General features: G+C 64.5%; 55 protein-coding genes and 1 pseudogene. 23 read left to right on the top strand and 33 right to left on the bottom strand.

The genetic code is table 11. The features are described 5' to 3' along the window. Window positions 1-58: 58 nt before the first annotated feature. From Q0P59_RS02815 to Q0P59_RS02800, 4 genes are read right to left on the bottom strand one after another with little or no spacing between them, the layout of a single operon-like run. Window positions 59-1267 (bottom strand): ABC transporter permease, encoded by a 1209-nt coding sequence (locus tag Q0P59_RS02815; RefSeq protein ID WP_295003320.1) that lies wholly within the window; start codon window positions 1265-1267, stop codon window positions 59-61. After that, the gene (locus tag Q0P59_RS02810) at window positions 1254-1943 is read right to left on the bottom strand and encodes an ABC transporter ATP-binding protein (RefSeq protein ID WP_295003318.1); all 690 of its coding nucleotides are present in this window, start codon (window positions 1941-1943) and stop codon (window positions 1254-1256) included. The genes Q0P59_RS02815 and Q0P59_RS02810 overlap by 14 nt, the downstream gene beginning before the upstream one ends. A 4-nt stretch (window positions 1944-1947) precedes the next feature. Continuing rightward, on the bottom strand, window positions 1948-3096 hold the full coding sequence (locus Q0P59_RS02805; protein ID WP_295003316.1) for an efflux RND transporter periplasmic adaptor subunit: 1149 nt from the start codon (window positions 3094-3096) through the stop codon (window positions 1948-1950). 9 nt (window positions 3097-3105) lie between these two features. Next, on the bottom strand, window positions 3106-3693 hold the full coding sequence (locus Q0P59_RS02800; RefSeq protein WP_295003314.1) for a hypothetical protein: 588 nt from the start codon (window positions 3691-3693) through the stop codon (window positions 3106-3108). A gap of 224 nt (window positions 3694-3917) precedes the next feature. Between Q0P59_RS02800 and Q0P59_RS02795 the strand changes: the two genes are divergently transcribed. The 6 genes from Q0P59_RS02795 to Q0P59_RS02770 all read left to right on the top strand — a co-directional run bounded on the left by Q0P59_RS02795 (window position 3918) and on the right by Q0P59_RS02770 (window position 10911). Further along, the gene (locus Q0P59_RS02795; RefSeq protein ID WP_295003312.1) at window positions 3918-7061 is read left to right on the top strand and encodes a response regulator; all 3144 of its coding nucleotides are present in this window, start codon (window positions 3918-3920) and stop codon (window positions 7059-7061) included. Beyond that, window positions 7058-8143, top strand: coding sequence for a two-component system response regulator (locus Q0P59_RS02790; RefSeq protein ID WP_295003310.1), 1086 nt, complete (start codon window positions 7058-7060; stop codon window positions 8141-8143). Before Q0P59_RS02795 ends, Q0P59_RS02790 begins: the two co-directional genes overlap by 4 nt. A gap of 30 nt (window positions 8144-8173) precedes the next feature. Beyond that, entirely contained in the window at window positions 8174-9433 is a 1260-nt protein-coding gene (locus Q0P59_RS02785; protein ID WP_295003307.1) for a hypothetical protein, read from the top strand. Window positions 9434-9469: 36 nt separating this feature from the next. Then, window positions 9470-9856: a hypothetical protein gene (locus Q0P59_RS02780; RefSeq protein WP_295003304.1), complete on the top strand. Its 387-nt coding sequence runs from the start codon at window positions 9470-9472 to the stop codon at window positions 9854-9856. Between the two features lie 264 nt (window positions 9857-10120). Then, window positions 10121-10465 (top strand): RidA family protein, encoded by a 345-nt coding sequence (locus Q0P59_RS02775; RefSeq protein WP_295003302.1) that lies wholly within the window; start codon window positions 10121-10123, stop codon window positions 10463-10465. Further along, window positions 10462-10911, top strand: a complete 450-nt coding sequence (locus tag Q0P59_RS02770; RefSeq protein WP_295003299.1) for an MEKHLA domain-containing protein — start codon at window positions 10462-10464, stop codon at window positions 10909-10911. Before Q0P59_RS02775 ends, Q0P59_RS02770 begins: the two co-directional genes overlap by 4 nt. 11 nt (window positions 10912-10922) lie before the next feature. On the opposite strand, the gene Q0P59_RS02765 is transcribed toward Q0P59_RS02770, so the two are convergent. Further along, window positions 10923-11237: a hypothetical protein gene (locus Q0P59_RS02765; protein ID WP_295003296.1), complete on the bottom strand. Its 315-nt coding sequence runs from the start codon at window positions 11235-11237 to the stop codon at window positions 10923-10925. Window positions 11238-11304: 67 nt separating this feature from the next. On the opposite strand from Q0P59_RS02765, the gene Q0P59_RS02760 reads away from it, so the two are divergent. Further along, window positions 11305-11433 (top strand): hypothetical protein, encoded by a 129-nt coding sequence (locus tag Q0P59_RS02760; protein ID WP_295003293.1) that lies wholly within the window; start codon window positions 11305-11307, stop codon window positions 11431-11433. Between the two features lie 40 nt (window positions 11434-11473). Here the strand turns inward: Q0P59_RS02760 and Q0P59_RS02755 are convergent, their stop codons facing one another. The 6 genes from Q0P59_RS02755 to Q0P59_RS02730 all read right to left on the bottom strand — a co-directional run bounded on the left by Q0P59_RS02755 (window position 11474) and on the right by Q0P59_RS02730 (window position 17224). Next, window positions 11474-12289 (bottom strand): peptidoglycan DD-metalloendopeptidase family protein, encoded by an 816-nt coding sequence (locus Q0P59_RS02755; RefSeq protein ID WP_295003290.1) that lies wholly within the window; start codon window positions 12287-12289, stop codon window positions 11474-11476. 83 nt (window positions 12290-12372) lie between these two features. Continuing rightward, window positions 12373-13227: a neutral zinc metallopeptidase gene (locus Q0P59_RS02750; RefSeq protein WP_295003288.1), complete on the bottom strand. Its 855-nt coding sequence runs from the start codon at window positions 13225-13227 to the stop codon at window positions 12373-12375. Between the two features lie 11 nt (window positions 13228-13238). After that, window positions 13239-14054, bottom strand: coding sequence for an orotidine-5'-phosphate decarboxylase (gene pyrF, locus Q0P59_RS02745; RefSeq protein ID WP_295003285.1), 816 nt, complete (start codon window positions 14052-14054; stop codon window positions 13239-13241). After that, window positions 14051-15220: a class I SAM-dependent methyltransferase gene (locus Q0P59_RS02740; RefSeq protein WP_295003283.1), complete on the bottom strand. Its 1170-nt coding sequence runs from the start codon at window positions 15218-15220 to the stop codon at window positions 14051-14053. Before Q0P59_RS02740 ends, pyrF begins: the two co-directional genes overlap by 4 nt. Next, window positions 15220-15429: a hypothetical protein gene (locus Q0P59_RS02735; RefSeq protein ID WP_295003281.1), complete on the bottom strand. Its 210-nt coding sequence runs from the start codon at window positions 15427-15429 to the stop codon at window positions 15220-15222. Before Q0P59_RS02735 ends, Q0P59_RS02740 begins: the two co-directional genes overlap by 1 nt. A gap of 1 nt (window position 15430) precedes the next feature. Then, complete coding sequence (locus Q0P59_RS02730; protein ID WP_295003279.1) at window positions 15431-17224, bottom strand: glutamine--tRNA ligase/YqeY domain fusion protein; 1794 nt, start codon at window positions 17222-17224, stop codon at window positions 15431-15433. A gap of 69 nt (window positions 17225-17293) precedes the next feature. On the opposite strand from Q0P59_RS02730, the gene crcB reads away from it, so the two are divergent. Beyond that, window positions 17294-17701, top strand: coding sequence for a fluoride efflux transporter CrcB (gene crcB / locus Q0P59_RS02725; RefSeq protein ID WP_295003277.1), 408 nt, complete (start codon window positions 17294-17296; stop codon window positions 17699-17701). Window positions 17702-17793: 92 nt separating this feature from the next. Then, on the top strand, window positions 17794-18045 hold the full coding sequence (locus Q0P59_RS02720) for a hypothetical protein (protein ID WP_295003274.1): 252 nt from the start codon (window positions 17794-17796) through the stop codon (window positions 18043-18045). 13 nt (window positions 18046-18058) lie between these two features. Here Q0P59_RS02720 and Q0P59_RS02715 read toward each other — a convergent pair whose 3' ends face one another. From Q0P59_RS02715 to Q0P59_RS02705, 3 genes are read right to left on the bottom strand one after another with little or no spacing between them, the layout of a single operon-like run. Next, window positions 18059-18904 carry an alpha/beta hydrolase gene (locus Q0P59_RS02715; protein ID WP_295003272.1) on the bottom strand — a complete coding sequence of 282 codons (846 nt, stop codon included), beginning with the start codon at window positions 18902-18904 and terminating at the stop codon, window positions 18059-18061. Between the two features lie 19 nt (window positions 18905-18923). Then, complete coding sequence (locus tag Q0P59_RS02710) at window positions 18924-19544, bottom strand: DUF1294 domain-containing protein (RefSeq protein WP_295003270.1); 621 nt, start codon at window positions 19542-19544, stop codon at window positions 18924-18926. Window positions 19545-19560: 16 nt separating this feature from the next. After that, complete coding sequence (locus Q0P59_RS02705; protein WP_295003268.1) at window positions 19561-20556, bottom strand: hypothetical protein; 996 nt, start codon at window positions 20554-20556, stop codon at window positions 19561-19563. 170 nt (window positions 20557-20726) lie between these two features. On the opposite strand from Q0P59_RS02705, the gene Q0P59_RS02700 reads away from it, so the two are divergent. The 5 genes from Q0P59_RS02700 to Q0P59_RS02680 all read left to right on the top strand — a co-directional run bounded on the left by Q0P59_RS02700 (window position 20727) and on the right by Q0P59_RS02680 (window position 27243). Next, window positions 20727-21206, top strand: coding sequence for a VF530 family DNA-binding protein (locus Q0P59_RS02700; RefSeq protein WP_295003266.1), 480 nt, complete (start codon window positions 20727-20729; stop codon window positions 21204-21206). A 107-nt stretch (window positions 21207-21313) separates the two neighbouring features. Beyond that, window positions 21314-25273, top strand: coding sequence for an ATP-dependent RNA helicase HrpA (gene hrpA, locus Q0P59_RS02695; RefSeq protein WP_295003264.1), 3960 nt, complete (start codon window positions 21314-21316; stop codon window positions 25271-25273). Next, window positions 25266-26000 (top strand): EI24 domain-containing protein, encoded by a 735-nt coding sequence (locus tag Q0P59_RS02690; protein ID WP_295003262.1) that lies wholly within the window; start codon window positions 25266-25268, stop codon window positions 25998-26000. Before hrpA ends, Q0P59_RS02690 begins: the two co-directional genes overlap by 8 nt. Continuing rightward, on the top strand, window positions 25997-26761 hold the full coding sequence (locus tag Q0P59_RS02685; RefSeq protein WP_295003260.1) for a molybdopterin-binding protein: 765 nt from the start codon (window positions 25997-25999) through the stop codon (window positions 26759-26761). Before Q0P59_RS02690 ends, Q0P59_RS02685 begins: the two co-directional genes overlap by 4 nt. Continuing rightward, window positions 26758-27243 (top strand): YbaK/EbsC family protein, encoded by a 486-nt coding sequence (locus tag Q0P59_RS02680; protein WP_295003258.1) that lies wholly within the window; start codon window positions 26758-26760, stop codon window positions 27241-27243. Before Q0P59_RS02685 ends, Q0P59_RS02680 begins: the two co-directional genes overlap by 4 nt. Before the next feature lie 85 nt (window positions 27244-27328). On the opposite strand, the gene Q0P59_RS02675 is transcribed toward Q0P59_RS02680, so the two are convergent. From Q0P59_RS02675 to Q0P59_RS02650, 6 genes are all read right to left on the bottom strand, one after another. Beyond that, window positions 27329-27901: a phasin family protein gene (locus Q0P59_RS02675; RefSeq protein ID WP_295003256.1), complete on the bottom strand. Its 573-nt coding sequence runs from the start codon at window positions 27899-27901 to the stop codon at window positions 27329-27331. 79 nt (window positions 27902-27980) lie between these two features. Further along, complete coding sequence (locus Q0P59_RS02670; RefSeq protein ID WP_150427293.1) at window positions 27981-28535, bottom strand: phasin family protein; 555 nt, start codon at window positions 28533-28535, stop codon at window positions 27981-27983. Window positions 28536-28763: 228 nt separating this feature from the next. Continuing rightward, window positions 28764-29366, bottom strand: coding sequence for a lipopolysaccharide transport periplasmic protein LptA (lptA, locus tag Q0P59_RS02665; RefSeq protein WP_295003253.1), 603 nt, complete (start codon window positions 29364-29366; stop codon window positions 28764-28766). After that, complete coding sequence (lptC, locus tag Q0P59_RS02660) at window positions 29363-29944, bottom strand: LPS export ABC transporter periplasmic protein LptC (protein WP_295003251.1); 582 nt, start codon at window positions 29942-29944, stop codon at window positions 29363-29365. The genes lptA and lptC overlap by 4 nt, the downstream gene beginning before the upstream one ends. Beyond that, window positions 29944-30468: an HAD family hydrolase gene (locus tag Q0P59_RS02655; RefSeq protein WP_295003249.1), complete on the bottom strand. Its 525-nt coding sequence runs from the start codon at window positions 30466-30468 to the stop codon at window positions 29944-29946. Before Q0P59_RS02655 ends, lptC begins: the two co-directional genes overlap by 1 nt. Further along, window positions 30468-31466 carry a KpsF/GutQ family sugar-phosphate isomerase gene (locus Q0P59_RS02650; RefSeq protein WP_295003247.1) on the bottom strand — a complete coding sequence of 333 codons (999 nt, stop codon included), beginning with the start codon at window positions 31464-31466 and terminating at the stop codon, window positions 30468-30470. Before Q0P59_RS02650 ends, Q0P59_RS02655 begins: the two co-directional genes overlap by 1 nt. A gap of 53 nt (window positions 31467-31519) precedes the next feature. On the opposite strand from Q0P59_RS02650, the gene Q0P59_RS02645 reads away from it, so the two are divergent. Beyond that, complete coding sequence (locus tag Q0P59_RS02645) at window positions 31520-33478, top strand: monovalent cation:proton antiporter family protein (RefSeq protein WP_295003245.1); 1959 nt, start codon at window positions 31520-31522, stop codon at window positions 33476-33478. 44 nt (window positions 33479-33522) lie between these two features. Here Q0P59_RS02645 and Q0P59_RS02640 read toward each other — a convergent pair whose 3' ends face one another. Then, window positions 33523-34179, bottom strand: a complete 657-nt coding sequence (locus tag Q0P59_RS02640; RefSeq protein ID WP_295003244.1) for a prepilin-type N-terminal cleavage/methylation domain-containing protein — start codon at window positions 34177-34179, stop codon at window positions 33523-33525. Window positions 34180-34385: 206 nt separating this feature from the next. Here Q0P59_RS02640 and Q0P59_RS02635 point away from each other — a divergent pair, with 206 nt between their 5' ends. Beyond that, on the top strand, window positions 34386-35999 hold the full coding sequence (locus Q0P59_RS02635) for a hypothetical protein (protein WP_295003242.1): 1614 nt from the start codon (window positions 34386-34388) through the stop codon (window positions 35997-35999). On the opposite strand, the gene Q0P59_RS02630 is transcribed toward Q0P59_RS02635, so the two are convergent. From Q0P59_RS02630 to Q0P59_RS02575, 12 genes are all read right to left on the bottom strand, one after another. Next, a complete protein-coding gene (locus Q0P59_RS02630; protein ID WP_295003240.1) occupies window positions 35968-37266 on the bottom strand; it encodes an adenylate/guanylate cyclase domain-containing protein in 1299 nt (432 codons plus the stop codon). The two genes, Q0P59_RS02635 and Q0P59_RS02630, sit on opposite strands and share 32 nt — an antisense overlap. Window positions 37267-37355: 89 nt before the next feature. Then, the gene (locus Q0P59_RS02625) at window positions 37356-38081 is read right to left on the bottom strand and encodes a prepilin-type N-terminal cleavage/methylation domain-containing protein (RefSeq protein WP_295003238.1); all 726 of its coding nucleotides are present in this window, start codon (window positions 38079-38081) and stop codon (window positions 37356-37358) included. Next, on the bottom strand, window positions 38078-38998 hold the full coding sequence (locus Q0P59_RS02620; protein ID WP_295003236.1) for a hypothetical protein: 921 nt from the start codon (window positions 38996-38998) through the stop codon (window positions 38078-38080). The genes Q0P59_RS02625 and Q0P59_RS02620 overlap by 4 nt, the downstream gene beginning before the upstream one ends. A gap of 8 nt (window positions 38999-39006) precedes the next feature. Next, a complete protein-coding gene (locus tag Q0P59_RS02615; protein ID WP_295003234.1) occupies window positions 39007-39369 on the bottom strand; it encodes a hypothetical protein in 363 nt (120 codons plus the stop codon). Next, window positions 39366-39968 (bottom strand): hypothetical protein, encoded by a 603-nt coding sequence (locus tag Q0P59_RS02610; RefSeq protein ID WP_295003232.1) that lies wholly within the window; start codon window positions 39966-39968, stop codon window positions 39366-39368. Before Q0P59_RS02610 ends, Q0P59_RS02615 begins: the two co-directional genes overlap by 4 nt. Further along, on the bottom strand, window positions 39965-41464 hold the full coding sequence (locus tag Q0P59_RS02605; RefSeq protein WP_295003230.1) for a hypothetical protein: 1500 nt from the start codon (window positions 41462-41464) through the stop codon (window positions 39965-39967). The genes Q0P59_RS02610 and Q0P59_RS02605 overlap by 4 nt, the downstream gene beginning before the upstream one ends. Continuing rightward, entirely contained in the window at window positions 41461-42660 is a 1200-nt protein-coding gene (locus Q0P59_RS02600) for a type II secretion system F family protein (protein ID WP_295003228.1), read from the bottom strand. Before Q0P59_RS02600 ends, Q0P59_RS02605 begins: the two co-directional genes overlap by 4 nt. A 2-nt stretch (window positions 42661-42662) precedes the next feature. Next, window positions 42663-44369: an ATPase, T2SS/T4P/T4SS family gene (locus Q0P59_RS02595; RefSeq protein ID WP_295003226.1), complete on the bottom strand. Its 1707-nt coding sequence runs from the start codon at window positions 44367-44369 to the stop codon at window positions 42663-42665. Between the two features lie 7 nt (window positions 44370-44376). Then, window positions 44377-45621 carry a tetratricopeptide repeat protein gene (locus Q0P59_RS02590; protein ID WP_295003224.1) on the bottom strand — a complete coding sequence of 415 codons (1245 nt, stop codon included), beginning with the start codon at window positions 45619-45621 and terminating at the stop codon, window positions 44377-44379. Window positions 45622-45630: 9 nt separating this feature from the next. Further along, on the bottom strand, window positions 45631-47415 hold the full coding sequence (locus Q0P59_RS02585) for a secretin N-terminal domain-containing protein (RefSeq protein ID WP_295003222.1): 1785 nt from the start codon (window positions 47413-47415) through the stop codon (window positions 45631-45633). A 105-nt stretch (window positions 47416-47520) separates the two neighbouring features. Continuing rightward, on the bottom strand, window positions 47521-48885 hold the full coding sequence (locus Q0P59_RS02580) for an AAA family ATPase (RefSeq protein WP_295003220.1): 1365 nt from the start codon (window positions 48883-48885) through the stop codon (window positions 47521-47523). Further along, a complete protein-coding gene (locus Q0P59_RS02575; RefSeq protein ID WP_295003218.1) occupies window positions 48882-50303 on the bottom strand; it encodes a sigma-54 dependent transcriptional regulator in 1422 nt (473 codons plus the stop codon). Before Q0P59_RS02575 ends, Q0P59_RS02580 begins: the two co-directional genes overlap by 4 nt. 105 nt (window positions 50304-50408) lie before the next feature. Here Q0P59_RS02575 and Q0P59_RS02570 point away from each other — a divergent pair, with 105 nt between their 5' ends. The 7 genes and pseudogenes from Q0P59_RS02570 to Q0P59_RS02540 form a co-directional block, all read left to right on the top strand. Further along, window positions 50409-51221 carry an ABC transporter ATP-binding protein gene (locus Q0P59_RS02570; RefSeq protein ID WP_295003217.1) on the top strand — a complete coding sequence of 271 codons (813 nt, stop codon included), beginning with the start codon at window positions 50409-50411 and terminating at the stop codon, window positions 51219-51221. Further along, on the top strand, window positions 51214-52008 hold the full coding sequence (gene mlaE, locus Q0P59_RS02565; protein ID WP_295003215.1) for a lipid asymmetry maintenance ABC transporter permease subunit MlaE: 795 nt from the start codon (window positions 51214-51216) through the stop codon (window positions 52006-52008). Before Q0P59_RS02570 ends, mlaE begins: the two co-directional genes overlap by 8 nt. Beyond that, complete coding sequence (gene mlaD, locus Q0P59_RS02560) at window positions 52005-52475, top strand: outer membrane lipid asymmetry maintenance protein MlaD (protein WP_295003213.1); 471 nt, start codon at window positions 52005-52007, stop codon at window positions 52473-52475. The genes mlaE and mlaD overlap by 4 nt, the downstream gene beginning before the upstream one ends. Then, window positions 52472-53197: a VacJ family lipoprotein gene (locus tag Q0P59_RS02555; RefSeq protein WP_295003211.1), complete on the top strand. Its 726-nt coding sequence runs from the start codon at window positions 52472-52474 to the stop codon at window positions 53195-53197. Before mlaD ends, Q0P59_RS02555 begins: the two co-directional genes overlap by 4 nt. Before the next feature lie 18 nt (window positions 53198-53215). Further along, on the top strand, window positions 53216-53827 hold the full coding sequence (locus Q0P59_RS02550; protein WP_295003209.1) for an ABC transporter substrate-binding protein: 612 nt from the start codon (window positions 53216-53218) through the stop codon (window positions 53825-53827). Continuing rightward, entirely contained in the window at window positions 53824-54105 is a 282-nt protein-coding gene (locus tag Q0P59_RS02545; protein WP_295003208.1) for an STAS domain-containing protein, read from the top strand. The genes Q0P59_RS02550 and Q0P59_RS02545 overlap by 4 nt, the downstream gene beginning before the upstream one ends. A 10-nt stretch (window positions 54106-54115) precedes the next feature. After that, a pseudogene (locus tag Q0P59_RS02540) lies at window positions 54116-54733 on the top strand (ABC transporter ATP-binding protein); the annotation flags it as partial. Window positions 54734-54744: the final 11 nt, after the last annotated feature.

Here is a 54744-nt window from a genome sequence, read left to right as displayed (position 1 = left end):
GTCCCCAGAGTGCCGTAACGGCCGCCAGCAGTGGCGGCCTTTTGCATTCCGGAGGCGGTCAGTGCTTCATCAGGGCCTGTACCGGGTCGAGGCGCGCCGCCCGGCGGGCCGGCATGACGCCGAACAGCAGGCCGGTGGCCAGCGCGGTGCCCAGCCCGGCGGCGACCGCCCAGTCCGGCGGGTAGGCCGGGAAGACGGGAAAGGCCTGGCGCAGGACGAAGGCGCCGAACTGGCCGAGCAGGTAGCCGAGCAGCGCCCCGACGCCCGAGAGCATCGCGGCCTCGGCCAGGAAGGCCAGGCGGATGCTGTCGGCGGAGGCGCCCAGCGCCTTGAGCAGCCCGATTTCGCCGGTGCGCTGAGTGACCGCGACGAGCATGACGTTCATGACGAGGATGCCGGCGACGGCCAGGCTGATCGCGGCGATCCCGGCAACGCCCAGGGTCAGCGCCCCGAGCAGCTTGTCGAAGGTGGCGAGAACGGCATCCTGGGTGATCACGGTGACATCCTCCTCGCCGCGATGGCGTTGCCTGAGCAGTTCCAGCGCCTGTGCCCTGGCCGCCGGAATGGCTTCGCGGCTGTTGGCTTCGACCAGGATGCGGAACAGGGTGTTGGAATTGAACATCGCCTGGGCCAGCGAGACCGGCACGATGACCAGCTCGTCGGTGTTCATGCCCAGCCCCTGGCCGAGCGGCTTGAGAACGCCGATGATCCGCAGGCGCCGGTCGCCGACCCGCACCAGTTGCCCGACGGCGGGTTCGGCGCCGAAGATTTCCTGGCGCAGCTTGGCGCCGATGATGGCGACCGACGAGCCGCGATTCCAGTCCTCGTCGGGCAGGGCGCTGCCCTGGGCGAGCTCGAAGTTGCGGATGGGCAGGAATTCGGCGGTCGAGCCGGCGACCATGGCTTCGCGCAGCTTGCCGCCATGGGCGATCTCCGAGGTGCCGACGGCAAGCGGCGCCACGCGGCGGACGCTGGGCAGGCGGCGCAGGCTGGCGGCGTCGTCGATGGTCAGGTCGCGCGGGGTGGAGGTGATGGCGTTGGCCGGGTTGAAGCCGCCGGTGCCGGAACGGCCGGGCAGCACGATGACCAGGTTGGTGCCGAGCGACGAGAACTGGCCGACGACATAACGCCGCGCGCCGTCGCCCAGCGCGGTCAGGATGACCACGGCGGCAACGCCGATCGACATGGCGAGCACCGAGAGCGCCGTGCGCACCGGGTAGCCGGCGGCGGCGTCGCGGGCGAAACGCAGGGTGTCAGCCAGGCGCATGGGCGCTGTCGTGCTTCAGGCGGCCGTCCTCCATGACCAGCTGGCGGCCGGCGCGGGCGCCCAGCGCCGGGTCATGGGTGACGACGATCAGCGTGACGCCTTGGCCATTCAGGGTTTCGAGCAGGTGAACGACCTCGTCGCCGGTGTGGCGGTCGAGGTTGCCGGTCGGTTCGTCGGCGAGGATCAGTGCCGGCCGCATGATGGTGGCGCGGGCGATGGCGACACGCTGGCGCTGGCCGCCGGAGAGCTGGTCGGGCTTGTGGTCGGCTCGCCGGTCCAGGCCGAAGTCGGTCAGCGCCTGCGCCACGCGGCGCTTGCGTTCGGCCGGTGCAATGCCGGCCAGCATCATCGGCAGGGCGATGTTTTCCGCCGCCGTCAGGCGCGGCACCAGATGGAAGCTCTGGAAGACGAAACCGATGCGCGTGCTGCGCACGGCGGCCTGTTCTTCCGGCGACAGGGTGGTGACGTCGCGTCCCTCCAGGCGGTAGCTGCCGGCGTTGGGGCGGTCGAGCAGGCCGAGCAGGTTGAGCAGGGTCGATTTGCCGGAGCCGGACGGGCCCATCACGGCGACGTACTGGCCGGCCTCGATCCGCAGGTCGAGGCCGCTCAGCGCGTTCACGGTGGTGTCGCCGAGCAGGAAGCGCCGTTCGACGCCGGACAGTTCGATCAGCGCCATGCGGCTACTTCGCCCTGGTCTTGTCGTCCGGCGTCACGCTGGCGCCGGCCTTGACGCCGTCCTTGTCGAGCGAGGTAACGATGCGCTCGCCGCTTTTCAGGCCGTCCTGCACCTCGGTGTATTCCCAGTTGGCCAGCCCGGTCTTGATGCGGCGCTCCTCCAGCTTGCCGCTGTCCGGGTTGTAGACCAGGACACGTCCGCCTTCCTGGATCGCGGCCGTCGGCGCGCGCACCACCTTGTCGCGCCCGGAGAGGATGATTTCGACATCGGCGCTGTAGCCGACCAGCAATTTGCCGGCTTCTCCGGGTTGCGCGAAGTCCACTTCGATGTCGACCGTCCGCGCCTGCTTTTCGACGGCGGAAACGTAAGGCGCGACCCGTCGGACCTTGCCGGGCAGGGTCTTGCCGGGCAGGGCGTCGAGAGTGATGCGCACTGCCTGGCCAACGAGAATCTTGGGCGCATCGACCTCGTCCATGGGCGCCTTGACGTAGAGGCAGGAGTCGTCGATCAGGTCGATGGCCGGCGGCGTCGGGACGCCCGGCGGCGAGGGCGTCGAGTATTCGCCCAGTTCGCCGACGATCTTGGCGACGGTGCCGTCGAACGGCGCGTAGAGCACGACGCGGCCCTGCTCGACCCGCGTCGCCTTGAACTTCGCCTCGGCCTGGGCGACATCGGCTTTCGCCGTGTTGCAGGCGGCGCGGCGGATGTCGGCGTCGGTGCGGGCGGCTTCCTCCTTGCTGGTCGAGACGAAGCCCCTCTCGCGCAGTTCGCCCTGGCGCCGGGCTTCCTTTTCTGCATTGGCGGCGGCGATGCAGGCTTCGTCAACGCGGCGGGCGCTGAGCGTCATCTGCGCCTGGGCCAGCGCCGCATTGGCCTGCTGGTCGTCGTTCCAGAGCTTGAGGAGCAACTGCCCCTTCTTCACCCTGTCGCCTTCCTTGACGCCGAGGTATTCGATGCGTCCGCCGACGATGGTCGACAGCTTGGTGCGCTGGCAGGCTTCGACGGTGCCGGCCCGGGTGTTGGCCAGGGTCGCCTCGACCGTGCCCTGGTCTACCTCCTTGAGCACGACCGCGACCGGCTTGGGGCGGGTCGCCGTGAAAATCCCGAGGCCGAGTACGGCAACGATCGCGATGGCAATGGCAATCCGGCGCATGGATGTGTCCTATCGAAAGCCCGGCAGCCAGCCCGACTGCTGGTGGCCCCAGACCGGTTCGAGCGCTCCCTGGTAGAGCGCTTCGATGACCGGGGGCTCGTGCCAGGGTTCGTTCATGAAGGTCAGGCCGACTTCTTCGACGGTCTTGCCGGACCAGTAGTATTCGGCTACCTCGTCCAGCGCGCTCAGCGAGAGGCTGTGCGGCAGGCGCAGGTAGTCCAGCCAGCTGGCGTCGTGGAAGGAGCAGATGTAGGCCCCCTTCGTTTGCGCGCAGATGAGGTTCTTGCCGAAGACGCGCTGGGGATGCTTGGTCCGGAAGGTCATCGCATCGGTTCGCGTGGCGAACTGGAGCATGGCATGCAGGCGACTCGGGAAGTGGTTGTAGCGGCGTTGGCGGAAGTATTCGAGGTGGTATTCGGCGAAGTAGTTCTGCACCGACAGCAACTGGTCTCCCGCGGTCGGTTCGCCTCCCTCCGGGGCGGCCAGCGTGGCGCCAAACGGGCTGCCCTTCAGGATGTCCCAGCCGGGCAGGTCGGCACCCGGCTCGAGCCAGCAAAACAACTCCAGCGTAGCGGTGTCCTTGATGAGGTTGTCCATGGGGCCAGAGGGGGGGGCGAATACCGCCATTTTGAACCAATGCCGCGTTTAGGCCAATCGGCTCGATGCGCCTCGACTGAACTCATACCAAATATTTTGAACTGTCATATGATTCGGTTTTCATAGCGGCAAAAGGGGAGATCGGGCAGGTGGGCGTTTTTTCCCAAGGGAAGTCGAATGACATAGCCTCTCGCCAGCGGCATCTCAGCTTGCGCAAGGCGTTGTTGACCGTACTCCTGGCGCTCGGCGGCATGCTGGTGATGATCAGCGTGGCGACCCTGAGCGCCTTGTCGGCGTATACCGATGCCCATGAAGCCGCCCGCCACAGGCAGGAGTCGATGGAACTGATGGTCGAGGTGCATCGCGAGGTGGACCTGCTCAGCCGTCTGGTGTCCTCGTACGTGACGACAGCGAATCCGCGCTATCTGATCTATTACTACGACATCCTGGCCATCCGCGAAGGCAGCAAACCCCCGTTGCAGGGCGTTTCGGCGACCTACTGGGAAGAGGTCGTCAGCGGCATGCGCAGTTACATGCCGCCGCCGCCTGGGCAGGGGGACGCACTGTCCCAGCGGGGTAGCCGGCTGGGGTTCGATGCCGCGGAGCAGGCCATCCTGCAGCGGGTATTCCGCATTACCGATGAAATGAAGGAGGTCGAGCAGGTCGCTTTTGCGGCGACGCAGGGCTTGTACGATCCGGTAAGGAAGGAAATGGTCTCCGAGGCCGAGCCGCAAACCGAGTTTGCCAACGCCTTGCTGCACGAGCCGCAATACCTCAAGCATCGCGCCGACCTGGCGATTGCGGTTGCCGAATTGTCGGCGCAGGTCGACCAGCGGACCAAGCAGGCGCTGGTGCAGGCGGGGGAGAAGCTCCGGCGCTGGATCATCGTTGCCTTGATGCTGCTCGTCTGGTCCGTTTTCGTATTGATCTTCGGCTACTACTACCTGAAGCGGAACCTGTTGGCGCCGCTGACTTCACTGCACCGGACGGCCCTCGCCCTCGCCGAGAAATCCTATGGGCAGCGTGTCGGCGACATTCACGGTGTCGAGGAGGTGCATTCGCTGGCGACGACGATCGACAGCATGGCGACCGCCATCGAGGCCGACCTCGCCCAGCGCGAGCTAGTGCAGCGCGCCTTGCGCCAGGCGAGGGCACGGGCCGAGGTGGCGGCCGAAACCAAGGCCATTTTCCTGGCCAACATGAGCCATGAAATCAGGACCCCGATGAATGCCATCATCGGCATGGCCTACCTCGCGCTGAAGTCGGGCCTGCCGGCGCGCCAGCACGATTACGTCTCGAAGATACACGTGGCGGCCAAATCCTTGCTGGGCATCCTGAACGACATCCTCGACTATTCGAAGATCGAGGCGGGCAAGGTGGCACTCGAGGCGGTGCGTTTCGATCTTGAAGAGATAGTCCAGAATGCCTTGTTCATGGTCCAGGAAAAGGCCGAGGAGAAGGGGCTGGAGCTGATTCTCGACTTTCAGCCCTCGCCGGCCCTGCGTTGCCTGGTCGGCGATCCCCTGCGCCTGGGCCAGGTGCTGATCAACCTGTTGAGCAATGCCGTGAAATTCACCGAGCGCGGCCATGTGCGCTTGCGGGTGGTCGAGACGGCAAATGACGCGGCGCGGGCCGTCGTGGCGTTTTGCGTCGAGGATACCGGTATCGGCATGACCCCCGAGCAGCAGGGGCGCTTGTTCGGCGAATTCACCCAGGCGGATGGATCGACTACCCGAAAATACGGCGGAACGGGCCTCGGGCTGGCGATTTCCAGGCGTCTTGTGCTCGCGATGAGTGGCGACTTGCAGGTCGAGAGTCGCTTTGGCGTGGGGAGCAGCTTCCGTTTTACCGTCGAGGTGCCGGTGGTTTCCGACGATGCCCCGGATGGCTTGAGCCAGCAGGCGCTGCCGGTTCGCCGGGCCTTGGTGGTGGACGATTACCCGGAGGCTCGGGAGTCGATGGTCAGGCTGCTGCGCGGAATGGGGTGTCCCAGCGTGGACGGCGTCGGGAGCGGGGAGGAGGCCTTGCTGCGTCTGATGGATGGCGGGGATGAGTCCGAGTTCTGCGACCTGCTGATCGTGGACTGGTTGCTGCCGGATATGACGGGCGGCGAGTTGATCGAGCGCTTGTCGTCAACGGCGGCCGGCTTGCCCGATTGCGTGATCGTCGTTTCGCCGACCGATCCGGCGCTGATGCGCCAGGAGGCGGTCCAGGATGGAATAACCGAGGTTATGCAGAAGCCGCTGATGCCCGCCCAACTGGCCAGGATATGCCGCGAGGTGGCCGACGGGGTGGGCAGGGATGTGCCGCCCCATGCCGCTCCGCGAGTTGCAGCCCGCGTCCTGGAGGGCATGAATGTCCTGCTGGTCGAGGACAATGCGATGAGTCAGCAGGTCGCCTGCGAAATGCTGAGCGACTGGGGGGCGCACGTCGAACTTGCCGGCAACGGGCAGGAGGCGCTCGATTGCGTTGCGGCCCATGCGCCGGAGCATTTTGCGGTCATCCTGATGGATATCGAGATGCCGGTGCTGGATGGCCGGGAAGCCACGCTGCGCCTGCGCTGGGATCGCCGCTATGCCGACCTGCCCATCATCGCGATGACGGCGCACGTCGTGGGGCATGGCATGAACGATGCGCTGGCGCAGGGGGCGTCGGCCTATATTGCAAAGCCGTTCGAGCCCGATGTCTTGCTTGCCATGCTGCAGCGCTATTGGCGTGGCGTTGGCGCCAACGGGGCTTCGTCCCCCCGCCCGTTTGCCGACAGCGATGCGCTTTTCGTGCAGGCCCTGAGAGATGTCGGTGCGGTCGATTCCGGCATCCTGCTGCGCCGCTTTGCCGGGCGCATCCCTTTCCTGAAAAGGGCGTTGCGGCAGTTCGCCGATGATTACCAGAGCTGGCTCGAGGCCGTGGAGGCAAACCTGGCGCAGGGGGACATGGATACTGCGCGGCGCCAGGTGCATACGCTGAAAGGGCTGGCCGGTACGTTTGCCATGACGCCCCTGCAGTCGGCGCTTGTCGTTCTGGAGTCGGCCTTGATGGAAGGGGGCGGATTCGAGGCGGAGCTTGGCGAAGTGAGGGCGCACTTGTCGGCCTTGCTTCCGGCGCTGAAGGGCTTGTCCTTCGCGCATGGCGAGGTGCCGGATGGCGATGCCGAGCCGCTCGAGGCGGTTCTTGAGCGCCTGCGCAAGCAGCTGCACGAAGGCGATGGCGAAGCGGAAGAACTGTGGCGTCAGAACAAGGAGCGCCTGGCGGTGTTGTTCAATCCGCGCCAGGTCGCGGCAATCGATTACGCCATCGGACAATGGAATTTTGCCGAAGCACTGGAGGTTCTCGGTTGCTTCGAGCGGAAAAGCGGAGGAACGTTGTGAGCGACGAACGGGCAAACATACTGGTAATCGACGATACGCCGGGCAATCTCAGCCTGCTGAATCAACTGCTGCGCACCCAGTACCGCGTGAAGCTGGCCAATAGCGGTGCGCGAGGACTCGAGCTGGCCGCGATGTCGCGGCCGGACCTGATCCTCCTCGACATCATGATGCCGGAAATGGATGGCTACGAAGTCTTCAGCAAGCTGAAGGCCGATCCCGCCACCAGCAAGGTGCCCGTCATCTTCCTGACGGCCAAGTCGGGCGCCGAGGACGAGGAGCAGGGGCTGGCCATGGGGGCTGTCGACTTCATTCACAAGCCGATCGCGCCATCGGTCGTTCTGGCGCGGGTGCGCACCCATTTGCAAATCCGCAACTGGCAAATCTTCCTCGAAGACAAAAGCGCCTGGCTGGAAAAGGAGATCGAGGCGCGTGTCAGCGAGGTGTTTCGTTTGCAGGAAGCGACCATTCGGGTGATGGTGTCGCTTGCCGAGTTTCGCGACGAATGCACCGGCAATCACATTCGACGTACGCAGGATTACGTTCGTCTGCTGGCCGAATACCTTAGCCGCCAGCCCAGGGATGGCGCCTTCCTGGGGCGCGACCAGATCGACCGTATCGCCAAGGCCTCCCCTTTGCACGATATCGGGAAGATCGCGATACCGGACCACATCCTGCTCAAGCAGGGGCGCCACACGCCCGAAGAGTTCGAGATCATGAAAACCCACAGCATCAAGGGCGAAAGCATGTTGCAGCGCTCCTTGCGGGAAATGGGCGGAGAGAACGAAATGCTGGCGTTTGCCTGCCAGATCGCGCGCAGTCACCATGAGCGCTGGGATGGCAGCGGATATCCGGATCGGCTGGCCGGCGAGGCGATCCCGCTGGCCGCCCGGCTCATGGCTGTCGCCGACGTTTACGATGCCCTGCGTTCAAGGCGGCCCTATAAAAAAGCATTCAGCCACGCCGAGGCCGTGGAAATCGTCGTGCAAGGTCGCGGCAGTCATTTCGACCCCCTGCTGGTAGAGGCTTTTCTCGCGCTGGAGAGTGTTTTCGCGGAAATTGCCATTAAACTGGCGGACGAGTAATTTGTCATGACAAGAGTACCCGCTGTGAATATGCCGAATCGTGTCCTTGGGGGGGTGGCCGCCTTCGTCTTGCTTGCGCATGGCGCGCCCGTGCTGGCCGTTGACCTCACATGGTCCGGATTCGGGACGTTCGGTTACGCCCAGTCGGATCAGCCGGTCAATTACCAGCGTTTCATCGACGAAAAAGGGACGTTCAAGCGCGACAGCATTCTCGGCGCCCAAATCGACGCACGTTTTTCGCAGCAGTGGGGGGCGACCGTTCAGGCCAAGGCGGCGCCGTCGGACCACTCCGATGCGCAATGGCAGGCTTCCGTGGCGTGGGCCTTCGTTTCCTGGCGGCCGAGCGACGATTGGCTGATCCGCGCCGGGAAACTGCGCCTGCCGTTCATGCTCAACACCGAAAACGCCGATGTCGGCGCAACCTACGATTTCGTGCGGCTGCCGTTGGAGGTGTATTCGATTGCGCCAACAACCGACGTGGTGGGCGTCAGTATCAGTAAAACCTGGTTCGGAGAGCAACTGGACTGGACCGCCGAGGGTTATTCGGGGAAAGCCAGTACGTATTGGCGTTATTACGGACGAGACCGGACGGTCGACACCACTTCGCCCGGCAGCTGGTTCTTGCCGGTCGACATGAAAAGCACCGGCTTGGTCCTGACGGCCCGTAACCTGGAACATGTTTTCAGGGTCGGCTACCATGAAGGCGAGGCCTCTCGCCCCGGGGTGAAGACTGGTGCGGGTTTTGACCTCGGCACCTGCCCCGGCGCGCCTGTTCAGGGTTGCTACAATCTTTCCAGCGGTGGTCTCGACAGCATGCGGGTGCCCATTTTGACCTTGGGTGCCAGCGTCACGCTTCCCGAGAGCTTCAAACTGACCGGCGAATTCGGCAAGGCAAGGATTGAAAGTGCCAGTCGTGGATTGAGCCGTTGGGGGGCGTACCTGGCGATCTCGAAGCGTATGGGCGCCTGGACGCCATACGCCTACTACGCCAAGGTCAAATCCTCGGGCGAGGCGCTGGACTTGTACCAGCGCGTCAATGCAAACGCGTCAGCTGTTCCGGCGCCCTGGCGCGGCTATCAACGGGTCCTCGCCGACATCACCGTCCCTTACGACCAGACGACCTTGGCGCTGGGAACCTCTTTTTGGGTGACGGCGAAAAGCGTGCTCAAGGCGGAGTGGTCCCGCATCGATACGCAGGTGGCGTCCAGTTTTGTCGACGCGCCGGTGGGTGGGGAAAGCGGCAACAGGCATATCGATGTTTTCTCGCTGTCGTATAGCTTTACCTTCTAGTCCATGAGATTACGCTTCCTTGCCCTTGTGACCAGCTTGCTTCTCCTGAAGCAAGCGGTCGCCTTTGCGGGTGAGGAGGTGCTGGTCATCGGGCATCCGGCCTTGCCGAAAACGGACAAGCTCACCGTGCAGCGCCTTTATACCGGACGCGCCGTCAGCATCGGGCCGCAGCAGGTGCTTCCGGTCAACTTGCCGAGCGGTAATTCGGTACGCGAGGATTTCCTGCTGACTTGCATGGAGCAGAGCGAGGAGCAGTACACGGGATACTGGCTGGTCCGGCGTTATGTCGGCAAGGGCGCACCGCCGCAGGAGATGGGCAGCGTCGACGAGGTGATCAAATACATCCAGGCGACGCCGGGGGCGATCGGATATGTGCCTGTCTCGAAATTGCCGCGCGGCGCCAATGTGATTTTCCGGCGTTGATGCGCTGGCGTGGTGCTGGCTTTTTTTTCTGGGCGTGCTAATCTGGAAGCGTGTGAGGTGTGCAGCAAATCTTGCATGTCGTGGCAGTACCCCGCTGCGCTGCTGGAGATTCTATGGCAGTTTTCGCAGGGAATATTTCTTGAGATTACCGAGTAGCACTCCTTGACGGCGAATAGCCGTAATGCCCCAGCCGAAAGAGCAGGGGCCGCAGTAACCGAAGCCCGTGCCTGAAAAGCATGGGCTTCACGTTTTTGGGATCAGCAAATGCAGATACAGCGTCACGGCACGACACGCCGTTACTCCGACAGCGTGGTGCACAATGGAACCGTCTATCTGGTTGAAGTGCCCTCCAACCCCGACGGCGATATCGCCGAGCAGACACGCAACGTGCTGGCCAGCGTGGACAGCTTGCTGGCCCAGGCCGGCAGCGCCCGGGATCGCCTGTTGATGGTCACGGTCTATCTGGCGGACATGGCCGATTACGATGCGATGAACGCAGTCTGGGACGATTGGGTTCCGGCGGGCTGTGCACCGACCCGCGCCTGCGTTCAGGCCCGCTTGGCGAATCCGGACTGGCGTGTGGAACTGGTTGTGACCGCCGCGGCATGAGTGGCGGCATTCCGGATGACCCGCGCCTGGGCTTGATCGCGGAAAGCTATTGCCGTCTGCTCGGACGACCGCTTGTTGATTCCGGCCGGGACATCGCATCGGCTTTGTGGGAGGCGCCGAGGGTTATCGTCGCACATGGCACGCAGGACGATCCGGTGTTTTTCTACGGTAACCGGCTTGCCTTGCAGGTTTTCGAGATGGATTCCGCTGCTTTCACGCAGCTTCCCTCGCGCTATTCGGCCGAGCCGCTGGCGCGCGAGGAGCGGGCCCGGCTGCTGGAGCGGGTTGCGCGCGACGGTTTCATCGATGACTATGCCGGGGTGCGTATTTCCGCCCAGGGGAAGCGTTTTCGTATCGCGCAGGCGGAGGTCTGGAATCTGGTCGATGCCGCTGGTGCCTGCCACGGACAGGCGGCAAGTTTCGCGCGTTGGCAGCCGCTTCCGTAAAGGCCGACGCTTCAGTCAGCCAGCTCTGCGTTGCTATCGCAGCCCTTGCCGGCGGCGATGCTGCGGGCAAAAAAACGGCGAGCCCGGCTATGCATGCCTGCGGGCAGCGGCAGGTAGCGTCCAGGGCGAATCAGCAATCCGCAGGCATAACGTCCTTCTTCCGCCGACCACTCCAGCGCCGGGCACGGGCCGCGTCGTTTCAGGAAGCGGAGCATGGCGAGCGGGCAGGTCTCCAGCGCGCAGCACACGCCGCAGCCGTTGCAGGGGGCGCCGATGGCCGGCTTGGCCGGCGCTTCGGCATGCAGTTCGATGATCCGCTCTTTCATGCGGCGTAATGAACCACGTTCCGCGAAAATGATCAAACACCCACCCCTGCCCTGAAAGGAGTTTGCGATGAAGAAGCTGTTGTGCGGATTGCTGGCTGCCGTATTTTCCCTGGCTAGTCTGAGTGTGCTGGCCTGTCCCGGCGACAAGGCAAAGGACGAAAAACAGATGAGTACGCCGAGCAAGCCCAAGGCCTGAGCGGCTCGTCATCAGACACAGGCGGCGGTGGCCGCCTTTTTTATTTCCTGCGAGCGCTCAGGAACAGTTCGGGGTCGACCGGGGTGTTGTTGAGGATGACCGCCCAGTGCAGGTGTGGTCCGGTCACCCGGCCGGTGGCGCCGATGGCGCCGAGCGGCTCGCCGCGTCTGACTGTCTGGCCGGGACGCACGTCGACGCGCGACAGGTGCATGTAGGCGGTGATCAGCCCCTGGCCGTGGTCGAGAAAAACCGTATTGCCGTTGAAGAAATAGTCGCCGGTGTTGGCGACGACCGCATCGCTCGGGGCATGGACCGGCGTTCCGGTGCCGGCGGCAACGTCCAGGCCGGCGTGCGGGTTGCGCGGCTGGCCGTTGAAGAAGCGGCGCAGGCCGAAGCGTGACGACAGCGGGCCGGGCGAGGGCTGGTCGAGCGCGGTGTCCGGGATGGTCTCGGAGAAGCGTTTCTTCACGGCTTCGGTGATTTTCTGTTCGCGTTCGATGCGGGCGATGTCTTCCGGCGAGGGTTCGACCTTGCGCTTGTCCTTGATGGTCAGGCGTTGTTCCGGGTAGTTCCTGATGCCGATGGCGACGGTTTTTGGCTCGCTGACGCTCCCTTTGTTCACCCGGATTTCCAGTTCTCCGGGCAGGGTGTCGAGCGGAATGCCGAGCAGGGCGAACCAGCGGCCACGCTCGTTGACCACTGCCAGCGCTTGTTCGCCCCAGCGCGCCGTCGGCGCGGACTGGGTGGCCGGGCCGAGGTCGATGACCGCTACGCCGCCGGGCACCGGGGCATTCTGCGGGAGGGCGAAGGCATGCAGGGCGCTGGCCAGCAGCAATAACGGAGCGAGGCGTTTCATGTCGTATTTCGTTGATGGCGCCCGTGCCGGCCGACTTCGCCGGCTGCGTCAGGCACCCGGCGGCGGGTGCAAAGGCGCCGGGATTACAGGCTGGCGGCCTTGAAGGTGTTGCACTGGTTCATGTCGCCGCTGTCGAAGCCGCGCCTGAACCAGCGCACGCGCTGTTCGGAGGTGCCGTGGGTGAAGCTCTCCGGCACGATACGGCCCTGCGCCTGCTGCTGCAGTCGGTCGTCGCCGATGGCCGTGGCGGCGGTCAGGGCGGCTTCCAGGTCGCCCGGTTCGAGCACCTTCTTCATCGTGTCGGTGCGCTTGCCCCAGACGCCGGCCAAGCAGTCGGCCTGCAGCTCCATGCGCACGGAGAGGGCGTTGCCTTCGGCCTTGCCGGCCTGCTGGCGGGCCTGGTGGACCTTGTCGGCGATACCGAGCAGGTTCTGGATGTGATGCCCGACCTCGTGAGCGACGACATAGGCCTGGGCGAACTCGCCGGGGGCGTGGAAGCGCTCCTTCAACTCACGGTAGAACGCGAGGTCGATATAGACCTTGTGGTCGCCGGGGCAGTAGAACGGGCCCATGGCGGTCTGGCCGGTGCCGCAGGCGGTCGGCGTGGCGCCGGTGAACAGCACTAGCTTGGGCGCTTCGTACTGGCGGCCGTTCTGGCGGAAGGTCTCGGTCCATACGTCTTCGGTCGAGGCCAGCACCTTGGAGACGAAGCGGGCCGACTCGTCGTTGGCCGGCGGCTTGTGCGCGACCGTGGCCTGCTGGTGGGCGATCGGCGTCTGCTCGATGATGCCGAGCAGGGTCATCGGGTTGATGCCGGTGAAATAGCTGACGACCAGCGCCAGGACGATGCCGCCGATGCCGACCCCGCCTACGCCAACCCCGCCGCCACCCCGGCGGTCCTCGATGTTGTCGCTTTCGCGGTAGTCGTCCATGCGCATGGCTTTTCCTTTCAGCGGTACTGGTTGATTGCGTCGCGGGTTTCCTGGGCCACTTTGCGGGCGGCGGCTGCGTAAGCTTCGTCCTTGCCGGCGTAGAGAATGGCACGCGAAGAGCTGATCATCAAGCCGGTGCCATTGGCGGTACGCCCGGCCCGCACGGTGGCCTCGATGTCGCCGCCCTGGGCGCCGATGCCGGGAATGAGCAGCGGCAGGTCGCCGACGATGGCGCGGACGCGGGCGATTTCGGCCGGGAAGGTGGCGCCGACGACGAGGGCGCACTGGCCGGTGGTGTTCCATTCCGTGGCCACCAGGCGGGCGACGCGCTCGTAGAGCTTTTCGCCGTTGCCGACATCGAGGAATTGCAGGTCGGAACCGCCGGGGTTGGAGGTGCGGCAGAGCAGGATGACGCCCTTCTCGGGCCAGGCCAGGTAGGGTTCGGCCGAGTCGCGGCCCATGTAGGGGCTGGCCGTGATGGCATCGGCCTTGAAGCGGCCAAAGGCCTCGACGGCGTACTGCTCGGCGGTGGAGCCGATGTCACCGCGCTTGGAGTCGAGAATGACCGGGATGCCGGGATGTTTTTCGTGGATGTGGGCGATCAGCGCTTCGAGCTGGTCTTCGGCGCGGCGGGCGCCGAAGTAGGCGATTTGCGGCTTGAAGGCGCAGACCAGGTCGGCCGTGGCATCGACGATGGCGGTGCAGAATTCGAGGATGGCATCGTCGCGACCCTGCAGGTGGGCCGGAAACTTGGCCGGGTCGGGATCGAGACCGACGCAGAGCAGGGAGTTGTTCTTTTGCCAGGCGGTCTTCAGTTTGTCGATAAAGGTCATGCGGAATCTTTCGGGAGATAGCGGGAAAACTTGTCGGGCAGCAGGCAGGTCTGCAGGCTGCGCTGGGTGAAGATGAAGCGGCCGTCGCAGACGAAGCCGAGCTGTTGCCAGTCGACTTCCTTGTTGAGCATCATCGTGCACTCGATCAGGTCGCGGCGCTGCATGCGGCGGTTGTTGGTGAACAAGGCCAGGATGGAACCGTCGAAGGCATGGCAGTCGTGCAGGAAGAAGGGTTCCGGGCGGCGCGTCCGGCCGTTGACGTAGATGCGCGGCAGTTCGTTGATCGGGAAGTGGCGGCCCCACTGCCACCAGTTGCCTTCGTCGAACCGGCGCACGCGGCGGGCGAGCAGTTCGTCCTTGTGCTTGTCGAGGTGCGGGTGCTTGATGCCGTACAGCATGCGGCGGGTATCGCCGGTTTCGCAGGTTTTCGAATAGACGAATTCCATGTTGCCCTTGGGGTGGGCGAACAGGTGGTCGGCCCCGGAGACGGCACCGACCTTGACGGTGAACACGTCGGCAAAGCGGACGCGATGATCGTCGCGCAGGAACATCAGCTGGCCGTCGACCTCGGTGAAGATGCGGCCGTCGGCCATGTGCCGGTCCAGGCGCCCCTTCTCGAAGCGGAAAATGGCGCAGTTGGGCGTCGCGCCGTCGAAGACGCGGACGTCGCCGGTCTCGTAGAAGTGCGTGATGCTGCCCTGCTGGTACAGCCAGGCGTTCAGCTTCTTGGCGGCGGTCAGCTTGATGAACTCGCGCGGCACGATGAAGACCAGCTCGCCGCCCGGCTTCAGGTGGCGCACGGCCTTCTCGATGAAGAACAGGAAGAGGTTGCTGCGCGCATCGAACAGCTCGGACTTCAGACGTTTCTTGGTGTCGGCGGCGACGTCCTGGTAGCGGACGTAGGGCGGGTTGCCGACGATGGTGTCGAACTGCTCGCTGAGCGGGTAGGCGAAGAAGTCGCGCACCTCGGCGCCTTCCGGTGCGACGCGGCGGTCAATCTCGATGCCGACACAATCGGCGCCGCGCTGGCGCAGCGTGGCGAAGAACGCGCCGTCGCCGGCCGAGGGCTCCAGCACCCGGCCTTTGTTTTGGCAGAGGTCGAGCATGAACGCCACCACGTCGGGGGGCGTGAAGACCTGGCCGAGTTGTGCGACGTCCAGCGGCATCAGTGCTTGTCGTCGGGTTTCCGGGCGGCCCGGTCGGCCGCCGCCTGCTCGCGCGACTTCTTTTCCCAGTAGCGCTCGTTCTTGCTCTCGTCGGCGAAGCGGAAGCGGCCGGCCAGCTCGCAGCCTTTCATGCCGGGGTTGCACGGCAGGCCGTTGACCTTGGTGCACCGGTCATTGACTTCATGCGGGCAGCCCCAGCTTCCAGCCATCTCAGCCTGCCTTGCCCCACGAGTCCTTCAGCGTCACCGCCCGGTTGAACACCGGGGCGCCGGGCTGCGAGTCGACGCGGTCGGCGGCGAAGTAGCCGTGGCGCTCGAACTGGAAGCGCTGTTCGGGCAGGGCATCCTTCAGGCTCGGTTCGAGTTGGGCGGTGATGATCGTCTTCGAGGCCGGATTGAGGTCGTCGAGGAAATCGCGCTCCAGCTCCGGCGCATCGCCCTCTCGGCGGGCGCCGGGGGCGGGGACGGCGAACAGGCGGTCGTAGAGGCGGATTTCGGCCGGATAGGCATGGGCCGCCGAGACCCAGTGCAGGTTGCCCTTGACCTTGACGCTGTCGGCGCCCGGCGTGCCGGACTTGGTGTCGGGCAGGTAGGTGCAATGCACGGCGGTCACTTTCCCGTTCGCGTCCTTGTCGCAGCCGGTGCATTCGACGATGTAGCCGTACTTGAGGCGCGCCTTGTTGCCCGGGAAGAGGCGGCGGAAGCCCTTCTGCGGCACTTCCTGGAAGTCCTCGGCCTCGATCCACAGCTCGCGGCCGAAGGGCATGATGCGCTCGCCCTGCTCAGGGTGCAGCGGGTGGTTGGGTGCGGTGCAGTCCTCGAACTGGCCGGCGGGGTAGTTGTCGATGATCAGCTTGAGCGGGTCGAGCACGGCGACGCGGCGTTGGTCGGACTCGTTCATCACCTCGCGCATGGCGTCTTCGAACAGCACGTAGTCGATCAGCGAATCGTTCTTGGTGACGCCGACGCGGTCCATGAACAGCTTGAAGCCGTCGGCCGAGTAGCCGCGGCGGCGGGCGCCGACCAGGGTCGGCATGCGCGGGTCGTCCCAGCCCTCGACGTGCTTTTCCTCGACCAGCTGGATCAGCTTGCGCTTGGAGAGCACGACATAGGTCAGGTTGAGGCGCGAGAACTCGATCTGCTGCGGCAGCGGGCGCTGCAGCAGGCCACCCTCGGCCAGGCGTTCGAGCAGCCAGTCGTAGAACGGGCGCTGGTCCTCGAATTCCAGCGTGCAGATCGAGTGCGTGATGTTCTCCAGTGCATCCTCGATCGGGTGGGCGAAGGTGTACATCGGATAGACGCACCACTTGTCGCCGGTGTTGTGGTGGGTGGCGTGGCGGATGCGGTAGATGGCCGGGTCGCGCAGGTTGATGTTGGGCGAGGCCATGTCGATCCTGGCGCGCAGGATGTGGGTGCCATCCGGGAATTCGCCGGCCTGCATGCGCTTGAAGAGGTCCATGTTCTCGGCGACGCTGCGGCCGCGGAAGGGCGAATCCTTGCCCGGCTGGGTCAGCGTGCCGCGATTGGCGCGCATTTCGTCGGCCGACTGGCTGTCGACGTAGGCATGGCCGGCAGCGATCAGGTATTCGGCGAACTGGGCCATCCAGTCGAAATAGTTCGAGGCCTGGTAGAGGTTGTCGTTCCACGAGCACCCCAGCCACTTCACCGAATCGACGATGGCATCGACGTATTCCTGCTCTTCCTTCTCCGGGTTGGTGTCGTCGAAACGCAGGTGGCAGCGGCCGTCGTAGGCCTGGGCGAGGCCGAAGTTGAGCAGGATGGACTTGGCGTGGCCGAAGTGCAGGTAGCCGTTCGGCTCGGGCGGGAAGCGGGTGCGGATCCTCGCCGGATCGAGCGGCGCCGCGGCGTGGTCGGCGGCAGTGCCGGGGCGGCCGGCCCAGTGGCGTTGGGCGTGCTTGCCGGCGGCGAGATCGGCCTCGACGATGTTCCTGATGAAATTGGCGACGGGGGTCGGGGTGCTGGCGGGCTGGTTGGGGCTGCTCACGGGTTGAACCTCTTTGATTAAGCGCGTTATTTTAACCGCCCGGGGCGCTTGAGACAGTAGAATTCGGGGATGGCCTTCCTGCATCAGCTTTCCGCGCTCAATTTCCTTGCCGTCGGCCTTGGCGCCGCGCTCGGCGCCTGGACGCGCTGGCTGCTCGGGCTGGCACTCAATCCCCTGTTCATCGCCTTGCCGCTCGGCACCCTGGCGGCCAACCTGCTCGGCGGTTACCTGGTCGGCGTCGCGGTCGGCGTCTTTCACCTCAACACGCATTTCCCGCTGGCCTGGAAACTGTTCGCCATCACCGGCTTCCTCGGCGGCCTGACCACCTTCTCGACCTTCTCGGCCGAAGTCGTCGAACGCCTGCTCGCCGGCCAGCCGGCCTGGGCCATCGGCCTGGCCATGGTGCACCTGGCCGGCTCGCTGACGGCGACCTGGCTGGGCCTGCTGACCGTCGGCGCCACCCGCATCTGGGCCTGAGCCGCCAGGGCGCGGCTCGCCTGTCACGAAGCTGCAATACAAAGCCGGAAAAATACTCGCCTCTTTGAACCGACCTGAAGCGGGAGAATTTCATGCGTGCTTTCCTGGCAACCTCTGCCATCGCCCTCGGCCTGACCGGCTGCGCCACCCAAGCCCCGGCTCCGGCCGAAAAGCCGGTCGCCCCGGCCGCCGCGCCGGCCGTGAAGGCGCCGCAATGCTGGAACGGCGATGCCGGCAAGTTCGAGGACGTCGGCCGCCAGGCCAGCATTTCCGGTGTCGTCGTGGTTTGCGAAAAGACCTCGGACGGCAAGAATGCCCAGTGGATGGGCGCCGGCAAGAAATAAGCGACAGCGCCCGCTAAGGCAGGCGTTTGTCGAAGGCGGCCGACCAGCCGCCCAGGTGGCGCTCCACGTCGGCCGTGTAGGCCGCGTCTTCGCCCAGCTGGGCGTTGATCTCGGCATGCGTCTTGTCCAGCGGCAGCATGCTGGCTTGCGTGCCGAATCCCTGTGCCTTGGCGACGAAATTTTCGGCTTGCCGGCAGGCATTTGCCCGGCGGCTCGAACAGACGGCCAGCAGGGGGGCGGTAGCCCGGTGCAACTGCTGGTGAGGCGAGGCGGCCAGCCAGTCGGCCGGGTCGCGGCCGAAGGCGCGGTCGTAGAGCGGCGGGTGGCGGCCGTTCATGACGCCCGGCACGTCGAGGGCGCCGCTGTCGAGCAGTACCGTGCCGCGCCAGGGGCGAACCCCGGCTTCGTCCTGCAGATCGGGGCGAGCGGCGAGCAGGGCGATCAGGTGGGCGCCGGCCGAATGTCCCATCAACACGATGTTGTCGCGGTCGATGCCGAGTTTTTCGGCATCCCGCTGGATGGCGGCCAGTGCCTTGGCCACGTCCCGCGCCTGTTCCAGGGGCGGGGCCTTGGGCAGCATGCGGTAGTTGATGCTGGCGAAGGCGATGCCGCGTGGCACCCAGCGTGCCACCTTGTTATCCACGACGCGGCCCATTTCCTTGTCGCCGAGGCGCCAGGCGCCGCCATGCACCATCAGGATCAGCGGCGCAGCCTTGCCCTGCGGCGGGGCGTAGAGGTCGAAGCGCTGTTCCGGCGCCGGGCCGTAGGCCAGGTCGGCCAATGTCGGGGGCGTTCCCGCTTCGGCCGCGAGCCATTGCCCGAGCAGGAAGATGGCGGCGATCAGGCGGGGCAGGGGCATGAAGATTTCTCGCAGTGAGTCAGGCGATGGCCAGCGTCGAGCGCAGGAGAGTGGCACCGGCCGGTGTCAGGCATAGTCCGAGCGCGCCGCAGTTGAGCAGCACCGTGGCCCAAAAAACGGCCCGGAACGAGGTCTTGGCCGATTTGTGGCGCAGGTGCTGCTGGGCGACCAAGGCGCCCGGCCAGCCGCCGACTAGGGCCAGCAGGTGCAGCGTGCTTTCCCGGGTGCGCCAGCGGCCTGTGCGTGCCGCACGCTTGTCGATCCAGTAGGCGACGAAGGCGGTGAAGCTGGCGGCGGCATGGAGCCAGAGCACGGGCGGCGGCAGCTTGCCGGTCAGCGTGGCGGCAAGCAGGGTGACGAAGAACAGGCTGGCTACACCCAGCGGCCAGGCGCTTGGGCCTGCGGCCGTCACCGCACCGCTTCTGCCTGTTCCGCGCACGAATTCCGCAGCCTCCGCCCGTGGCCGCCCTTTCGCGTCGAGGGACAGGACATAGGTCACGATTTCGTCGCCGGCAGGGCGTTCGTGGCGACGTCTGAATGCCTTGATGTGCAGGAAAACGCTTTCGCCACCGCCATTCGGCGTGATGAAGCCATAACCCTGTTCATCCTTCCATTGGGTGATTCGTCCTTGGTAGCGCATGCGGGTGTTTATCCTGCTAGAACAAGCGGGCCAAGTGCTTGGCCAGTTCGCGCTCGCTGACGAAAGTCAGGTCATACATGGCGGTGAAGGCCCTGGCGTTGTCATCGCTCAGGCCGGCAACACACATGATGAAGTTGCGGGCTTCAACACCCAGGCGCTTTCTCAGGGCCAGGTAGCGATCTATGTTCTGACGGAACTCGCCGCTTTTGCATTCGATGCAGATGGGCGTATTGCCGTCGATCAGCATGAAAACATCCAGTTCGTACGGATCGCCGTTGCTCAGCACGATATTGAGTCCGCGCGTGCAGGAAAAACGGCGTTTGCGTTCCTTTGCGTAGCGCAGGGTCGCCATCAGGGCATGCCATTCCAGCCATTCGCCACTGAAGAATTCGCGGATGGCTGGGGCCGTTTGCAGAATGACCCGGACATTGTTTTCCGGTTTGTTGTGAAAACACTTGGCGATGAAGGAGAAATCGTAAAGCTGCTGGCAGAAAGCCGAAATCGCCTTCGCATCGGCGGGTGATTTCTTGTCGAGACTGATTGTGGCGCTGGCGTGTTCCTTCTGCTGCGACCAGCGGATGCGTTCGAGCACTTCCTTGAGTACCGGCAGGTTGCTGCCGATGGCCTCGGCCACTTCGTCGAAAAAGCCGCTGGTGTCCACGTTGCGCGGGTTGGCCTGGACCTTGATCTGCTTTTTGCGGAACCAGTCGACGATGGGGCCGTGCTGCAATTCGTTGGCCAGAAAATCAGTGTTGGCCAGGTCGATGTCGGCGCATGGCGAGGGGCCGGCAGTTGTTGCGGCCGGAATCGGGTTTTCCGGCAGTGGCGTGGATTTCAGGCGGATGACTTCTCTTTGTGCGTCGAAGTATTTGTCGAGCAGTTTTTCGATGAAGAAAAGGGTCGGGTAAACCGATGCAGGCGTATTGCATTTGGGGCAGGCAATATTTTTCCCCGCCAGATAGTCGGGTTGTTCCGCAAGCAGGGTGCATTTGTTGCAACGGATGATCGCCATGAATGGAGTGACGTTGATGAGTATGCGGACAGTATATCGACTGCCGGAAGCAACAAAAACAGGTAGCATGCCGCCCCTTATCTGGCAGACTCGGGGAAGGGCGCGGTGGCCGTTTCGTTTTTTCCGCGCCTGACGCATTGAACGACTACGCACTCGCCTGGAAGAAAAACATGACCGACGATCTCGACTACCAAAACAATCCGCTGCACGGCGTCAGCCTGAAACAACTGGTGACCGAGATCGCCCAGCACTATGGGTTCAAGATTCTCTACGCCTACCTGAACATCAATTGCTTCGCGAACAACCCGAGCGTCGAGTCCGCCGTGAAGTTCCTGAAAAAAACCGATTGGGCGCGGGAGAAGGTCGAGGCCTTTTATCTGTACCAGTTCAAGAGCCTGCCGCGGGCGTCGAACGAGCAATTCGAGCTGCCGCCGCGCGACCGCATCGTGCCGGCGGACCAGAAGCCGGGGCTGCCCGCCGAGTTGAGCCTGGAGGATGGCGAGCGGCTGCGCGAGAAGCGCGCCCAAAAGGCGGCCTTGTACGACCGTGCTGCGGCGGCTCCGCGCGCCGGCGCGGGAAGGCGTGCCTCGAATACGGCAGGGGCTCCCGCTGCGGACCCGGCGGACCCGTGGGCCAAATGGAGAAAGTAGAAGCCTCGGCCTTCCTGGCGGCTGCGTTGCCGAAGGGGGCGCGGCGCCGGTAGCGGCCGGGGCTTGAGCGCCGGTTTTGGGCGGCCGGGCGAATATAATGCGGCCCCATGGCTACTCCCTCCCGCAAGCGCCTCGCGCATGATGACCTTTCCCCAGCTTTCCTGACGGCCGACGCCAAGCGCCTGCTGGCGATCCGGCGCGAGTTGTCGCGTGCCGCCGGGGACAGGCGGCAGAAGTTGCAGGGCGATCTGGCGGCCTTGCTGGGGGCATCGCAGGCGGCCGTCGACGCGCGTCGGGCGCGGCTGCCGAAGCCGGAATTCCAGGCCGACCTGCCGGTCAACGAGCGTCGGGCCGACATCGCCGAACTGATCGCCCATAACCAGGTCGTCATCGTCTGCGGCGAAACCGGTTCGGGCAAGACGACGCAGTTGCCGAAAATCTGCCTCGACCTCGGCATCGGCGCCCGCGGCCTGGTCGGCCACACCCAGCCGCGCCGGCTGGCCGCCCGCTCGGTGGCGACGCGCCTGGCGCAGGAACTGAAGACCCAGGTCGGCGCCGGGGTCGGCGTCAAGATCCGCTTCCACGACAAGTCCACGCCGGAAAGCTGGGTCAAGCTGATGACCGACGGCATCCTGCTCGCCGAGTCGCAGTCCGATCCCTACCTCAACGCCTACGAGGCGATCATCATCGACGAGGCGCACGAGCGCAGCCTGAACATCGACTTCCTGCTCGGCTACCTGAAGCAGTTGCTGCCCAAGCGGCCCGACCTGAAGCTGATCATCACCTCGGCGACCATCGACGCCGAGCGCTTCTCGCAGCATTTCGCGGTCAACGAAAAACCGGCGCCGGTGATCGAGGTCTCCGGCCGGCTCTACCCGGTCGAGGTGCGCTACCGGCCGGTGGCGGATATCGACAAGAAGGACGACGAGCGCGACCTCTACGACGCCATCGTGGACGCCGCCGACGAGCTGTCACGGCTGGGCAGCGGCGACATCCTGGTCTTCCTGCCCGGCGAGCGGGAAATCCGCGAGGCGGCGGAGGCCTTGCGCAAGCACGCGCTGGCCCGGCCGGGGCTGTCGTCGGCGCACGCGCCGGAAATCCTGCCGCTGTTCTCGCGTCTGTCGGCCGGCGACCAGGACCGCATCTTCAAGCCTTCCGGCGGCCAGCGGCGCATCGTGCTGGCCACCAACGTCGCCGAGACCTCGCTGACCGTGCCCGGTATCCGCTACGTCATCGACAGCGGTCTGGCCCGGGTCAAGCGCTATTCGTACCGCAACAAGGTCGAGCAGCTGCAGGTCGAGCCGATTTCGCAGGCCGCGGCGCGGCAGCGGGCCGGCCGTTGCGGCCGGGTGGCGGCCGGCGTCTGTGTGCGCCTCTACGACGAGGCGGATTTCAACGCCCGCCCGCCGTTCACCGATCCGGAAATCCTGCGCTCCTCGCTGGCCGGCGTCATCCTGCGCATGAAGTCGCTGAAGCTGACCGACGTCGAGACTTTCCCCTTCATCGAGCCGCCGCCGGCCAAGGCGATCAGCGACGGCTACGCGCTGCTGCAGGAACTCGGCGGGCTCGACGACGAGAACCGGCTGACCCGGGTCGGCGAGGCGCTGGCCAGGCTGCCGCTCGACCCGCGCATCGGCCGCATGCTGGTCGCTGCCCGCGACCTCGGCTGCCTCAGCGAAGTGCTGGTCATCGCCGCCGGGTTGTCGACGCAGGACCCGCGCGAACGGCCGCAGGAACGCCAGCAGGCGGCGGACGAGAAGCACAAGCTGTGGATCGACGAGAAGTCGGAATTCCTCGGCTGGGTCAAGTTGTGGGCCTGGTTCAGGAACGCCGTCGATCACAAGAAGACCAACAAGCAGCTGGTCGATAACTGCCATGCCCATTTCCTGTCGTATCTGCGGCTGCGCGAATGGCGCGAGGTGCATGGCCAGTTGCACGCCATGGTCACCGAACTGGGCTGGAAGGAAAACGATATCCCGGGCACCTACGATGCCATCCACCAGGCCTTGTTGACCGGCCTGCTCGGCAACATCGGCTGCAAGTCGGACGAATCCGGCTACTACCTCGGGGCGCGCGGCATCCGCTACCTGATCCACCCGTCGTCGCCGCTGCAGAAGAAGGCCGGCAAGTGGATCATGGCGGCCGAGATCACCGAAACGACGCGCCTGTTCGGCCGCTGCGTCGCCCGCATCGAAGATGGCTGGATCGAGAAAGTGGGCGCTCACCTGATCAAGCGCCAGTACTTCGACCCGCACTGGGAAAAGAAGGCGATGCAGGTCGCTGGCTGGGAGCGCACGACGCTCTACGGCATCGTGATCAACCCCAAGCGGCGCATCCACTACGGCCCGCTGGCGCCGGCCGAGGCGCGCGAGATCTTCATCCGCCAGGGCCTGGTCGGCGAGGAGATCGACGAAAGCTTCGCCAAGCGCTGGCCCTTCTTCCAGCACAACCAGCGGCAAATCCGCGATATCGAAAAGATCGAGCACAAGCAGCGCCGGCAGGACGTGCTGGTCGACGACGAGCTGATCTTCGCCTTCTACGACCACCTGATTCCGGAAGACATCCACAACGGCGCCACCTTCGACCATTGGCGCAAGACGGCCGAGCAGGAGAACCCCAGGCTCTTGTTCCTGGTCAAGGACGACCTGATGCGCCACTCGGCCGCGGGTGTCACCACCGAGGCATTCCCGCATCACCTCAAGGTCGGCGGCGTCGAGTACGCGCTGAGCTACCATTTCGAGCCCGGTTCGCCGCGCGATGGCGTGACGCTGACCTTGCCGCTGGCGCAGCTGAACCAGATTCCGGTGCTGCGCATGGAATGGCTGGTGCCCGGGTTGTTGAAGGAAAAGCTGGTCCAGCTGATCAAGACGCTGCCGCAGAAAATCCGTGCCAAGCTGGTGCCGGTGCCCGAGTTCGTCGAGGAATTCATTGCCGCCACGGCCGGCAACGACAAGAAGATGAACGCCGGGCTGATCCCGCCGCTGATCGACTACATCCTCACGGCGCGCGGCCTCAATGCCCGTGGCTGGGCGGTGACGCCCGACGCCTTCCGCCCCGACGCGCTGCCACCGCATTTCTCGATGAACTACAAGCTGATCGACGAACACGGCCGCCAGCTGGACATGAACCGCAGCCTGGTCGCCCTGCGCGGCGAGTGGGGCAAGGAAGCCAAGGAGGAATTCGCCGAACTGCACGAAACGCCGTCCGAATACACGCAACTGACCGACTGGACTTTCGGCGAGCTGCCGGAACTGATGGAAGTGCCGGTCGGCAAGCAGACGGTGATCGGCTACCCGGCCTTGGTCGACGACGGCGAGACGGTCAGCCTGAAGGTCTTCGATTCGGCCGAGGAAGCGGCCGAATCGCACCGCAGGGGCCTGGCCCGGCTGTTCATGCTGCAGTTCAGGGAGCAGGTGAAGTATTTCGACAAGAACGTGCCGGGCATGAGCCAGATGGGCATGCAGTTCATGGCCCTGGGCACGACCGACGAATTGAAGCGGCAGATCGTCGACCTGACCTTCGCGCGCGCCTGCCTGACCGAACCGCTGCCGACCACGCCGGACGCCTTCAAGGCGCGCTGCGCCGAAGCCAAGGCGCGGCTCGGGCTGATCATGCAGGAGGTTTGCCGCATGGTCGGTACCGTGCTCACCGAGTGGCAAGCGGTGAGCAAGAAGCTGCCGGCCTTCAAGGCGCAGGCCGCGGCGGTGGCCGACATCGAGGCGCAATTGAAGCGCTTGATGGGCAAGCACTTCGTCATCGATACCCCTTTCGAGCGCCTGCAGCACTACCCGCGCTACCTGAAGGCCGTCGGCGTCCGCCTCGACAAGCTGAAGGCCAACCCGGCGCGCGACGCCCAGGCCATGGCCGAATACGGCCCGCTATGGACTAATTACGAACGCCGTGCGATCCAGTTGGCGAAAATGGGTACCGTCGATCCGCAGGTCGAGCAATTCCGCTGGCTGCTGGAGGAATTGCGGGTCGGCTTGTATGCGCAGGAGTTGCGGACGCCGGTTCCGGTTTCCGCCAAGCGCCTGCAGAAACAATGGGAGGGAATCAAGAATGGGTGATGTGATGCTTGCCCTGGCGCGCACCTTCGGCAGCCTGCGCAGCGGCAAGGTATGGCTCTATGTGCTGACGCCGGCCATCGTCTCGCTGCTGCTCGCCATCGGCCTTGCCGTCGGCGCGCTCGGCTGGGCGGTCCAGCAGATGATGGAATTCCCGCCGATGACCCTGCTGGTCGGCTGGGGCCTGGTCTGGCTGGCGCACATCCTTGCCTACCTGGGGGGCTGGATGGCGATCTTCGCCCTGGCCTACCTGTTCGCTTCGCTGCTCGCGGCCATCGTCATCATGCCGCTGATGCTGCGCCACCTGTCGCAAACCGAGTACCGCGACGTGGCGGCGATGGGCCGCGACAGCTTCGTTGCCGCGGCGCTGAACAGCATCGGGGCCTCGCTGGTTTTCATCGTCGCCTGGGTGGCGAGCATTCCGTTGTGGCTGATTCCCGGATTCTCGCTGCTCCTTCCGCTGTTGCTGATGGGCTGGCTGAACCGTCGCACCTTCGCCTATGACGCCCTGTCGATGCACGCCACCGACAGCGAATGGGCGAGCCTGCGGGGCGCGCACCGGACGCCGCTGTTCATGCTCGGCCTGACCATGGCGCTGCTCGCGCACATCCCGCTCGTCGGCCTGTTGGCGCCGGCGCTGGCGGCGCTGTCATTCGTCCATTACGGGCTGGAAGCCCTGCGCCGTTCGCGTGCCGGCGCAGTCGTCAGTGTCGAGGGGAAACGTCTATGAGCCGCAGCTTTGGCGCCGTGATCATCGGCGACGAAATCCTGTCCGGAAAGCGCCAGGACAAGCACTTTGCGAAGATCGCCGAGCTGCTCGGGGCACGCGGCCTGCGCCTGTCCTGGGTCGAGTACCTGGGCGACGACCGGCAGCGCCTGGCGGCGACTTTCCGGCGCACGATGGCGGCCGGCGACGTGGTCTTTTCCTGCGGCGGCATCGGCAACACGCCGGACGACCACACCCGGCAGGCCGTGGCGGCGGCGCTCGGCGTCGGCCTGGAACTGCATGCCGAGGCCTTCGCGGAATTGAAGATCCGCTTCGCCGGCGACGACATCAGCGACCAGCGCAAGCTGCTGGTGACCTTCCCGCAGGGCGTGCGGATGATTCCCAATCCCTTCAACCGCATTGCCGGCTTCATGGCCAACGACCACTACTTCGTGCCCGGCTTCCCGCAGATGGCGCACCCGATGATCGAATGGGCGCTCGACACCTTCCACGGGGAGCTGTTCCAGCCGGTCGCGGAGACGGTCGAGAAAGCCTTCCTGCTCACCGGGCCGGCCGCCTACGAGAGTGCGCTGCTCGACCTGATGGAGCGCATCGTGGCCGCCTACCCGACGCTGCGCCTGTTCTCGCTGCCGTCGCTGGTCGGCAAGGAGCGCAGGCACCTGGAACTCGGCGTCGAAGGGGCGCCGGCGCTGGTCGACCAGGCGATGGCGGAAATCCGGGCCGAAGTCGAACGACGCGGCATCGACTGGGTCTGGCGGCCGTGAAGCCGGCGCAGCACCCGACCGCGCTGCGCACGCAGGGCTTGCTGGCCGATGCCGGTTTGCCGGTGCAGGTGGTCGAATTCGAACAGCCGACGCGGACCAGCGCCGAGGCTGCCGAAGCGGTCGGCTGCGCGGTGGCGGAAATCGCCAAGTCGGTCGTCTTTCGCAACAAGACGGCGGGCGGTGCGGTGGTGGTCGTCGCCAGCGGCGCCAACCGGGTCAGCGAGGCCAAGGTGGCGGCTTGTTTCGGCGTCAAACTGGGGCGGGCCGATGCCGATTTCGTCAGGGAATCGACCGGCTATGCGATCGGCGGCGTGGCGCCACTCGGCCATGCCGGGCCGGTGCGACTGCTGCTCGACCGCGACCTCCTGCAGTTCGCGACAGTCTGGGCGGCGGCGGGAACGCCGTTCTCGGTATTTCCGCTCGCCCCCGCAGCCCTGCAGGCCCTGACCGGGGCCGATTGGGCGGATATCCGCCAGGATTGATCCGGCGGCGGTTCGGTCAATAATTCGGGCAACAAAAAGCCCGCGTCGGGCGCGGGCTTTTCTGGCCAAACGGGTTTGGCGTTTCCTACTTGGCGACCTTCTTGGCGGCGGCAGCGGTGGCGCTCTTCTTGGCCGGAGCGACGGCGGTAACCTGGCTGGCAGCCTGGATGTTGGCTTCGGCGATGTCGGACAGCTGCTTGGCCATCGAGGTCATCTGGTCGAAGGCCTTGGTCGAGGCGCCGAGCATCGACTGCATGGTGGCGGCAAACACGTCGCCACCGACCGGAGCGGAGGCCTTGGCCTTTTCGACGGCGCTTTCGGCATTCTTGGCGAAGCTGCTGTACTGGGCTTCCATGACCGAGGTGATTTCCTTCTGCATTTCGGAAACCAGGTCATAGACGCTGCGCGAGTAGCTGACCAGCTTGTCGACGTTCGGCTGGGCCAGTTCGCTGTTCAGCTTGGCGACGGTGTTGGCATCCTTGGCGCCGAGCAGTTGCTGGGTGTTGGCAACCGTCGAGTTGAAGAACTCGCGGGAAGCGGCCATGTTGAGGGCGGTCAGGCGCTCGACGCCGTTGAAGGCGGTGCGCATCAGGGCCATCATGACTTCGGCGTTGGCTTTCTGGGCGGCGGTCAGTTGTTCGAAATTCGGGTTGCTCATCATCATCTCCAGTTTTTGAATGTGTGCTGCGGATGAAACGACAAACCCCTGCCGAGGCAGGGGTTGAACAGGCAGTTGCTTACTTCTTCTTGGAAGCGGCGGCGGTGGCGCCAACAGCCTTGACGGTGGCGTTGGTGGCGGCGGCGACGTTGGCTTCGGTGATTTCGGCAACTTGCTTGGCAGCCTTGTTCATGTTGTCGAAAGCGGAGTTGGCGGCAGCGATGGCGCTCTTGACGGCGGCGACGGCAACGTCGGAACCGGCCGGAGCGGACTTGGCGGCCTTGTCGAGCAGGCCGGCAACGGTCTTCTGGAAGTCGCCGAACTGGGCTTCGACCATCTTGGACAGCTCTTCCTGGGTCTGGGCGGAGATTTCATAGACGCTGCGCGAGTAGGCGACGGCCTTCTCGACGTTCGGCTGGGCCAGCGAAGCCTGGATGGACAGGGCTTCCTGGACGTCCTTGGCACCCATCAGGGCCTTGGCGCCGGAGACGGAGTCTTCCATCACGGAACGGGCGGTGTTCAGGTTCAGGGCGGCGATGCGCTCGGCGGAAGCCAGGGCGGTGTTGGCCAGGGACAGCAGGGAATCGACGGTGGCCTTGTTGGCGGCAGCGAATTGCTCGGGGGTCGTGAACATGGGTTTATCTCCTAATAAAAGTCATGTCGTACTACGAATTTTCGCAGCGTCGCCAGCGGGCATGTTGCGCTGCAGCATGAACTTAATTATAGGGATGATTGTCGACTTGTCAACAATAATTTTGTGCGGTGCACAAAAGCCGATAAACCGATGTAAATCAGTTGCTTGGGGCTTGTTGCGGAAGGGCGGCGCGGTGCGGTTTTTGCGCGCCCGCGGCGTCGTGACGGCCTACTGCTGCGCCGCGGGCGCGGCGAGGCCGCCGGCGCCCTTGAGCTGCAGGCGTTCGCCGCGGGCGGCGGGGCGTTCCGCTTCCGTTTCCTTGTTCTTCGGCTGGATCACCGCGCGGACGCGCGGCGGTGCGGCGCTCGGGTCGCGGGTCTCGCCGGCCGTGACCAGGTATTTTTCGTTCACGGCGTCGTACCAGATGTAGTCGCCTTTGACCTGGTCCTCGCCGCTCTTGACCCAGGCGCGGTGAAACAGCTCGGCTATCTCGGTATTGGTGTTGTACTCGATGCGTTCGGCTTCGCCTTCGACATATTCGTCCTTGCCTTCGCGTTTCTGGCGGAATCGGGCCAGGGCGTTCTTGCCGGCGAAGGCGGTGCCTTTCTGGAAGCCGTAGCGGTCTTCGGTGATGATCACGCGCTCCGCCTTGAGCACCATGGTGCCCTTGGTGATCACGACATCGCCCTCCAGTATCTGGATTTTCCTGGCGTCGTCGATCGATACCCGGCCGGCTTCGAGCAGCATGGGTTTGTCGCGGTCGGCCTTTTCGGCAAGGGCGGGCAGCGATGCCAGCAGGCAGAGGGAAAGCGTGACAAGGCGAACGGTCATGGCGTTGATCTCGGACGGATGTATTGTCCCTTGACCTGCGATTGCAGAACGAAGGTGGATTTGTTGTTGTCGATCTGGGCGCCGACACCGGTCACCCAGGATTGCCCCTGGGTAATCTCGACGGGGCTGTTGGTGAAGGCGAAGCCGGCTTCGGTCTGGACCGTCAGGTCCGGCATGCGGGCCACCAGTTCCTGCTGTTCGGGCGTTGCGGCGCGGGTGATGCGGACGTCGTCCCACAGGTAGGCCACTTCGCCCTTCGAGGTGACTTTGGCGAATTTCGACGTGACGGTGATCTGCGGTGCGTCCGGGCGATAGCTGACCAGCGTCGGCGACCGCAGTTCGGAGCTGTCGTCATCCGGGTAGTGAACCATATGGGGGCCGGTCAGCCGGTATTTGACCAGGCCGTTCTCGTCGAAGCGGCGAACGACGTAGTTCTCGGCGATCCCGTCCGGGTCGTGGCGAAGCTTGCCGTCGTGCTTGTCGTTGCCGAGGTCGATGGCGCTTTGCAGCCAGAAGGTCAGCCCGGCCAGCACGGACAGGATGATGATCGGGAAGAGTTGGCTCGGCCAGTGTTTCATCAGGCGTCGAGGTAAGGGGCGAAGGCTGCGTCGAGCTTGCCCTGGGCGGCGAGGATGAACTCGATGGCCTCGCGCACGGCGCCCTGGCCGCCGGCTGCTTCGGTAACGGCGTGCACGCGTTCCTTGACGATGGGGCGGGCGTTGGCCGGGGCAATGGTGAACCCGGCATGCGCCATGGCCGGGAGGTCGATCAGGTCGTCACCCATGAAGGCCAGTTCCGACCAGTCGAGGCCGAGTTTTTCGAGCAGCTGGGCGGCGACGTCGCGCTTGTTCCCGACGCCCTGGTAGACGTGGGTGACGCCGAGGTCGGCGGCGCGATGCGAGACGACGCCGGAGTTGCGGCCGGTGATGATGGCGACCTCGATGCCGACGCGCTTGAGGAGCACGATGCCGAGGCCGTCCTGGACGTTGAAGGTCTTGAATTCGTGGCCGTCGTCGGAGTAATGCAGGCCGCCGTCGGTCATCACGCCGTCGATGTCGAAGGCGACGAGCTTGATGCGGGCGGCGCGGGTCTTGGCGTCCATCAGATGACCTTGGCGGTGAAGAGATCGTGCATGTTGAGGGCGCCGATGAGGCGGTTGTCGGCATCGACGACGAGCAGGGCGTTGATGCGCAGGCGTTCCATCATTTCGACGGCTTCGACAGCGAGGCGGTCGGGGCCGATGGTGCGGGGATTGGCGTGCATGACCGTGGCGATGTCGCCCTGCTGCAGGTCGATGCGCTTTTCGAAGGCGCGGCGCAGGTCGCCGTCGGTGAAGATGCCGAGGACGGTGTTGTCCGGCGCGGTAATGGCGACCAGGCCGAGGCCGCCGCGCGACATGGCGATGATGGCGTCGGTGATGGCGATGCCCGGGGCGACGGCGGGGACGCGGTCGTCGGCGCGCATCACGTCGCGGACGTGGGTGAGCAGGCGGCGGCCGAGCGAGCCGCCGGGGTGCGAGCGGGCGAAGTCCTCGGGGCCGAAGCCGCGGGCGTCGAGCAGGGCGACAGCCAGCGCGTCTCCCAGCGCCAGCGCGGCGGTGGTGCTCGCCGTCGGGGCGAGGTTGTGCGGACAGGCTTCCTGTTCGACGCCGGCATCGAGGTGGATGTCGGCTTCGCGGGCCAGCGTCGAGGTCGGCACGCCGGTCATGGCGATGATCCGGGCGCCCTGGCGCTTGAGGGCGGGGAGGATGCTGAGCAGCTCGCCGGATTCGCCCGAGTTGGAGAGGGCGAGCAGCACGTCGTCGCGGGTGATCATGCCGAGGTCGCCGTGGCTGGCTTCGGCCGGATGGACGAAGTAGGCCGGGGTGCCGGTGCTGGCCATGGTGGCCGCGATCTTGCGTGCGATGTGGCCCGATTTGCCCATGCCGCTGACGATCAGGCGCCCGTGGCAGTTGAGGATCAGTTCGACGGCGCGGGAAAAGTCGCCGTCGAGTCGCCCCTGCAGGGCCTCCACGGCGGAGGCTTCGATGCTCAGGGTCTGGCGACCGAGTTCCAGAGCGCGTTCCGGCGAAAAGCGGTGAGCGTTAAGGCTTGGGTTCATGGCTGGGCTGCGGTTAAGATGCGGGAAGTATACCTGAATCGCGAAAACGGCCCTTGAGCGCACTTTCCCTCGTCCTGTTGCTGCTTGGCGCCTCGGTCATGGCCGTGGTCATCTTCCGGCGCTTCAACCTGCCGCCGGTTCTCGGCTACCTGTTCGTCGGCAGCGTGATCGGTCCGCATGCGCTGAACCTGATGAGCGAGATGCATCGCGCCGAGTACCTGGCGGAATTCGGCGTCGTTTTCCTGATGTTCTCGATCGGGCTGGAATTCTCGCTGCCCAAGCTCTATGCGATGAAGCGCATCGTGTTCGGCCTCGGCTTGCTGCAGGTCGTCGTCAGCATGGCCCTGATCGCCGGACTGGTCATGCTGTTCGGCGTCAGCTGGCAGCTGGGCATCGCGCTCGGCGGCGTATTCGCCATGTCGTCCACGGCGGTCATCACCAAGTTGCTGGCCGAGCGCATGCAGCTCGATTCGGCGCACGGCCGAGAAATCATGGGCGTGCTGCTGTTCCAGGACCTGGCGGTGGTTCCGCTGCTGGTCATCATCCCGTCGCTGACCCAGCCGCCGGAAAAGCTGGCGGCCCTGCTCGGCATCGCGCTGCTCAAGGCCGTTGTCGTGCTGGCGGTGATTCTGGTCTTCGGGCAGCGCCTGATGCGCAAGTGGTTCCACTTCGTGGCCCGCGCCAAATCCTCGGAAGTGTTCGTGCTCAACGTCTTGCTGATCACGCTGAGCCTGGCCACCATCACCGAGCTGGCGGGCCTGTCGCTGGCCCTGGGCGCCTTCGTCGCCGGCATGCTGATTTCGGAGACGGAATACAAGCTGCAGGTGGAGGAGGACATCAAGCCCTTCCGCGATGTGCTGATGGGGCTGTTCTTCGTCACCATCGGCGTGAAGCTCGACCTGCATATCCTCGTCGGGCTGTGGTGGCAGGTGCTGCTGGCCGTCCTGGCGCTGCTCGTGATCAAGTCGCTGATCGTCGGCGTGCTGTCGTGGCGGCTCGGCGCTTCGCCCGGCAACGCCATTCGTTCGGCGCTCTGGCTGTGCGCCGGGGGCGAATTCGGTTTCGTGCTGCTCGGCGAAGTGATGCGCCTGCCCCGGGAAATCCAGCAGGTCGCGCTGACCACGCTGGTGCTGTCCATGCTGATCGCGCCGTTCATCGTCCAGTACAGCGAGCGCATCGTCGTCCGCTTCGTGGCCAGCGAATGGCTAATGCGCTCGATGCAGCTGACCCGGATCGCCGCCCAGTCGATGGGCTCCGAAAAGCATGCCATCCTGTGCGGATTCGGACGCAACGGCCAATACCTGGCGCGCTTCCTCGGGCAGGAGGACATCAATTACGTCGCACTGGACCTCGATCCCGATCGGGTGCGCGAGGCCTCGGCGGGTGGCGAGAATGTCGTCTACGGCGACGCGGGACGCAAGGAGGCCTTGATGGCGGCCGGGCTGATGCGGGCCAGCGTGGTCATCGTCACCATCAGCGATACGGCGCTCGCCGAGAAAATACTGCATCACGTGCAGGAGTTGCGCCACGACCTGCCGGTCATCGTGCGCACCGCCGACGAGCGCGACATGGATCGCCTGACCCGGGCGGGGGCGGCCGAGGTCGTTCCGGAGGCGCTGGAGGCCAGCCTCATGCTGGCCTCGCATGCGCTGGTGCTGGTCGGCGTGCCGATCAACCGGGTGCTCAAGCGGATCAGGCAGACCCGTTCGCAGCGCTACAGCCTGCTGCGCGGCTTCTATCGCGGGATCACCGACCGCGACCACGACGAGGAAGACGAGCACCAGCCGCGCATGCACTCGGTGCTGCTCGCCGCCGGGTCCGCCGCTATCGGCCGGACGTTGGACGATCTCGATCTCGACAGCCTGAACTGCGAAGTCAGCGCCATTCGCCGCCGGGGAATCCGCGCGCTCGAACCGGCACCGGAAACGCGCCTCGAGGAAGGGGATGTGGTGGTCGTCCTCGGTCTGCCCGAGGCGGTTACGGCAGCCGAGGAACGCTTGCTGCAGAAATGAAAAAGCCCGCCGAGGCGGGCTGAATACAGGGCGTTTGTTTGCTTTCAGAATCCGGAGCAGACCGTATAAAGCGTCTGGTCGTTGGCTGGCGTCAGCAAGTCGGCATTGGCCTGGGTGGCGGCGCCGTTGGCAATGACGCGGACCGTGCCGGTCTGCGTGTTGCCGTCGTCGAGCATGGTGTCGAGCTGTCGTGCAAAGCGTCCCTGGATGCCGGTCGAGCAGATATAGAAGTTGGCCGGCCAGACGGGGTTGGCTGCTGTCAGGATCGCGTCGCCGGTGATGCCGATGGCGCCACCTTCGGCATTGCGCGGAATGTACTCGGCGTTGCCAACGACCGGTGTTCCTGTCGCCAGGCCGGCCAGGCGAACGTGTTGCCAGAACAGATAGGATTCGTCGGTCTGTGTTACCGAATTCCAGGTGCCGTTGATGCGTGCATTATCCAGGGTGCCCGCAGGCGTGGTGGGTACAGTGCCGTTGGTCACGTGGTTGTTGGCTCGGGCATCGTCGCCAGGCATGGCACGGAAGCGATCCTGGTAGGCATAAACAAACGACGACATCGAGCGGAAGTCATTTGCCAGGTTCTTGACCTTGGCGCTGTTAATCAGTTCCTGCCCCTTGAGGACGCCACCCATCAGCAAGCCGATAATGACCAGTACGATGGCAATTTCGACAAGAGTGAAGCCTTTTTGGTGTTTTTTCATGGCATGCTCCGAATGTGGTTTTCAATTAATGCATGCAATTAATGTGCCTATGACTTTCCGCCTAAAATTGATAATCGTGGCCTGGGTGTGGCGTTAAAGTGTCGAAAAATGGACAGTGTGTCGAAAAGATGAACGCTGGCGTGGGGCGGCAATTGGCGAATCGGCTGGCGAACAGGCCTCATCTGCTGTTGGCGGGGCATCTGTTGATGCTGCATGCACTGGCCTTCGGCGGCTGGCAGGTGCCTGCCGTCCGCCTGTTGTGGCTGGTCGCCCTGGGGCTCTTTCTAATCTGGCAGCCTTTCGTCGATGGCGAGCAACGCATCAGCGGGCGACAGGGTGTCGCGTTGATCGGCGCCGTACTGGCCTCGACCTTGCTGCTCGGTCCCTGGCTGCTGCTGATCTGGTCGGGCGCGCTTGCCGCTTCGATCGGCGGGCGAGTGATGGGGGCGGTGCAGCGGGGCGAGCGCGCAGGCTACCTGCTGGCCTTCGGGTATCTGATCGCGCTGACCATGCTGGGGATCGTGCCGGAGATTTCTCCCGCGGCGCAGGTCGACGCCGGTCTGCGCGACGCGGTTGCCATATTGATGCCGCTGGCCTTGCCCGTCTTGCTGCTTTTCCCGGCACAGCCGCCCCGGCGGAAATCCGGGGAGGCATTCGACCTGTTTTACGGAATACTGGTTTTCCTCGTCCTCGCGGTGCTGGTGCTCGGGGCATTGGCCTACATGCCGATTGGCGGCACGGGCTATATCGAATCCCTGTTCAAGACGTCGATGACCGTGGCCGGTGCCTTGCTGGTGGTGGCCTGGGCATGGAACCCGCGCGGCGGCTTTTCCGGTATCGGATCGGCTATTTCGCACTACCTCCTGTCCTTGGGGATGCCGCTGGAACAATGGCTGGTGCATCTGTCGCAGGAGAGCGAGAGAAACCACGATCCCGAGATGTTCCTGGCCGCGGCGATGCGACGCCTGGCGGGAACGCCCTGGGTCCTTGGCGTTTCCTGGCAGGTCGGCGCCGTGAAGGGATGTGTTGGCGAGGCATCGTCGTTTACGCATGACACGCACGCCGGCGATTTGAAGCTGACGGTATTTTTCCGCCATTTGCCGTCGCCGGCCTTGCACTGGCATCTCGAGTGGCTGTTGCGTCTGGCCATCGAGTTCTATCTGGTCAAGCGCCAGAGCCAGCAGTTGCAACGCATGGGGTATGCGCAGGCCATTTACGAAACCGGGGCGCGGGTGACGCACGATGTGAAGAACCTGCTGCAGTCCTTGCAGGGCTTGTGCTACGCGGCGACGCAGCCAGGCGACCCGGCCGAGGTGGCGAACCTGCTGCGTCGGCAGTTGCCGCAGATTGCCGACCGCCTGAAGTCAACGCTCGACAAGCTGCAATCGCCGCAACTCGAGGACGACGAGCGCCTCGATGCCCGGGCATGGTGGCTGCACTTGCAGGATCGCTATGCCCACGCCGGCATCGAATGGCATGGGGCACCCCATCCGGAAGAGACGTTGCCCCGCGCCTTGTTCGACAGGGTTGCCGAGAATCTGCTGCAGAACGCACTTTCCAAGCGCCAGCGCGAGTCGGGGCTGGCCATTGCCGTGATGTTCGGCGAGGCAGGGCTTTCCGTCTCGGACAACGGGTCGGCTATGCCCCCGGAGGTGGCCGAAGGGGTACTGAGCGCACCGGTGGCTTCGCATGACGGCCTGGGCGTCGGCCTGTATCACGCCGCCCGGCAGGCGGAGGCCTTGGGCTATCGACTGGCGCTGGTGGAAAACCGGCCGGGCTGCGTGCTGTTCAGGCTAAAGCCGGCGCTGCGGGCGTCGTAGCCGATGCCCTGAGCCCATTCAGACGGAAAACCTGGGTATTCCCCTTGCCTTTCAGGTAGAGATCGAGCGGCGCGGCGAATTCGAATTCATCCCTCAAGCGCAGGTGGGTCGTGGTATCCACGTGGATCATGCCCGGTGTGCCTTCGCTGGTGATTCGGCTGGCGAGATTGACCGTATCGCCCCACAGGTCGTAGATGAATTTCTTCTTGCCGACGACGCCGGCAACGACAGGGCCGGTGCCGATACCGATGCGTACCTCGAGGCGCATGTCGTTGACCGTGAAGTCGCGATGCAGCAAGTCGCGCATGGCGATGGCCAGTTCGGCGATGGCACGGGTGTAGTCGCAGGCCTCGTTGTTCAGGCCGCCGGCAACCATGTAGGCGTCGCCGATGGTTTTTATCTTCTCCATGCCGTAGCGTTCGGCCAGTTCGTCGAAGGACGAGAAAATCCGGTTGAGCATGGAAAACACCTGCTGCGGCGTCATTCCTTCGGCCAGGCGGGTGAAGTTGACGATATCCACGAACATCACCGTGACCTCGGAAAACCCGTCGGCGATGGCCTGGCTGTCGTGCTTCAGGCGCTCGGCGATGGGACCGGGCAGGATGTTGAGCAACAGGCGCTCCGAGCGCCCCTGCTCTTCCTGAAGCAGGCGATGGGTTTCCTCCAGGCTGGCTTGCAGCTTGCCTTTTTCGATGATGGCGTAGCGCAGCAGCAGGTAGACGATGCTCGAGATGGCGGCAAAGTTCAGGGCGAAGAAAAAGACACTGGTTTCGGTCGAAATCCGGTGGGCATTGCTGACCGGGCTTCCGGCCAGGTAGTAGTCGAAAAAGCCGGAAAGGGCGGTCAGGAATATATAGGCGATGAACCAGGCGATCGATTCGCGCGGGCCGCAGAACAGGACGGCACCGATCGGCGCCAGCAGTCCCCACAGGCTGGTTCCGCTGGCGGTGATGAAGTTGCCGATGCTCCACTGGACGACAAAAGGGGCGAACAGGAAGAGCGACAGCTGGGTGATGCGGAACCACTCGAAATTGCCGCTGCGCAGGAAGTAGAGCAGGTTGGCGACGAGCAGCAACTGGAAAAGGAACGGCGCTGTGGCCGAGAACTGCGGGCCCATCTGCCCATACAGGAACAACCAGAGCATCGATCCGGTGCAGAAGAGGCCGGTGGCGAAGACCAGCAGCGACTTCTTGAGGCGCATCTCCGCGTCGTCGGTCGGCCGGATGCCGCCGGCACGCAGGGAAATGGAATGGGAGGGGGCGCTCACGACGAGACTGGGCAGTCCGCTATATAACCTTGGGATAACCAGTTTGGCAGTCGGGGTGGCCTAGGTCAATAACTCGGGCGGCCCGGGTATTACGGCAGGCGTCCGGCCACTACCATGCGACTCAATAGGTTAAACAACGGAATCCATGTTAATTCATCATCGAATGTGGCGTTGTGGGTGCGGCTGACAAAACTGGTGTCGTTATTTGCATTCTCCAATTCATCACCGACGCTTCCCGCGATTTGGGAACCATCTGTTCGATAGCCGCCGAGGCCATTTTTTCCGTGAGACACAACGATGGCCGGGAGTACTGTTGCGATATTGACGGTACCATCCGTAACAGAAATATTGCCCAGTGAACATAGTGCAAAACTTGATTGGGTTGGGCCTGGGGCTAATACGCAAGGCGGAGTAGTGTTCAGCGCAATTGCATCGGCGAATTCGGCACGAACTCGATATGTGAAACGTTGGCCCCAGGGGTCAGTTTCCGGCAATCCCAGTGCTACCCAGGGAACAACTCCGCTGACCCGTCCCTCATCAATCAACCCTGCCATCGGATCGCTATTGGCCTTGGTCGGGTCGGCCGGCGGAGGGAGTCTCCCGTTGGCTATCGCGTAGCCCAAAAGGGCTTCCCGAATATCGGCTAACTGACGCCGTACTTCGTTTGTCCGCTGTATGTCTTGTTGGGTACCCAGACTAAGCATCATGCCGCCTGCCAATAGGGCAATAACGATCAGCACAATTGCCATTTCGATCAGCGAAAAACCGGCTGCAGAACGATTCTGGATGGAGAGGGTGTGGATATTCGTGTTCATGGCAGGGTTAGCACCTGTCCGCTTAGAGAGATGGTCCGGGTACTTCGGTCATATGTCACCAGAGGGAACCAACCGTTGTTTTGCAGGCTGTCATACCAAAAATGATAAGGGGGGGATGCGGAATACCAGGTCGGTGAGTTGATGGCAAAAGCCGGATTTTTGTAAGGGAAGCGACCAATGTCTTGCCCGGGGTCTGATAATCCATCATTGTCCACGTCGGCGAATGGGGCGATGCTAGCCGCAGCGATGTAGGCATAGCGGATTTCCCCGAGTATGCGCCTTGATACACCGGAAAATAATGTCGAAGTACTTAATGGCAATACCTTGTCATTGAACTTGTCTCCAGACGAGCCCGAAAAATAGCTGTTGTCACCATCGCTATTGCTGGTTGCTGGGTTCCCATCCTTTTGGTCAAGGTAATCGGTCGGAAGGTTGCTGGGACGATTTTGACCGGGGAGGGCGGCTCCCGGTGCGATGACCAGGGCAGAGATGCCGCTGGCTCCGTCCAGGGTTAATGCTGACGTTGAGTTGGCATTGATTGTCCCGCTGTCCTGAAAGATGGGGGAAAGCACATACCAAAGGCGTTCGCCAGAGCCGTCGCGCAAGTCATCAAGACCAAGCGTGCGCCACGGAAGCCAACCAACGAAGCTGGGGCATGGTGGCAAGCCAGGAGCATTTCCATCGCTGGTTAGGGCTGGGCATGGCATGCTTCCCGGGTGATTTGCATCGCTTATTGCGCGAGACAGCAACGCATCTCTGGCTTGCTGTAGAGCTCTTGCATCAGCGGACTCTCTGACTGAGCTAGAGAACAACCGATTGGCTTGGTTGATCAGATAGAAGCCGGAAGCCAGCATTAGTGCAACCATCATGCCTAAAAGGATGATGCCATGTTGCCGATGATGGCGCCCTTTAGGCATACTTTATGTCAGCGACCCGGCTTGACCACGATGCGCCCGCTTCCCAGCAGGCCATCGTTTTGCCCGCTTTCCGGGTAGTAGGTATTGCCGACCGGAATGCGCGGGGCGGGGGTGGCGTTGCTCCAGTCCGCCGCGCCGTTGATCCAGCGCGTCCGGCGGCCGCTGCTGCTGCGCACCTCGCCATTGAGGGTCAGTCCGGCTTCCGCGTCGCCGGTGTTCTGCTGTCCGAACCATGGGTTGCGCTGCCGTTGCTGGTCGAGGTAGGCGCGCTGCTGGGCGTCGTAGAAGAGGCGGCCGAGCGGGGCGGAGTCGGCGCTGGCGGCGCCGGACAAGGAGAGCAGAAGGGCCAGGGCGAGGCGGCGCATGGTCATTTTTTCCCCGATGGCTGCCGGGCCGTCAGCCAATCCATGTCGCAGTCGGCATTCAGCGGGGCGATGGATTCCCGGCGCTCGCCCGTGGCGGCGGGGGGGGCGAGTCGGCAGGAGCGCACGATGACCATGGCGCGGGCTTCCTGCTGAATGCGTTCGAGGGTATTGAGGAGGTCGCCTTCGTGTAGCAGCCGCAACTGGAGGCGTAGCGGGCTGTTGAACCAGGCGTAGCCGGATGGTGTCGTCCGGTTGAGGGGGGTCTGTGCCGCAAACTCGTATTTGAGGCCGGGGAGGCGCAGGTCGCGTTGCGTGTTGCGCAGCTGTTCCATCCAGTCGAGCCGATGTTCCTCGCCCAGGATGCCGGAATCCTGAAGGCGCTTGAGGAGGGCGCTGCGTTCCTTGAGATCGGTTTCCTCGCTGTGGAACTGTCGCAGTCGCGCTTCGATTCGGGTCTTTCCCTCGGCGGCGCGGTCGCGTTCCTGGGTCGCGCCTCCCGTCTCTGCGTGGCTCCACCAGGCCAGCGTTCCGGCCGCCACAAAAAGCGCCAGGGTTGCGGCCAGGGGCGGCAACAGTTTGCGGAAGTCGCGCTGTGTCAGCTTCACGAGGCCGTTCTCCGCGCGATTTCGATGGTGAATGGACGAGGTTTGACGCCTTCTTCGGCGCCATCGCCGCCGCGCAAGGTGCTGCCCGATTCGATGTCGACCGGCCTTTGCAGTACCGTGATCGAGACCTCGGGCTGGGCGCGCAGGAGCTCCACGAAACTGTCGAAAACGCCGAGCAGCTTGCGCGGGTCGGTGTGGGCGAGGGCGATTGAGCCGTGCACCACGGTGAGCTGTTGCGCCGTCTTTTTCGTGCTGTCGTACGCGGTGTCGTTCCGCCATTCGACGCCTTCCAGGCGGATCGCCGGCATGCGGTCGAGCGCCTGGCCGAGCAGCCGGAGGGCCGGGCCGGGAAGCGCCTGTTGGCGGGTCAGCTCGGCATATTGGGTGGTCAGCTGGCGCAGGGTGTCGTTGTCGATGCCCAGTTGTGGCAGGGTGCTGGCTGTTTCCTGGTAGCGCCGGTTCAGTTCGGCCTCGCTGTGGCGAAGCGCCTGGGCTTCCTCGTGGAGGGAGTGGGCATCGTAGAACTGCTTGGCGGCATAAAGACTGCTGGCGAGCAGGGCGACGATGCCCGCCGCGAGCAGTCCGTTGCGCAGTTGCGACAGGCGGAAGTGGTGGCGGTGGTTGTCGTTGCCGAATTGCTGGCCAGGTGGGGAAACGGCCAGCAGCTGCATGAACAGGAGGTCGGCGCGATTGTCCTCGGGCAGGGTGTGGAGGGCGATCCGGGTCGCGGCCGCATGGCTGTCGACGATGCGGAAGTTCAGCTGGCCCCGGTCGGGGCATGCCTTTTCGATGGCGGGCAGTGTCAGCGGGTGGGCCAGGATGAAGGCCGGCATGTTTTCGTCGCGGCCGATCTGGCGCTGGCCGATCAGGTATTGATGCAGCTTGCCCGCTTCGGTGGCGAAGGCGCTGGCGACCCCGGCGATGCTGCTGTCCGACAGGGGCGCCATGCGGGAGAAATGGGCTTGCCCGTCGACCAGGTAGCTGGAGCGTATCGAGTGATCCTGCTGGGTCAGCAGCAGGCAGCGCTTGTCGTGGAGGCCCAGCTTTTTCAGCAGCGGCCCGCCCAGCTGGGCCAGGCTGTAGATTCCGGCAAGGGCAACCTCGGCGTTGGCGAGGCGCAGCAGCCAGGGTTCGAAATGGGCCGGGTTGGTCAGTGCCGACAGCAGTAGCTTCTCGTTTTTACGCTGGGTTTTCTCGTAGCCGAGCGAGATGGCGGTGGCCAGCGGGGTGCCCTGAAAGTGCTGGCCGATCTTGCGGGCAATCAGGGCCTCGCGGTCGGCGCCGCGCAGGAAGGGAATGCTCTCGTGGGCATGCCCTTCCTCGGCGACGTTGGCGAGCAGGGTGAAGCGGCCCTGGTCGTGCGTGCCGAGGTAGTGGGAGAACTGCTTGAGGCCGTCGTCGTTGTTCTCGAAGATGCCTTCCGGGTGCAGGCGGCCCTGCTGCCAGGCGAAGGCGGCAAGGCGGTGCGTGTTGAGGTAGAGGAGGCGGGTCTTCACGTCTTGATTTTACTGATCACGTCGTAGATGGGGCCAATGACCGAGAGCATGATCCAGCCCAGCAGGGCGCCCATGAAGAGCGTCAGCATCGGTTCGATCAGGGCCTGCGCCTTGCCGACCGATTCCTTGACGTCGCGGTTGTAGAAATAGCTGACGTTGAGCAGGGCCTTGTCCAGGCCGCCCGTGCTTTCGCCGATGCGCAGCATGCGGACGACCAGGGGCGGGAAGAGGCCGACATCGTGAAAGGCGCCGGCGACGTTGTGGCCTTCGCGAATCGACTGTTCGACCCGCTCCAGGCCGCGCCGGATGACGCCGTTGCCGACGATGTGCTGGGTGCTGCGGATTGACTCGAGAACCGGGATGCCGGAGGCGTAGAGCATGGCGAAGGTGCTGGCGAAGCGCGACAGGACGATTTTCTTGAGGATGGGCCCGACCACCGGCAGGCGCAGCTTGATGCCGTCGAAGCGCAGCCTGGCCAGCGGGTTGGTGCGCACCAGCTGGAGTCCGACGAGAAAGGCGACGATGGGGGTGGCGAGGAAGAGGTACCAGTAGTTGGCCAGCAGGTCGGAGACGAAAAACAGCAGCTGCGTATGCGCCGGCAGGGTCTGCCCCATGTTGCGCACGAAGATCTTCAGCTGCGGCACCATGTAGATCATCAGGAAGAAGGTGGCAGCGAGCACGATGCTGGCGACGAAAGCCGGGTACATCAGCAGCTTCTTGGTATGCGAGGCCAGTTCGTCCTCCCATTTCAGCGATTCGCTGAGGCTGGCGAGCACATCGGGCAGCTGGCCGCTCGATTCGCCGGCCCGGATCAGGTTGCAGAACACCTGGCTGAAGATGTCCGGATGGGCGGCCATCGCTTGCGACAGGGTCTGCCCCCCCTCGATGCTCTCGATCAGCCCGGCCATTACCTCGCGGAAGCGCGGGTGTTCGATGGAGTCGCGAAGGTCGGCCAGCCCTTCGAGAATGGGAACCCCGGCGCGGGTCAGCTGTTCGAGATGAAAGCAGAAATTGATCAGCTCGGGGCGAGGCACGCCGCGGCTGCCGAACGGCACCCTTTGCTGGATCGGTTTGCCGGTCACCAGGTCGAGGTTCATGCGCTTGAGGCGCATCTCCAGGTCGATCAGGTTGATCGCATCAAGGCGTCCGTAGGTCATTCGCCCTTCCGCGCTGACGGCCTTGTAGTCGAAGATCATCGCTACATCCTGTCGGTCAGGTCGACGACGCGGGCCAGTTCCTCCAGCGAGGTCACCCCGTTCAGGACGCGGTTCAGGCCGTCGTCGGCGAGGGTGGTGAAGCCCTGCAGGAGCGCGCGGCTGCGGATTTCGTGGGTGGTGGCGCGGCGGGCGATCAGTTCGTCGAGCCCGGCATCGATGCGCAGCAGTTCCATGATCGCCACCCGGCCGCGGTAGCCCTGGAAATCGCACAGCTCGCAACCGGTCGCCCGGAACAGCACCGTGCGCGGGCCTTCGCCGAGCGGGCCGAGCAGGCGGATTTCGTGCGGCTCGGCGTGATAGGGCGTCTTGCAGTGCTCGCACAGGCGGCGGATCAGGCGCTGGGCGATGATGCCGATGATGTTGCCGGCCATGATGTCGGGCAGCACGCCGATGTCGAGCAGGCGCGGCACGGCGCCGATGGCCGAGTTGGTGTGCAGGGTGGTGTACACCTGGTGGCCGGTCATCGCCGCGCGGAAGGCCATCTCGGCCGTTTCGGCGTCGCGCACTTCGCCGACCAGGATGACATCCGGGTCCTGGCGCATCATCGAGCGGATGCCCTTGGCGAAATCGAGCTTGGCCGCCTCGGCGACGGAGGTCTGGCGGACCATGGCCATCGGGTATTCGACCGGGTCCTCGAGGGTCATGATGTGGATGCCCTCGCTGTTGATGTGGTTCAACACCGAATACAGCGTCGTCGTCTTGCCGCTGCCGGTCGGGCCGGTGACCAGGATGATGCCCTCCGGCCGCGAGATCATCAGCTTCAGCTGGTGCAGGTGCTCCTCGGCCAGGCCCAGTTCTTCCAGCGGGACGATGCCCTTCTGGCGGTCGAGGATGCGCAGGACGATGTTTTCGCCGTGGATGGTCGGCTGGCTGGCGACGCGGAAGTCGATGGGGCGTCCGGACACCGTCAGGCCGATGCGGCCGTCCTGCGGGGCGCGCATTTCGGCGATGTTCATGCCGGACAGCACCTTGATGCGCACCGTCATCGCTGGCCAGTAGGACTTATGCAGGGCGCGGATCTGGCGCAGCATGCCGTCGATGCGGTAGCGGATGCGCAGGAAATTGGCTTCCGGCTCGAAGTGGATGTCCGAGGCCTCGCGCTTGACGGCGTCGGTGAGGATCGAGTCGATCAGGCGGACGACCGGCTGGCTGTACTCGTTGTCGGTGGCCGACAGGCTGTGCCAGTCGATTTCGCCGGTCTCGATCTCGTGCAGGATGCCGTCGATGGACAGCTCGTGGCCGTAGTACTGGTCGATGGCATGGTCGATTTCCGATTCGCCGGCGAGCAGCGTCTCGATCTCGGTGCCTTCTTCCAGCTGGGCGCGCACGCGATCGAGGCCGACGATGTCGTTGATGTCCGAAATGGCCAGGGCGAGCCGCCGGTTGGGGGCATCGTAATCGAGCGGCAGCAGGTGGTGGCGCTTGGCCAGGTCGCGCGGCACCAGCTTCAGGGCCTGGGGGTCGACCACGGCGTGGCGCAGATCGATGCTCTGCTTGCCCAGACTTTCCGACAGCGCCTGGCGCAGCGTGGCCTCGGTCACGAAGCCGAGCGACACCAGCAATTTGCCGATCGGCTGGTTCTGCTTCATCTGCTCGAGCAGCGCAATGCGCAACTGGTCTTCCGAGAGGATGCCTTCGGAGATCAGGATTTGCCCGAGCGGGCGACGCTGGAGGACGGAGGTGCTCATCTTGGATCTAGCGCGCCGGCTCCGGCACCAGTTCGCCCAGGCGTTTCTCGACCCTGGCGCGATCGAAGGCCGCCGGTCGGCGCCCCGCCGCTTCGAGGGCCATGCGGTAATGCTGGCCGGCCAGGCGCGGCTGGCGCAGATGGTCCAGGCTGACGGCCAGGTTGAATAGATAGTCCGGGTTGTCGCCGTCGGCGGCGACGGCGTTGAAATACACCTGTTGCGCTTCCGGCCAGCGGTTTTGACGGGCGTAGAGATTGCCCAGCGCAAAGTTCAGTGCGGCGGACTCGGGTTGGGCCGACAACAGGCTTTTCAGGCGGCTCTCGGTGTTCTGCGGGTCGGTCTCCGCCGCGCTGCCGCTCAGTGCGGCCGCTTGCGTCGCCGGGTCGCTGGGGTTGGCCACCCAGGCGCGTTGGCGCAGCGCCTCCGCATCGCTCGGCCGCCCCTGGCGCTGGGCGATGGCGGCCAGCGCCAGCAAGGCATCGGTATTGTTCGGGTCGCGCTGCAAAACCTGCTCGTAATCGCGACGCGCCAGTTCGAGTTCGCCGCGCTGCAGGCTGGCATGTCCCCGCGCCAGGCCGGCGTCGGCTTCCGGGCGGCTGCGGGTCAGGCGAATCGGCGCGGCAGCCGGGGTGTCGGCCTCGGCGCTGCGGGCCGGGGGCGGAGGCGCTTCGCGGCGAGGCGCGAAAAGCGCACCGTCGCCGGATGGCGCGACGGGGGCTGCCGCCGCCGGGGGCGGGTCGATGGCCGCCGGCATGCCCGGCGCCGGCAGCGAGGGCGGCGCTGCGGCCGACGGTGATGAATTGGCCAGCGAGCCGCGGTTCATGGCGTTCAGCTGATACCAGACGTAAGCCCCGATCGACAGGCCGGCCAGGCTCAGCGTGCCCAGGGCCAGCCACAGCGGCAGGCGCGATGGCGGCGCGGTCACGGGCTGCTTCGCGGCAAAGGCGTTGCGAATGCTGTCGCGATTGGCCTGCTCGGCCGGCTGGCTGGGCGGGACGGGGGCGGCGGCCGGCGGCGGGGGTGGTGCCGCGGTGCGCGGGAGCGGGGTGCTGGCCAGGTCGGCATCGACGGCGTCGATGTAGTGCGCCAGGTCGGGTAGCGGATTCGTCGCCGCGCCGGTTTTGTCGCCGCCGATCGGTTCCAGGCTGAGCCCGGATTCCGCCGGGGTGTTCGGCGGAATCCCGAATTGCGCGCGCGCGGCCTCCTGCTTGGCTAGTTCCGCCCGTTTCAGGGCATCCATCAGCAGGCTCATGCGCGTCTCTCAGCGGCTCGGGACGACGTTGAACGGCTGGGCTTCGTTCGGCTGGACGAAGAAGTTGTCGCCCGGCAGGTAGCCCTTCATCGCCGCGTAATCGCCGTCCAGGCTGGCATCCTTGATGACGACGGGGCGTAGGAAGACGACCAGCTCGGTCTTGCGCGCCAGGTTGTCCCGGTTGTTGGCGACTTCGCCGAAAAACGGTATCTGGCCGACGAGGGGGACGCGCTGGTTCTGGTAGTCGATCTTGTCTTCCATCAGGCCGCCCAGAACGGCGGTGCTGCCACTGGTGACGCGCATGACCGATTCGATCTCGCGGGTACGGATCTGCGGGACCTTGTTCAGGCCGTTGAGGTCCGGATTGGGGTCGATGATGAAGCCAGCCAGGGCGGTGATGGTGGGGCGCACGTTGAGAGTGACGACTTCGCTGTCGCTGATCTGCGGGGTGACGCTCATGACCAGGCCGACGCTGACGGTTTGCGGCACGGTGGTGTAGGAGCGGATGGGCGTGCCGCCGACGAGGTTGGTGTTGGCAATGGCCAGTTCGGACTTGACGTTGAAGAAGACGATGTTCTCCACCACCTTGAGCAGCGCCGTCTGGTTGTTCATGACCGACAGGCGCGGGCTGGACAGTACCTTGGTGGTGCCGAACTTGTTGAGCATGGTGATGGCGGCGGTCGGATCGCCGCCGGTGTAGCTCAGGTTCTTGGCGCTGGTCGTCAGCGTGTTGCCGAGGAACTGGAACATGCCGCCGCCGGTTATCTTGGTCCAGTCGATCCCCTGCTGGTAGCCGTCGCTCAAGGTCACTTCGACGATGGTGGCCTCGATCAGCACCTGCCGGCGCGCCGAATTGACCACCCGGTCGACAAATTCCTGGATCCGGTCGTGCTGGCGCTGGGTGGCGCGTACCGTGATGACGCCGGTTTCGGCGTTCATGATCACCGAAGCGGCTTCGCGGAAGGTGCTGTGGCGGACGAGGGTCGTGCCGGCGGCCTGGCTGGTCGAACTGGGGTTGGGATTTCCTTGCAGGGCGTTGGCGATGCTCTGCGCCGCACGGCGGCCCGTTTGCGGCAGGGCGGCGGCACCGGTCGCCGTCTGCTCGTTGTTCTGTTCGTAGCTGGTTTCGCTGGAGCCTTCGGGCAGGACCTTGTCGGTTTCGCGCAGGATGTCCTTGATGTTCTTCTCGAGCGATTCCCAGAACTGGTTCTTGGAAGAATTCTCGATGCGCGTATTGGAGATGTTGCCTCCGGTCGTGCCGGTCGGCTGCGTACCGGTTCCGCTGCCGGGCGTGCCGGTGGCGATCTGGGTGTTGGCCGAAATGGTGCCCGTGACGTTGCGGGCCATGTTGACGTAGTCGACCTTGTAGTGCTTGAGGAAAGGCGAGTCGGGCATGACGGCCAGGTTGGGGCCGTCCAGTTCGAAACGCATGTCGACCTGCTTGGCAATGCGGGTCAGCAGTTGCGGCAGGGTCTGGTCGATGGCATTCAGCGTGACGTTCCCGGTGATGCCGGGGTGGATGTCGACATTGACCTTGGCATCCCGGGCCAGGGCGAAGAGCAGGTCGCGGACCGGCACGTTGTTGACGACGACGCTGTAGGTTTCCGCCTTGCGGCTCGGTCGCGGCTTGGGCAGGGCGAGCGTTTGCTGGACCGGGGCGGGAATGCTGCCGGCCGCCGCGGCAGGCGAATTGTCGTTATTCAGGTGTCCCTTCAGCGGCTCGCGCGGCGTCGGTGCGGCACAGGCGGCAAGCAGGAGGGCGGTGAGCGAGGTGACGATGAATCCGATTTTCATCGGGTTATGCCTTGTCTGAACGGTATGGTCGCATGTTATTGGGCTATCGATACGATGCTAGCACGTTCTATGGTGACGGCGCAGCGTTGGCTGCCGGCCTGCGGCTCAGTGGAGCTTGCTGACTTGCCGGGGGAAAGGCTGGATGGTCTTGATCGATTCCGGGAGGGCGTGCATGGCGGCGACGGCAGCTTCGCGGCTGACGAAATCGCCATAGATCACCCCGATCCGGTCGCGGCCGGAAAGGCTGGAACGATAGGCGCGGAGCTGCTCCGGTTCGAGGGCGGCCGCGGCGCGGGAGAGGAAGCCTTCGACTTCGCCGGTGTGCGCGGCATCGGTGGCCAGCAACTGGATGAAATAGTGGTTGCGTGGCGTTTCCTTGATCCACTCGTCGTACTGCGCCAGGTGCTGACGGGTGAGCGGGCCGAAGCGCAGCTTTTCCGGGGCGGGCGGGGGCAATGTCGGCACGCCGGGGGCGCCTGCAGGCAGGGGGGCGGGAGCCGGCTGCTGTCTGGCGGGTTCGGCTTTGCCGGTTTCGCCGGAGGTCGCGGCCTGCCGCTGGCCAAGGCCTAGGGTCATGGCCATGAGCACGGCGGCAATGCCGGCGCCGCCCATGCCCCAGAGCAGGGGCTGGGGCTTGAACGGGGTTTTGGCCTGCAGGGGCGAGAAGCGCGCATCCTGTTCGGCGGTTCTTATTTCCGCGCCATCGACCTTGTGGCTGCCGGCCGAGTAGGCGGCCAGGAGCGCCTTGTCGGCAATGATGTTGATGCGCCGGGACAGCCCCTCGGAGATACGGGTGATCATCCGTATCGCCTCGTCGGTGAACGGGTTGGGGCCGTGGTAGCCGGCCGCCCGCAGGCGAAATTCGATGTAGGAGGCGACGTCGGGCTGCTTGAGCGGCGCGAGATTGAAGTGCTGGGTGATCCGTTCGCGCAGTTGCCGCATGTCGGTGGCGGCCAGGCGTTCATCGAGTTCGGGTTGGGCGAACAGGGCGATCTGGAGGAGCTTGGTCGCCTTCGATTCGAGGTTGGAGAGCAGCCGGATCTCCTCCAGCGATTCGGCCGGCATGGCATGTGCCTCGTCGATGAGCAGCACGACGCGCTTGCCTTCGGCGTAGCGTTCGATCAGCGCCTCCTGCAGGGCGCGGGTCAGCGAATGGGTTGCCTTGCCGTCGGTCGGGATGCCGAGTTCGTCGGCAATGGCGCCGAGAATTTCCTGCCGCGACAGCGACGGATTGGCGAGATAGAGGGTTTCGACCTTGGCCGGCAGGCGTTCGAGCAGCATCCGGCACAGCATCGTCTTGCCGCTGCCGACCTCGCCGGTGACCTTGACGATGCCTTCGTCCTGCGTGATGGCATAGATCAGGGCGTCGAGCGTCGGGCCGCGATTGGCGCCGGTGAAGAAGAAGTCGGTATGCGGCGTGATGCGGAACGGCGGTTCGCGCATGCCGAAGTGTTCGAGATACAGGCTCATTGCCGGCTCCAGCCTTCCATCCGGTTGTACAGGGTGGTGCGGTTGATGCCGAGGCGCCGTGCCGCCTCGCTCATGTTGCCGCCGCTCAGTTCGACGGCTGCTTCGATGTAGCCTTTCTGCCACAGCTCGAGTGTCGCGTCGAGGTTGAGGTGGGCGCTTCGTTCCAGGTGCTGGCGCGCTGCCTGGCGCACCTCCTCGGGTTGGGCGGCATCCAGCGCGATCGCCGCGGCCGGTGGTGCCGTGCTGTCCGGGTAGTCGAGCTCGGCCCGCAGCTGTTCCGCCGTGACGGCTTGCCCGGCGTAACGGGCCGTCAGCCGGATGGCGATGTTGCGCAGCTCGCGGACGTTGCCGGGAAAGGTGTAGTCGAGCCACAGCGACTGGGCATCGGGCGCCAGCGTGAAGGGCTCGGCGCGCACCGTTGCCGCGCAGTTCCTGCGGAAGTGTTCGAGCAGCAGCAGGCGGTCCAGCCCGGTTTCGCGCACCGGCGGGACGGATACCGTGAACACCGACAGGCGATGATAGAGGTCGGGGCGAAAGCGCCCGGTCTTCATTTCCTGGCGCAGGTCGCGGTTGGTGGCGGTGATGATGCGCGCCGTCGAGATGCGGGTCTGGGTTTCGCCGACCCGCTGGTATTCGCCATTTTCGAGAACGCGCAGCAGCTTCGGCTGCAGGTCGAGAGGGAGTTCGCCGATTTCGTCGAGGAACAGCGTGCCGCTGTCGGCATCCTCGAAATAGCCCGCCTTGGCCGCCTGGGCGCCGGTGAAGGCGCCCTTGGCGTAGCCGAACAGGGTGGGTTCGAGCAGGGATGGGGAGATGGCGGCGCAGTTGAGCGCCAGGAAGGGCTTGGCGCGGCGTTCGGTCAGGCGGTGCAGGTAGTGGCTGGCGACGATGTCCTTGCCGCTGCCGGACTCGCCTTCGATCAGCACCGGATAGGCCAGGTTGGCATACTGGCCGAGTTGCAGGCGCAGGCGCTGCATGGGCAGGCTTTCGCCGATCAGGCCGCCGGCCGATTCCCCGGTGGGCGCGCTGTCGAAGCGCAGCACCTGGCGGAACAGTTCGGCCAGTCTGGAGGGGTCGCAGGGTTTGGCGACGAACTCGACCGCTCCCAGCGTTCTCGCGTGGCGCGCGTTTTCGTCGTCGCTCTGCCCGGAGAGAACGACGATCTTCAGGTCGGGGTACGAGGCTAGCAGGTCGCCGATCAGCGCAAAGCCCTCGTCGGGACGGTGCGGAAGCGGCGGCAATCCCAGGTCGACCAGGGCCAGTCGCGGCGGATTGCGAAGCTGGCGCAGCAGGTTGCGGGCATGCGAACGGGAATGGCTGGTCAGGACGTCGTATTCCTGGGCGAAGGCAAAACTGAGCGATTCGCTGATCAGGGAATCGTCATCGACAATCAGCAGGAGCGGCTTGGCAACTGACAAGGGCGCAACATTCCATGTGAAATTTTTCCGATTATAGCCTTGTCGTTTCAGGGCGACGGCGGGGGTTCTGATAAAATCGACGGACTTTTGTTTCAGGAAAGCATCTTGTCCGACGACATCCTGGTCGATATCGAGGATCTGCACTTCACTTATGACGGGCGACCGGTGCTGCAAGGGATCAACATGAAGATCCCGCGCGGCAAGGTAGTCGCCATCATGGGCGGTTCCGGCTGCGGAAAAACCACGCTGCTGCGCTGCATCGGCGGCCAGTTGCGGCCGACCGGCGGGCGCGTGCGCCTCGAGAAACACCAGGTCTGCGGCATGTCGCAGGCCGAGTTGTACGACCTGCGTCGCCGCATGGGCATGCTTTTCCAGTTCGGCGCCTTGTTTACCGACATGTCGGTTTTCGACAACGTCGCCTTCCCGATGCGCGAGCACACCGATCTGTCCGAGGAAATGATCCGCGATCTGGTGTTGATGAAGCTGGAAGCGGTCGGCCTGCGCGGCGCGCACAAATTGATGCCGGGTGAGTTGTCCGGCGGCATGGCGCGGCGGGTTGCGCTGGCCCGGGCGCTGGCGCTCGATCCGATGCTGGTGATGTACGACGAGCCCTTTACCGGCCTCGATCCGATCGCGCTCGGCGTCATCGGCCAGCTCATACGCAAGCTGAACGATGCGCTGGGGGCGACCTCGATCATGGTCACCCACGATATCCATGAATCGCTGCTCATCGTCGATTACATCTATTTCCTGAACGGCGGCCGCGTGGTTGCCGAGGGGACGCCGGACGAAATCCGGGCGTCGACAGACCCGTTCGTGCATCAGTTCGTCCATGCCGAGCCGGATGGGCCGGTGCATTTCGACTATCCGGCGGTGTCGGTGCGCGATGAGTTCCTGAGCGGGGTTGCGCATGCTTGATCCGGTCGGGTTGTTGCGCAAGCTGGGGCATGCCGCCGTCGAACGCGTCTGGCGTCTGGGTTTCGCGGCGCGTTTTTTCTGGGTGGTGCTGATGTATTCCGGCGCCTCCTTCCGTCGCTTGCCGCTGACTTTGCGCGAAATCTACTTCAGCGGCGTGCTGTCGCTGTTGATCATCCTGGTTTCCGGCCTGTTCGTCGGGCTGGTTCTCGGCCTGCAGGGCTACGAAATCCTGCAGCGCTTCGGCTCGACCGAGGCGCTGGGCACGCTGGTGGCCTTGTCCCTGACGCGCGAACTGGGGCCTGTCCTGGCGGCGATTTTCTTCGCGTCGCGCGCCGGTTCGTCGGTGACCGCCGAGATCGGCCTGATGAAGGCCACCGAGCAGCTGAAGGCCATGGACATGATGGCGGTCAATCCGATCGCCCGCGTCGTCGCGCCGCGCTTCTGGGGCGGCGTGATTTCAATGCCCCTGCTGGCGGCCATCTTCTCGGCGATGGGCGTGCTCGGCGGCTGGCTGATCGGCGTCGTCTTCATCGGCGTCGATGATGGCTCGTATTGGTCGCAGATGCAGTCCAGCGTCGATTTCCGTTTCGATGTCTGGAACGGCATCGTCAAGAGTTTTGTTTTCGGTGTCGCGGTATCGCTGATTGCCGTCTTTGAGGGATATGACTCGGTGCCAACCGCCGAGGGGGTCTCGCGGGCGATTACGCGAACCGTGGTGACGTCGGTGCTGGCCGTGCTGGCACTCGATTTCGTTCTGACATCGTTCATGTTCCGGGGAACTTCATGAACCGTACCGTTCTCGACCTGTGGGTCGGCTTTTTCGTCGCCATTGGCGTTGCCGCCGTCATGTTTCTGGCACTCAAGGTCGGCAACCTTTCGACCGCGCATCTGTCCGAGACATATGTCCTGCAGGCCAAGTTTGATAACATTGGCGGCCTCAAGGTGCGTGGTCCGGTGAAAAGCGCCGGCGTCGTGGTCGGCCGGATTACCGACATCCAGTTCGATTCCGCGACCTATGAGGCCGTGGTGACCATGTCCATCGACGGCCGCTATCGTTTCCCGAAGGACACCTTCGCCTCGATCTTCACGGCGGGCCTGCTGGGCGAGCAATACATCGGATTCGATGCCGGCGGCGACGAGAAGATGCTGAAGGCCGGGGACACCATTGCCAAGACGCAGTCGGCAGTGGTGCTTGAAAAGTTGATCAGCCAGTTTTTATTCAGCAAGGCAGCAGACGGACAGGACAAGAAATGACGAAAAGTCTCGGCTTATCTCCGATGCGCATGGGGCGCCGCTGGGCGCTGGGGGCGCTGGTGGCGCTTGCTTGTGCGGGCAATGCGCTCGCCGAGGAAAACCCGCGCGACCCCTACGAAGGTTTCAATCGTTCGATGTTCGCGGTTAACGAAGCGATCGACAAGTACGCCGCCAAACCGGTGGCGCAGGTCTACGACGCAGCCGTGCCGCTGCCGGTCAAGGCCGGTGTCGGCAATTTCTTCGGTAACGTTGGCGATCTGTGGATCGGCGTGAATAGCGCGATGCAGGGCAAGTTTGCCGACGCCGGCGTCGATATCGGGCGTTTGCTGATCAATTCGACGGTCGGCATTTTCGGGCTGTTCGATGTGGCCAGCGAACTGGGCCTGGAAAAGCACGAGGAAGATTTCGGCCAGACACTGGCGGTGTGGGGCGTTCAGGACGGCGGCTATCTGTTCTGGCCGTTCATCGGGCCGCGCACCGTGCGCGATACGGCCGGTTTTGGCGTGGATTCCTTCGTCGATCCGGTGTGGCGTGTGCAGCCCGTTCCCGTCCGCAACAGCATGGTGCCGCTGCGCTTTGTCGATGTTCGCGCCAGCCTGCTGCCGGCCGACAAGGTCGTCGAGGAAGCGGCGCTCGACAAGTACGCCTATATTCGCGATGCTTACCTGCAGCGTCGCCGTAACCAGATTTTCGACGGCCGCCCGCCGCGACTGGATGATTGATCGTTTTTCCTGCTGACCATGAAAAAATTATTTGCCCTGTTTTTTGCCGGACTTGTCGCGACTGCTGCATTTGCCGAGGATGCCCCGGACGTGCTGGTTCAGCGCGTGACGGAAGAGGTGCTGGAAATCATCCGCCATGACAAGGATATCCAGAACGGCAGCACCAACAAGGTGATCGATTTGGTCGACAAGAAGGTCCTGCCGCACTTCAACTTCCAGCACATGACCGCACTGGCGTTGGGCAAGGAGTGGCGCAAGGCGACGCCGCAGCAGCAGCAACAGCTCACGGCCGAGTTCAAGACCCTGCTGGTGCGCACTTATTCCAACGCGCTGACCAGCTACAAGAACCAGAAGATCGTTTACAAGCAGTTCAAGATGGCGCCGGCCGATACCGACGTGCTGGTGCGTACCGAGGTTCATCAGCCCGGAAACAAGCCGGTGCAACTGGATTACAGCCTGGAAAAGCTGGATTCCGGCTGGAAGGTGTACGACGTCGTGGTCGCCGGGATCAGCCTAGTGACCAATTATCGCGACCAGTTCGGCCAGGAAGTCCGCAATGGCGGTATCGACGGCCTGGTTGCTTCGATTGCCGCCAAGAACAAGTCCCTGGAAGCGAACCAGAAGAAATGATCGAACGACAGGACGGGCGCCTGCAGGTTACGGCGCCCATGATCATGGCCAATGCCCGCGGCCTGCTCGATGCAGGCCGTTCTGCTTTGCAGCAGGGCGAGGTGGTGTTCGATTTTTCGGCGGTGGACGAGGCCGATTCGTCGGCTATTGCCGTGATGCTTGGTTGGTTGCGGGCGGCCGATGCCGCCGGCGCTCGCGTCAAATTTGCCCATATTCCGGCCGGAGTGCGTTCGCTGGCCGAACTGTACGGCGTTACCGACCTCCTGCCCCTGGCCTGAAGGGCTCCCCATGGTCGCTGCTGTATCCATCGTTGACGTCGTCAAGCATTTCGGTTCGCTGCAGGCGCTGGCCGGAGTGTCGCTCGCTATCGAGCAGGGCGAGTTCTTCGGTCTTCTGGGACCGAACGGGGCCGGCAAGACGACCTTGATCTCCTCGCTGGCAGGCCTGGTCCGTCCCGATTCGGGGGCGATCAGCGTTATGGGCCACGACGTGATCCGCGATTTTCGCGAAGCGCGCCGCTTGTTGGGGGTCGTGCCGCAGGAGTTGGTGTTCGACCCTTTCTTTAACGTGCGGGAAACCCTGCGCATCCAGTCCGGCTATTTCGGTATCCGCAAGAACGACGACTGGATCGACGAAATCCTCGAAAACCTCGATCTCGCCAGCAAGGCCGACGTCAATATGCGGCGCCTGTCGGGTGGCATGAAGCGCCGGGTACTGGTTGCCCAGGCACTGGTGCACCGTCCGCCGGTGATCGTGCTCGACGAACCGACTGCCGGCGTCGATGTCGAATTGCGCCAGGGCTTGTGGCAGTTCATTCGGCGCCTGAATGGCGAAGGGCATACGATTATTCTGACGACGCACTATCTCGAGGAGGCCGTTGCGAGTTGCACCCGGATCGCGCTGTTGTAGCTGGTCAA

The sequence above is a fragment of the uncultured Dechloromonas sp. genome (genome assembly GCF_945957265.1).
Classification (GTDB): Bacteria; Pseudomonadota; Gammaproteobacteria; order Burkholderiales; family Rhodocyclaceae; genus Azonexus.
This window is presented reverse-complemented; position numbering and strand designations above follow the sequence as displayed.

What these genes read in the sequence shown, in the direction of transcription:
- Q0P59_RS02615 (WP_295003234.1), bottom strand. Translation starts at nt 39,369, where the DNA reads ATGACCATGCGCCGCCTCGCCCTGGCCCTTCTGCTCTCCTTGTCCGGC.
- Q0P59_RS02675 (WP_295003256.1), bottom strand. Translation starts at nt 27,901, where the DNA reads ATGAGCAACCCGAATTTCGAACAACTGACCGCCGCCCAGAAAGCCAAC.
- Q0P59_RS02620 (WP_295003236.1), bottom strand. Translation starts at nt 38,998, where the DNA reads ATGCCTAAAGGGCGCCATCATCGGCAACATGGCATCATCCTTTTAGGC.
- Q0P59_RS02765 (WP_295003296.1), bottom strand. Translation starts at nt 11,237, where the DNA reads ATGAAAGAGCGGATCATCGAACTGCATGCCGAAGCGCCGGCCAAGCCG.
- mlaD (WP_295003213.1), top strand. Translation starts at nt 52,005, where the DNA reads ATGAACCGTACCGTTCTCGACCTGTGGGTCGGCTTTTTCGTCGCCATT.
- Q0P59_RS02670 (WP_150427293.1), bottom strand. Translation starts at nt 28,535, where the DNA reads ATGTTCACGACCCCCGAGCAATTCGCTGCCGCCAACAAGGCCACCGTC.
- lptC (WP_295003251.1), bottom strand. Translation starts at nt 29,944, where the DNA reads ATGAAACACTGGCCGAGCCAACTCTTCCCGATCATCATCCTGTCCGTG.
- mlaE (WP_295003215.1), top strand. Translation starts at nt 51,214, where the DNA reads ATGCTTGATCCGGTCGGGTTGTTGCGCAAGCTGGGGCATGCCGCCGTC.
- Q0P59_RS02810 (WP_295003318.1), bottom strand. Translation starts at nt 1,943, where the DNA reads ATGGCGCTGATCGAACTGTCCGGCGTCGAACGGCGCTTCCTGCTCGGC.
- Q0P59_RS02800 (WP_295003314.1), bottom strand. Translation starts at nt 3,693, where the DNA reads ATGGACAACCTCATCAAGGACACCGCTACGCTGGAGTTGTTTTGCTGG.
- Q0P59_RS02685 (WP_295003260.1), top strand. Translation starts at nt 25,997, where the DNA reads ATGAGCCGCAGCTTTGGCGCCGTGATCATCGGCGACGAAATCCTGTCC.
- Q0P59_RS02585 (WP_295003222.1), bottom strand. Translation starts at nt 47,415, where the DNA reads ATGAAAATCGGATTCATCGTCACCTCGCTCACCGCCCTCCTGCTTGCC.
- Q0P59_RS02740 (WP_295003283.1), bottom strand. Translation starts at nt 15,220, where the DNA reads ATGCCGCTGGACGTCGCACAACTCGGCCAGGTCTTCACGCCCCCCGAC.
- Q0P59_RS02785 (WP_295003307.1), top strand. Translation starts at nt 8,174, where the DNA reads ATGCCGAATCGTGTCCTTGGGGGGGTGGCCGCCTTCGTCTTGCTTGCG.
- Q0P59_RS02715 (WP_295003272.1), bottom strand. Translation starts at nt 18,904, where the DNA reads ATGCCCCTGCCCCGCCTGATCGCCGCCATCTTCCTGCTCGGGCAATGG.
- Q0P59_RS02590 (WP_295003224.1), bottom strand. Translation starts at nt 45,621, where the DNA reads ATGAGCCTGCTGATGGATGCCCTGAAACGGGCGGAACTAGCCAAGCAG.
- Q0P59_RS02720 (WP_295003274.1), top strand. Translation starts at nt 17,794, where the DNA reads ATGCGTGCTTTCCTGGCAACCTCTGCCATCGCCCTCGGCCTGACCGGC.
- Q0P59_RS02545 (WP_295003208.1), top strand. Translation starts at nt 53,824, where the DNA reads ATGATCGAACGACAGGACGGGCGCCTGCAGGTTACGGCGCCCATGATC.
- Q0P59_RS02770 (WP_295003299.1), top strand. Translation starts at nt 10,462, where the DNA reads ATGAGTGGCGGCATTCCGGATGACCCGCGCCTGGGCTTGATCGCGGAA.
- Q0P59_RS02805 (WP_295003316.1), bottom strand. Translation starts at nt 3,096, where the DNA reads ATGCGCCGGATTGCCATTGCCATCGCGATCGTTGCCGTACTCGGCCTC.
- Q0P59_RS02600 (WP_295003228.1), bottom strand. Translation starts at nt 42,660, where the DNA reads ATGATCTTCGACTACAAGGCCGTCAGCGCGGAAGGGCGAATGACCTAC.
- Q0P59_RS02705 (WP_295003268.1), bottom strand. Translation starts at nt 20,556, where the DNA reads ATGGCGATCATCCGTTGCAACAAATGCACCCTGCTTGCGGAACAACCC.
- Q0P59_RS02595 (WP_295003226.1), bottom strand. Translation starts at nt 44,369, where the DNA reads ATGAGCACCTCCGTCCTCCAGCGTCGCCCGCTCGGGCAAATCCTGATC.
- Q0P59_RS02550 (WP_295003209.1), top strand. Translation starts at nt 53,216, where the DNA reads ATGAAAAAATTATTTGCCCTGTTTTTTGCCGGACTTGTCGCGACTGCT.
- lptA (WP_295003253.1), bottom strand. Translation starts at nt 29,366, where the DNA reads ATGACCGTTCGCCTTGTCACGCTTTCCCTCTGCCTGCTGGCATCGCTG.
- Q0P59_RS02735 (WP_295003281.1), bottom strand. Translation starts at nt 15,429, where the DNA reads ATGGCTGGAAGCTGGGGCTGCCCGCATGAAGTCAATGACCGGTGCACC.
- Q0P59_RS02625 (WP_295003238.1), bottom strand. Translation starts at nt 38,081, where the DNA reads ATGAACACGAATATCCACACCCTCTCCATCCAGAATCGTTCTGCAGCC.
- Q0P59_RS02555 (WP_295003211.1), top strand. Translation starts at nt 52,472, where the DNA reads ATGACGAAAAGTCTCGGCTTATCTCCGATGCGCATGGGGCGCCGCTGG.
- Q0P59_RS02775 (WP_295003302.1), top strand. Translation starts at nt 10,121, where the DNA reads ATGCAGATACAGCGTCACGGCACGACACGCCGTTACTCCGACAGCGTG.
- Q0P59_RS02580 (WP_295003220.1), bottom strand. Translation starts at nt 48,885, where the DNA reads ATGAGCCTGTATCTCGAACACTTCGGCATGCGCGAACCGCCGTTCCGC.
- Q0P59_RS02635 (WP_295003242.1), top strand. Translation starts at nt 34,386, where the DNA reads ATGCTGCATGCACTGGCCTTCGGCGGCTGGCAGGTGCCTGCCGTCCGC.
- crcB (WP_295003277.1), top strand. Translation starts at nt 17,294, where the DNA reads ATGGCCTTCCTGCATCAGCTTTCCGCGCTCAATTTCCTTGCCGTCGGC.
- hrpA (WP_295003264.1), top strand. Translation starts at nt 21,314, where the DNA reads ATGGCTACTCCCTCCCGCAAGCGCCTCGCGCATGATGACCTTTCCCCA.
- pyrF (WP_295003285.1), bottom strand. Translation starts at nt 14,054, where the DNA reads ATGACCTTTATCGACAAACTGAAGACCGCCTGGCAAAAGAACAACTCC.
- Q0P59_RS02650 (WP_295003247.1), bottom strand. Translation starts at nt 31,466, where the DNA reads ATGAACCCAAGCCTTAACGCTCACCGCTTTTCGCCGGAACGCGCTCTG.
- Q0P59_RS02815 (WP_295003320.1), bottom strand. Translation starts at nt 1,267, where the DNA reads ATGCGCCTGGCTGACACCCTGCGTTTCGCCCGCGACGCCGCCGCCGGC.
- Q0P59_RS02655 (WP_295003249.1), bottom strand. Translation starts at nt 30,468, where the DNA reads ATGGACGCCAAGACCCGCGCCGCCCGCATCAAGCTCGTCGCCTTCGAC.
- Q0P59_RS02710 (WP_295003270.1), bottom strand. Translation starts at nt 19,544, where the DNA reads ATGCGCTACCAAGGACGAATCACCCAATGGAAGGATGAACAGGGTTAT.
- Q0P59_RS02700 (WP_295003266.1), top strand. Translation starts at nt 20,727, where the DNA reads ATGACCGACGATCTCGACTACCAAAACAATCCGCTGCACGGCGTCAGC.
- Q0P59_RS02760 (WP_295003293.1), top strand. Translation starts at nt 11,305, where the DNA reads ATGAAGAAGCTGTTGTGCGGATTGCTGGCTGCCGTATTTTCCCTGGCT.
- Q0P59_RS02750 (WP_295003288.1), bottom strand. Translation starts at nt 13,227, where the DNA reads ATGCGCATGGACGACTACCGCGAAAGCGACAACATCGAGGACCGCCGG.
- Q0P59_RS02640 (WP_295003244.1), bottom strand. Translation starts at nt 34,179, where the DNA reads ATGAAAAAACACCAAAAAGGCTTCACTCTTGTCGAAATTGCCATCGTA.
- Q0P59_RS02755 (WP_295003290.1), bottom strand. Translation starts at nt 12,289, where the DNA reads ATGAAACGCCTCGCTCCGTTATTGCTGCTGGCCAGCGCCCTGCATGCC.
- Q0P59_RS02690 (WP_295003262.1), top strand. Translation starts at nt 25,266, where the DNA reads ATGGGTGATGTGATGCTTGCCCTGGCGCGCACCTTCGGCAGCCTGCGC.